Raw genomic sequence first — 57,671 nt, 5'->3', positions numbered from 1 at the left:
CAGATGCAGCATGCCATCGATCACGCGGGTGACGGTGGAGGAATGTCCGCCGACCAGCGCCTTGGCGCTATCTGAGATCGCCTGGAACACCGGCGTGACATCGGCGGGCGAGGCCGCAATCACCTTGAGGATGTCGGCGGTCGCCGTCTGCCGTTCCAGCGCTTCCCTGGTGGCGTTGAACAGGCTGACATTCTTGACCGCGATCACGGCCTGGTCGGCGAAGGTCTGCAGCAGACGGACATGATGCTCGGCGAACGTGCCGGTCGTGCGCCGCGTGGCGATGATGACGCCCTTGGCTTCGCCCTCGCTCATCAGCGGCGTGAACAGCATGCTGCGGAAGCCGCGGGCGCGGGCGATGTCACGCGCCGCGGGCTCGAGCTCGGTGTCGGGCAACTGCGCCGATTGGCCATTGGCGACGAGCTGGTAGGCCGGGAACTGGGCGAACGGCACCGGGAACGAGGCCTGCAGCACGCGGTCGCCGGCGGGATCGCCCGGCGTAAAGGCTGCAAGATGCGCCGCGCCGTCGACATAGCGCAGCACGGCGGTGGAGAAGCCGCCGATCAGCCGGTTGGCATTGGCGGCGATGGCATCGAACACCGGCTGCACGTCGGAGGGCGAAGCTGCCATCACCCTCAAAATGTCGGCTGTGGCAGTCTGGCGTTCCAGCGTCTCGCGCGTCTCGTTGAACAGTCGCGCGTTCTCGATCGCGATCACCGCCTGGTCGGCAAAGGTCTGGAGCAGCTCCACGAGGTCGGGTGCGAATGCGCCCGTCTCCGTGCGCGTGACGCTGATCATGCCGACCGCCGCACCGCGATTCATCAGCGGCATGAACAGCACGCTGCGAAAGCCGCGCAGCCGCGCCAGATCGCGGTTCAACTGCGGCACGTGACTGGCCTCGCAGTCGGGAAACTGGATCGTCTCGCCGCCGCGAACCAGCGCAAAGGTCGGAAAATCCTCGATCCGCCGCGGAAACGACGCCTTCAGCCCTTCGTCCCCTTCCGGGCTCGTCGGCGTAAACGCCACGAGGTGCAGCTCATCGCCGATGAACTGGAGCACGGTGGCGGAGAAGCCGCCGAGCAGGCGTTTTGAGCTGGACGCGATCGCCGCAAAGACCGGCCGGGCATCGGAAGGCGAGGCCGCGATGGTGCGCAGGATCTCGGCGCTGGCGTTTTGCCGATCGCGCAGCCGCGCGTTCTCGGCCGCGGCGGACTGCAATTGCCGCTTGAGCTCGTCGATCCCGGCAGCATCGTTGGAAAGGGTGGTCATTCGCATTCCGGCTCAATGCCGCGACAGGCGCGGCACCGTTCCGGATTATCACATCTCCTGCGGCCGGAGCCAGCGCCCGCGGCGTTGCGATTGTCTCACGTGCCGGGCCGCGAGACCTCGGTTTCCTTGCTGGTGATGAACTCCAGCAGCACGGGGATGCCTTCCTTGGTCTTCTGGATGCCGCGCTTGATCGAGGGGATGATGTCCTCCGGCTTGGTCACGCGTTCGCCGTAGCCGCCGAAGGCGCGGGCCATCGCGGCATAGTCGCCGGAAATGTCGGTCGAGCGATATTTCTCGGTCGAGATCGGCATCACCTTCAACTCGATCGCCATCGAGAAATTGTTGAGCAGGATCGACATGATCGGAATGCGCTCGCGCACCGCGGTCTCGAAATCCATGCCCGTGAAACCGATGGCCGCATCGCCCCAGACATTGATGCAGAGCTTGTCGGGCTTGGCGAGCTTGGCCCCCATCGCGAGCCCAAGGCCGTAACCGAGCTGCGTCGTCTTGCCCCAGCCGAGATAGGAGAGGGGTGTCACTGCTTTCCAGAACGGCGAGAGCTGGTCGCGCGGGCTGCCGGCGTCATGGGTGATGATGGTGTTGTCGATGTCGACGGCGTGTTGAAGGTCCCACAGCACGCGATAGGGGTTGAGTGGCGCATCATTGCTGGTGAGCTTCGGCATCCACTTCGCCAGCCATTCCTTGTGCGAGGCCGCGATCTCGGCCGCGACCGCCGAGGCATCGCGATCGGTCGTGACGGTCTTGCCGATCTCCTCCAGCAGCGCGTCGAGCACGAGGCCGGCGTCGCCGACCAGGCCGATCTTCGCCTCGACGTCCTTGTTGAGATGATTGGGATCGAGCGTCGAATGGATGATGGTCTTGCCCTTCGGCATTGCGATGCCGAAACTGGTCTCGGTGAAAGAGCAGCCGATGCCGAAGATGACGTCGGCTTCAGCGAGGAACTTCGGCACGGCGCGCGGCACGGCAAGCCCGCCGGAGCCGAGCGAGAGCGGATGCGTCTCCGGGAATGAGGATTTGCCGCCGAGGCTGGTGGTGACGGGAATAGCGAGCCGTTCCGCAAGCCGCTTCAACTGCGGCCACGCCTGGGCGTAATGCACGCCCTGGCCGGCATAGATCACGGGACGCTTGGCGTTGACGAGCAGGCTTGCTGCTTCCTTCACATGCACGGGGTCGGCGCCATAGCGGGTGCGCAGCACCGGCGTGTAGTTCAGCGGTTCCGGCACCTCCTCGTTCCACATGTCGGCGGGAATCTCGACGATCACCGGCCCGCCGCGGCCGTTCTTCAATTTGGTGAAGGCGCGCCGGAAAATGTTGGCGACCTCCGCGGCGAGGATGATCGGCTCGGACGATTTCGAGAACGGCTTCATCGCCTCGCTGGAATTGAAGTTCGGCTCGATATGCGCAAGCCTGCGCTGATAGCCCATCGGCAGCACCAGCACCGGAACGGATTCGCCAAAGCACTGCGCAACGCCGCCCATCGCGTTCTCTGCGCCCGGTCCATGCTGCATGCAGAACGCGCCGACCGTGCGTCCCGATGTGACGCGCGAGATCGCGTCCGCCATGTGCACCCCGACGCGTTCCTGGCGCACCATCACGGGGCGGATCTCGGCCTTCGCCGCGTGCTCGATCAGATGGTTGACGGGATAACCGCAGAGGATCTCGATCCCCTCGCGCCGCATGATTTCCGCAATGGCGGTGCCGAGCTTCATGGCGTCTCTCTCCTCAGGCAGAGGCCGGTTGGTCCGGCCGATTAAGGAGAGAGGATCAGGAAATGGCGGGAGGGTAAAGCGTGAGCAAGTGACAGTCAGCTATGCAGCGAACTCTCGTAGCCCGGATGGAGCGCAGCGCAATCCGGGACAACTGTACCCGTTGGCCCAGCTCCCGGATTTCGCTGCGCTCCATCCGGGCTACTGGCTTGCCAACCTTCCTATTTGCAGTTTTTGCAGATGGTCAGCTTTCGCTTCAATGCATCGTCGTCTTGATCGATCAATGATTGCGCGTCGAGATTGCCTGTATCGCGATTGGAGCCCTTTGCCGCGCGTGACCTCGCAGGCGGCGCCAGCTGGCTCGGTGCGTCATTGTCGTCGGTGCTGGCGCTGAAGCCGTCGTAGTCGGCGGCTGGGTTCGGCATCGAGGCCGGCCCGCCGATCACGGGTGGCGAGGGCTCTCCGCCGGCCGGCGGAGGTCTATGGTTCGTGACCAAGGCCGGTTCGCCCTTGGGCCTGGTGTTTTTGGCGCTCGCATGCGGTGGCGATGTATTGGGCGGAGTGAGCGAAACCGGCGGCGAGGACGACGTCTGTCCTTGCGCGCTGTCGTGGAACCAGACGCCGGCCAGGATGAGGCCGAGAGCCAAGAGCGTCGTGCGTCTCATCGGCATCCTTCAAATAGCTCGGGTTCAATGATCGACAGGATGGCTTTTCGCGCCACGCCATCAAGAATATCAGCACTCACATGATCGTCAAAATTGACGGAAATGGGGTGCCAGTCCTGGCTTTTCCCTTTTCTCGAAAGGGGCGAAAGCTGTCGCGAGAGTGCGAAGGCGGGTGTCTAAATGGGAATGTAAGGTTGCAGGATGGGTAGAGCACTTGCGAAACCCATCATGTTTCAGCGCGCAGGAAGCTTTAATGGGTTTCGCTTCGCCCTACCCATCCTACGGCATCGCGAATCCTTCTCGCTTCGTCATTGCGAATGCAGCGAAGCAATCCGGAATCTCTCCACGGAAAGACTCTCGATTGCTTCGCTTCGCTCGCAACGACGATGGGGCAGCCTTACTTCGTGGCCGCGCTGATCGAGTTGAACTTGTTGCTGAGGAGGGCGCTGCCCGTGTTGGTCACGACGGTGACGATGGCGAGCGCGATGCCGGCGGCGATCAGGCCGTATTCGATTGCGGTGGCGGCATTCTCATCGGCAAGAAAAGACCTGAGCAAAATCATCGCCAACTCCTCATCATCCGGTCCAATGTAGGCGCGCGGCGTTATCAAACTGGTAAAATGATCGACGGGCATTTGCGCGCGTCAAATAGGCAAGGCTCGGCCGAACCCTGCCAGCTGTGTCTTAACGTAACAGCCGTTAAACGAAGGTTTCATTATCCAATTCAAATGAATGGAAGCCGGGCCGCGTCAACCCGTGGTGGTGCAGCCCGACGAATCCTTGCGGGCGCGTCCCAGCACGGCCGCGAGACGGCCGACCAGATAGCCCACCACATGCGGCTGCAGGCGCGCCGCACCGTCGGCGACGCGCTCGTCCTCGGTCGTGTCATTCACGATGCCGATGTAGTTCTTTCTGGCGTCCTGCTGCGGCACGAAGCTGCGAACCCTGGCTCGTTCGATCGCCGGACCATGGTGCGCGCAAGGGGAATCGGAGGTTAATTTTGGCTTCCGTAGGAATACTCAGTGCGACACGATGACATGATCAGGCGAAAGGGACCGCGCCGCTTAAGGGATTGTTGAGGCTGTTCGTCAACCGATCGGCAAGCATGTTGATTGCGGCTCATCCACGGCGGCCGTCCGCGTTCAACGCCCGCAGCATCCCGACGCGTGCGAACATCAGCCAGCCGCCGCCGGTCTCCGCCGCGTTGATCAGCATCTCGATCGCGGTCTGCCAGCGCGGCTCCTGCTGCTCGGCTTCGGGAAGCTGCATGATGAAATCGGCGGCTTCCTGCAGCGTGCGCAGCCGGCCTCCGCCGCGCACGTCAATCGGATCGTCGAACGGCGTCGACCAGGGCACGTCAGGCTGCCCGATCGGTGAGGGGAGGCGTCACGGCGCGATCGGTGATGCGAGGTCGTCAGCCGGCCTTCTTCGTCCGTGTGGTCGCGCGCACCGGCCTGTCGGCCTTTTTCGGCGCGGCTTCCTTGGCGGCTGCATCCTTGACGCCCTTGCCCGAGATCGGCAGCAGCATCTCGCGCTGGCCCTCGACGCGCTTCTTCGGCTTCTTGGCCTTGGCGGTTTCCTTGGCGGTTTCCTTGACCGTCTCCTTGGCGACCTTCGCTGCGGGCGTCGCGTCCTTTTCGCTGGCGAGGCTCTTCTTCAGCGCGTCCATCAGATTGATGACGTTGCCGCCGTTCTTCGGTGTCGCCTTCGCTGCGATCGGCGCGCCCGAGCGCTTCTTGTTGATGAGGTCGATCAGCGCGGTCTCGTAATGGTCCTCGAACAGTTCCGGCTCGAATGCGCCGGACTTCTTCTCGACGATGTGCTTGGCGAGGTCGAGCATGTCCTTCGTCAGCTTGACGTCCTGGATGTCGTCGAAATATTCGCTCTCGCTGCGCACCTCATAGGGGTAGCGTAGCAGCGTGCCCATCAACCCGCTCTCGAGCGGCTCGAGCGCGATGATGTGCTCGCGATTGGTCAGCACCACGCGGCCGATCGCGACCTTGTCCATGCTGCGGATGGTCTCGCGGATCACCGCAAAGGCGTCGTGGCCGACCTTGCCGTCCGGCACGAGGTAATAGGGGCGGATCAGATAGCGGCTGTCGATGTCGGTCCTCGGGACGAACTCGTCGATCTCGATCGTATGGGTCGAGTCCAGCGCAATGTCGTCGAGCTCGTCCTTGGTGACCTCGATGTAGGTGTCGGTGTCGACCTTGTAGCCCTTGACGATGTCCTCGGAGGTCACCTCGTCACCGGTCTCGGCGTCGACCTTCAGATATTTGATCCGGTGGCCGGTCTTGCGGTTGATCTGGTTGAACGAGACCTTCTCGGTATCCGAGGTGGCCGGATACAGCGCGACCGGGCAGGTCACGAGCGAGAGACGCAGAAAACCCTTCCAATTGGCGCGGGGGGCCATGGGCTACTCCAAACGCAACGGGGACAGACTTATGAGGATACCATCGGGGAACACCGAATCATACACGGCTCAGGTCGGATTCTTGCAACTGCGTTAACCAGTCGCTGACCACCGCGGTTCGGCCCGGTCCCTTGGCAAAAAGCCGGAACATCAAATCGGATCGGGCGTTGGCTTCGGACACAGGGCCGTGCTGACGTCGCGGTCATCGGAGGCGACATCCAGAGATTGAGGTCACCATGGCAACCACGCGCGAGCACCGTCAGATCGTCGAAACTGCGACCGAGGCACGCCAGGGCGAACCTGGCCCGTCGGTGGCCGCGCTGCTCGCCATCTCGACCGGGCTTGCAATCCTGATTCTCGCGGTCGTCTGGTTCGTGTTCTTTCGGACCTGACGGAGGGCTTACAGGAAGGGCGGACCTTCCGACTCAGCCGCTAACGCGGCACATTGCGCCCGCCATGCCACAGGTCTCGTCCGGTGGCCTGGCGGGCGCAGTCGCGTCGGGCGTGGACACATCGTATATGACCAAAAAGTAACGCCGGCGGTTCCCCGCGTTCATACTCAGTTCACGCCGGAATTGCTCATCTCTGGCGATCGATCGTGCAGCCTATTCCTGGAGAGAAGCGTGCGCCTGCTTGTTGTTGAGGACGACCCCGATCTCAATCGCCAGCTCACCAAGGCGCTGACGGACGCCGGCTATGTCGTCGACCGCGCCTTTGACGGAGAGGAGGGGCATTATCTCGGCGATAACGAGCCGTATGACGCCGTTGTGCTCGATATCGGCCTGCCCAAGAAGGACGGCATCTCGGTGCTGGAAGCCTGGCGCCGCAACGGCCGCACCATGCCGGTCCTGATCCTCACCGCGCGCGACCGCTGGAGCGACAAGGTCCAGGGCTTTGATGCCGGCGCCGACGATTATGTCGCCAAGCCGTTCCATCTGGAGGAGGTGCTGGCGCGGATCCGTGCGCTGCTGCGGCGCTCCACCGGCCATGCCCAGAGCGAGCTCAGCTGCGGCCCGGTCACGCTCGACACCCGCACCGGCCGGGTCAGCGTCTCCGGCAATCCGGTCAAGATGACCTCGCACGAATATCGGCTTCTGGCCTACCTGATGCACCATTCGGGGCGCGTCGTGTCGCGCACGGAGCTGGTCGAGCATCTCTACGACCAGGATTTCGACCGCGACTCCAACACGATCGAAGTCTTCGTCGGCCGCATCCGCAAGAAGCTCGACGTCGACATCATCCAGACCGTCCGTGGCCTTGGTTATCTCCTGACCCCGCCGGCCGCAGGGGCTTGACGGGCGCCCCGGCACGGGCCTTGGTCCGGTCATGACCGCCGAAGCCATGCCGCCACCTCGCGCCTCCGGGATCATTCCGATGCCCGCCAGCTCGCTTGCCAACCGACTGTTCCTGTCGGCGACCGCCTGGCTCGTGGTGATCCTGGCCATCACCGGCGTCGTGCTGTCGTCGGTCTACAAGAACGCCACCGAGCGTGCCTTCGACCGCCGGCTGAACCTCTATCTCCGTACCCTGATCGCCGAGGTCGCCACCCCCGACGAGCCGCCGGACCGGCAGTTCCAGTCGCTCGGCGAGCCCCTGTTCGAGCTGCCGCTGTCCGGCTGGTACTGGCAGATCACGCGCACCGACACCGAGAAGCCGGAGGTACGGTCCTCGCGCTCGCTCTGGGACAAGAAGCTGCCGAAGCTGGAGGATCAAGGCACCGAGCTCACCGCGGCCGGCATTCGCCTCGCTTATGTCGACGGGCCCGAAGGCCAGAATCTGCGCATGGTCGAGCGTCCCGTCGATCTCGGCGCCGACGGCAAATATCTCGTCAGCGTCGCCGGCGACGACACCGAGATTTTCGACGAGACGCGCAGCTTCGACTACTATCTCGGCGGCACCTTCACCGCGCTCGGCATCGTGCTGCTGCTGACGACGGTGTTCCAGGTCCGCTTCGGCCTCGCGCCGCTCAAGCGCATTTCCGAATCCATCGCCGACATCCGCTCGGGGCGGGCGGAGCGGCTGGAGGGCGAATTCCCGGTCGAGATCGCGCCGCTCGCACGCGAGACCAACGCACTGATCGACGCCAACAGAGAGATCGTCGAGCGCGCCCGCACCCATGTCGGCAACCTTGCCCACGCGATCAAGACGCCGCTGTCGGTGATCGTCAACGAGGCCGGAACGCACGCCGCCGATCCGTTCGCGGCCAAGGTGATGGAGCAGGCGGACGTGATGCGCAGCCAGCTCGCCCATCATCTGGAGCGCGCCCGCATCGCGGCCCGCGTCTCGATCGTCGGCACGGTGACGGAGGTTGCCCCCGCCATCGAAGCGTTGCGGCGGACCATGGAGAAGATCTATCGCGGCCGCGGCATTGCCGTGGAGGCCAAGGCCGATCCGTCGGCGAAATTCCGCGGCGAGCGGCAGGATCTGGAGGAAATGGTCGGCAATCTCGTCGACAATGCCTGCAAATGGGCAGCCTCGCGCGTCTTCATCGAGGTGGTGGTGGAGGCGCCGACCGAGGCCGGGGCAGGCCCCCGGCTGCGGCTCATCGTCGATGACGACGGGCGCGGCCTCTCGGAGGCCGAACGCGCCCAGGTGTCCCGGCGGGGCCAGCGGCTCGACGAGTCCAAGCCGGGCTCCGGGCTCGGGCTGTCGATCGTGACCGACCTTGCCGCGCTCTATGGTGGCAGCCTCTCGCTCGGCAGCGCGCCGATCGGGGGCCTGCGGGCCGAGCTGGTGCTGCCGGGAATATAATCCTCTGATCTCAAACGATTATTTGGGCTTTCGGGCGAAACCGGGCGTATTCGGAGCGACTTCCTCAACGGCTTCTTAAGGCGCTCCCACCTATGATCGTGCAGGACCCATCCTACGTCCGCCATTTTACCGTGCATTACCCGGGCGCATGAGCCAGACATCGATCGAGCGGCTGAGGGAATATCTCGCGCAGCTCCCGCCGCAGGCGCAGGCGCTGCTGATGCGGGAGTTCGAGCGCGCGCTCGAGCGCGGCCAGGACACCGCTGTGGCGACCCTGGTGCTCGAGCAGCTGCGCAAGATCGTGCGCAAGACCGAGGCCGACGAGGCTCCGCCGCCGCGCACCGACGATCTGTCGCGACTGCTGTTCCAGGTGCTGGAACCGTTCCTGGTGGAGAACGGCGCCCCGACCCGGGTCGGCCAGATCCGCCGCTCCTCGCTGCCTCCGATCTGGCAATGGCTCGGCCGCGACGGTGCTCCGGACAAGGTCAACGAATTCGAGGCGGCGCTGGCGCGCATGCCGGCGACGGACAGTTCCGGGCAGGTCGAGGCGCTCGCGCTGAAGCTCCAGGCGGTGGCGGCAGATGCCATCTTCGAGCTGACGGGGCCGGGTGGTGGCGACAAGTCGCGCGCGCTCGCCCGCGTCGGTCCGCCGAATGTGATCGAGGATCTCTATTCGATCGGCGCGGTGCTCGCCGTTCGCGAGGCGCTCGGCACGCTCAATGAAAAGCTGCCGCGCTTCCTGCGCGCATTCGGCGATCCCCAGATCACCTCGGTGACCGCCGCGCTCAACATTCCCGTGCTCCAGACCCCGCAGATGCTGCCATTCGCGCTGTCGGTGGTGGTCCAGCGCATGACCGCGCCGTGGCAGATCATTCGTCTCGCCATCAAGATCGCCGCGTCCGATGACGAGATCCGCGTCGCCGCGACGCCCTACGGCGTGGCGGTCACGATGGCCCTGCACGATCTGGCCCGCGTTGCCGCCAATTTGCGCATGGACATCAAGCGCGGCCATTTCGAGACCGTCGCCGACAATCTGAAGGCGCTGCATGACGGCGTCCGCGGCCTGCGCACCGAACTCGACCTGCGCAACGATTCAGCCTGGGGCAAGCAGCTGACCTCGATCCGGGCCGACATCTCCAATGCGTTGCAATCGGAGATCGACAGCGTTCCCGGCCGCGTCCGCCGCATCCTGCGCCAGCGCGCGGAGAAGGACATTCCGCCGGGTGCACGGATCGACAGTACCGAGGTCGAGGAAACCGTGGCGCTGATCGATTTCGTCGCAACCTGCCGCAACTATGCCAGCGAGCTCGCGATCAACGAGGTGACGCTGCGCACCTATTCCGACCTGCAGCAATATGTGGAACGGTCGACCGAGCAGCTGGTGCAATCGCTGCGCGCCGCCGATCACAAGGTCCGCACCTACCGGCAGCAGCAGGTGCAGGCGGCGATCCGCTTCTGCCAGGTGCTGTTCGGCGACGATTACGCCTCGCTCATGAGCCGCGCCGCGGAGAATGCGGCGACGGGCGAACGCAAATCGACCCGCGCAAGCTGATTCAAGCGCATCTTTTCGTGATCACAATTTGTGGTTGACGCTGCCGGTGGCGAGCCCTACGGTCGCCGCGCAAGCTTCTGGAATTTCTATCTGTGGGCGCATGAAACCCATTATCAGCTCCATCGAAATCGAAAACCGCGTCATTGTTGCCAAATATCAACGGCTGATGGTCGGCGCGAAGGTGGTGCTGGTCGAGAAGGCAAGCGGTCGGCAGCTGACCGAGACCGTCACCAGGGTTGCATCGCCCGTTCCCGTCGGGGCGTTGCGGATCAGATTGCCTGAAGCAATCGTGCCGGGAACATACTTCCTGAAGGCCTTCAACGGGCACGGCGAGGACGCCGCTCAAAGCGCGGACTTCGAGATCGGCTAAGCCGTTGGATTGTCACCATTTCGGGACTGTGTGCGCTCGCGCCAAATTGACAATTGTCAATTGCCGCATCGTCCGGCCGTGGTGTAAAGCCAGCTACAGGCGCGGCTCGCGCGCTGCCGGAAGCTTGCCTGATGACGCTATGGTTCGTGTTCGCGCTGATGACGGTCGCGGCGATATTCGCCGTGCTCTGGCCGCTCGGCCGTGGCGCGCGTCCTGACAATCAAGGCAGCGAGGTCGCGGTCTACAAGGATCAGCTGGCCGAGATCGAGCGTGATCTCGCCGCAGGCCTGATTGCGCGGCCTGAAGCCGAGGCGGCGCGCGTCGAGATCAGCCGCAGGCTGCTTGCCGCCGCCGGCACCGAGTCTGCGCTCGTGCCGACGTCCAGCCTGAAATGGCGCCGCGCGGCCGCCGTGCTGGCGCTGGTCGGCCTGCCTTTGGTGGCGGCCGCGATCTACATTCCGCTCGGCTCGCCCGCGCTTCGCGACTTCCCGCTGGCGCAACGGGAGCGTGGCGCCGGGTCCGGCATGGCGCAGTCGCTCGAGAACCTCGTCGTGCAGGTCCAGCAACACCTGGAAAAGAATCCGACCGATGGCCGCGGCTGGAACGTGCTCGCGCCGGTGCTGGAACGGCTTGGCCGCTTCGACGAGGCCGTGCGCGCCTATCGCAGCTCGATCGCCTATAACGGCGAGAGCGCGGAGCGCCGCTCCGATCTCGGCGAGGCGATCACGGCCGCTGCCAGCGGCGTGGTGACGGCGGAAGCCAAGACCGAGTTCGAGCGCGCGCATGCGCTCAACGCCGACGATCCCAAGGCGAACTACTTCCTCGGGCTCGCCGCCGAACAGGACGGCCGCAAGGATGACGCCGCCAATATCTGGCGCGCGCTGCTGGCGAAAGCACCCGCGGATGCGCCGTGGCGGCCATTGGTGCAGACCTCGCTCGCGCGGGTCGGTGGTGGCGGCGTGACGATGCCGGCGCTGTCCGACGAGACCATCGCTGCGTCCAAGGAGATGAACGACGGCGATCGCAACGCGATGATCCGCGGCATGGTCGAACGTCTCGCCACGCGCCTCAAGCAGAACGGCGACGATGTCGAGGGGTGGCTGCGTCTGGTGCGCGCCTATCTGGTGATGGGTGATCGCGACAAGGCGCTAGGAGCCTCGACCGATGCCCGTCAGGCGGTCGCCAGGGATTCCGAGCGGTTGCGCCAGCTCAACGAAGGCCTCAAGACTCTCGGGCTCGACGGATGACAGTCGCAGCACGAGACGAGCGGAGAACGGATACGCCATGACGCGCAAGCAGCGACGTATGACCATCATCGGCGGCTCGCTCGCCGTGCTCGCGCTCGCGGCCGCGCTGGTGCTCAATGCCCTGCGCGACTCCATCGTGTTCTTCTCGACCCCGACCATGGTGGCCGAGAAGCACGTCCAGCCCGGCAAGCGCTTCCGGCTCGGCGGTCTGGTGCAGCCGGGCTCGCTCCAGCGCGGCGACAATCTCGCGGTGACGTTTGAGGTGGCCGACGGCGGCGCCAAGCTGCCCGTCGCCTACAAGGGCATTTTGCCCGATCTGTTCCGCGAAGGGCAGGGCGTCGTTGCCGAAGGCGCGCTCGATGCCAACGGCGTGTTCAAGGCCGACACGGTGCTCGCCAAGCACGACGAGACCTACATGCCCAAGGACGTCGCCGATGCCCTGAAGAAGCAGGGGCACTGGAAGGACGATTACGGCGCCCAAGCGTCCGGTACCACAAGGCCTTCGGCGACCACGGCGCAGGGCAATTCGCAGGGAGCGGTGCGGTGATCGCGGAAGCCGGACATTACGCGCTGGTGCTGGCGCTCGCGCTGGCGCTGATCCAGTCCTTCGTGCCGATGATCGGCGCACGCTTGCGCGATCCGGCGCTGATGAACGTGGCGCGCTCCACCGCGCTGGCGCAGCTCCTGTTTGTCGGCGCGTCGTTCATCGCGCTCGTGACGTTGCACGTGAACTCGGACTTCTCCGTCGCCAACGTCTACGAGAATTCCCACTCCATGAAGCCGTTGATCTACAAGATCACTGGCGTGTGGGGAAACCATGAAGGCTCGATGCTGTTGTGGGTATCGATCCTGGCGCTGTTCGGCGGGCTCGTCGCCGCCTTCGGCAACAATCTGCCGCTGTCGCTGCGCGCGCATGTGCTCGCCGTTCAGGCCTGGATCGCGAGCGCCTTCTATCTCTTCATCCTGATCACCTCGAACCCGTTCCTGCGCATCGTCAATCCGCCGATCGAGGGGCGCGATCTCAATCCGGTGCTTCAGGATATCGGTCTCGCCGTGCATCCGCCGATGCTCTATCTCGGCTATGTCGGCTTCTCGATCTCGTTCTCGTTCGCGATCGCGGCGCTGATCGAGGGGCGGATCGATGCGGCCTGGGCGCGCTGGGTGCGGCCGTGGACGCTGGTCGCCTGGATCTTCCTGACGCTCGGGATCGCGATGGGCTCCTACTGGGCCTATTACGAGCTCGGCTGGGGCGGCTGGTGGTTCTGGGACCCGGTCGAGAACGCCTCGCTGATGCCCTGGCTCGCCGGCACGGCGTTGCTGCACTCGGCGCTGGTGATGGAGAAGCGCAACGCGCTGAAGGTCTGGACCATCCTGTTGTCGATCCTGACCTTCTCGCTGTCGCTGCTCGGCACCTTCCTGGTGCGCTCGGGCGTCATCACCTCCGTGCACGCGTTCGCCAATGATCCGACCCGCGGCGTCTTTATCCTGCTGATCCTCTGCCTGTTCATCGGCGGCAGCCTGTCGTTGTTCGCAGGACGCGCGACCTCGTTGAAGCAGGGAGGCCTGTTCGCGCCGATCTCGCGCGAGGGCGCGCTGGTGCTGAACAATCTGCTGCTGACGGTGGCCTGCGCGGTCGTGCTGTTCGGAACGCTTTATCCGTTGGCGATGGAAGTGCTCGCCGACTTCAAGATGTCGGTCGGCGCACCGTTCTACAATCTCACCTTCGTGCCGCTGTTCGTGCTGCTGCTGCTCGCCGTGCCGTTCGGCCCCATGCTGGCGTGGAAACGCGGCGATCTGCTCGGCGTCACCCAGCGGCTGCTCGCGGCTGGCGTGGCGGGCCTCGTGGTGATCGCCATCGTCTGGGCCTGGACGCGTGGCGGCAGCGCGCTGGCGCCGTTGGCCATCGGGCTTGGGGTCTTCGTCATCGCCGGCGCTGTGACCGATATGGCTGAGCGAACCGGCCTGTTTCGTCTGCCGTTCGCGACGACGTTCCATCGCGCCCGCGGCCTGCCGCGCTCGGCCTGGGGCACCGCGTTCGCGCATGCCGGCCTCGGCGTCGCGCTGATCGGGATCGTCTGCGAGACCACCTGGAACAGCGAATATATCGCGACCATGAAGCCGAACGACGTCGCGCAGGTCGCCGGATATCAGCTGAAGCTCGACGGCCTGACCGAGCGGCAGGGGCCGAACTACCGCGAGATGATCGCCCAGTTCAACGTCAGTCGCGATGGCGACGCGCTCAGTGTCATGACGCCGTCGAAGCGCAGTTTCACCACGCGCGGCTCCTCCACCACGGAAGCTGCGCTTTTGACGCGCGGCGCGAGCCAGCTCTACATCTCGCTCGGCGATGTCACGGCCGAGGGCGCGATCGCCGTGCGCATCTATCACAAGCCGTTGGTGCTCATGATCTGGTGGGGACCGGTGCTGATGGCGTTCGGCGGCGTGCTGTCGCTGTCCGATCGGCGGTTGCGGGTCGGCGCGCCGAAGCCGGCGCGGGCCAAGCAGCGCCTGCAACCGGCGGAGTGACGCGATGCGCCGGATGATCGCCGCGTGCGTCGCGCTTGTGCTGCTGGCCGCTCCAGCGGCCTACGCCGTGCAGCCTGACGAGATCATGTCCGACCCGGTCAAGGAGGCCCGCGCGCGCGACCTGTCGCGCGAGCTCCGCTGCATGGTCTGCCAGAACCAGTCGATCGACGATTCCGATGCGCCGCTTGCGCGCGACCTGCGTCTTCTCGTGCGCGAGCGCATCGCGGCCGGCGACAGCAATGGCGAGGTGCTCGACTTCCTGGTCGCCCGTTACGGCGAGTTCGTGCTGCTCAAGCCGCGCTTCGAACGGCAGACCATGCTGTTGTGGCTGCTCGCGCCGTTGCTGCTGGCAGGCGGCGGCTTTGCGTTGTGGCGGCAGAACCGCCGCCGTGCGCAAGCAGGTGCAGATGTCCCGACGCCGCCGCTGACGCCGGACGAGGAGGCGCGGCTCGCAGCGTTGATGTCCGAGGACGCGGCATCGCGCTAGCCGGATTCACGTCGGCGCGAGTGCCTGGTGCCGTCACCGGAACTTGATTAAGTTCCTGTCAAACCACGATTTTTTACCTGCGCTAAACTGCCGCAGGACGGCGCGGTCTTTATTACAAAAGTTTAACCCCGCAGCCAGCGCGCGGTAAGGCGCAAGTCCCCATCTTCAGGCCGTAAGGTGCCGCTACCAGGCACCAAATGGATTTCAAGGCCCTGGAGAGCTGCATGAACGACCGTATCGACCTCACGAACCTTCCGTCCTACCGGCAGCCTCGCCGTTCGGTGTTTTCCGCCCGCAGGATCGCGCTGATGGCCTCGGTCGTCGCCGGACTCGGCATCGCCGTCCACGGCTTCAGCCCGTCGACCTCGCCCGCCGATTTGTTCTCCACGCCGGCGAACGCGCAGGTCAACAACGAGGTCAAGAAGGTCGAGCGTCCGATCGGTTTCGCCGACATCGTAGAGCGCGTTAAGCCCTCGGTGATCTCGGTCAAGGTCAACATCAAGGAGAAGACCGCGAGCAACGATGATGGCGACGATGCGCAGTCGCCGTTCCAGCCGGGCTCGCCGATGGAGCGCTTCTTCCGCCGTTTCGGCGGTCCGGACGGCATTCCCGGTCTGAAGGGTGGCGGTCGTGGCCGCGTCGTGCAGGGCCAGGGCTCCGGCTTCTTCATCTCGGCTGACGGCTTTGCGGTGACCAACAACCACGTGGTCGACGGCGCCGACAAGGTCGAGGTCACCACCGACGACGGCAAGACCTACAGCGCCAAGGTGATCGGCACCGACCAGCGCACCGACCTTGCTCTGATCAAGGTCGAGGGCGGCTCGAACTTCCCGTTCGCCAAGCTCGCCGACAGCAAGCCGCGGATCGGCGACTGGGTGCTCGCGGTCGGCAACCCCTTCGGCCTCGGCGGCACCGTGACCGCGGGTATCGTCTCGGCCAGCGGCCGCGATATCGGCAACGGCCCCTATGACGATTTCATCCAGATCGACGCGCCCGTGAACAAGGGCAATTCGGGCGGCCCGGCCTTCGACACCAACGGCGAGGTGATGGGCGTCAACACGGCGATCTACTCGCCCTCCGGCGGCAGCGTCGGTATCGCGTTCTCGATCCCCGCCAACACCGTCAAGAGCGTGGTCGCCCAGCTCAAGGACAAGGGCTCGGTCAGCCGCGGCTGGATCGGCGTGCAGATCCAGCCTGTCACCTCTGACATCGCCGACAGCCTCGGCATGAAGAAGGCCGAAGGCGCGCTGGTGGCGGAGCCGCAGAAGGATGGTCCCGCGGCCAAGGCCGGCATTGAGTCCGGCGATGTGATCACGTCGGTCAATGGCGAATCCGTCAAGGACGCCCGTGAGCTCGCCCGCACCATCGGCGGCATGGCGCCGGGTGCGTCGGTGAAGCTCAACGTGCTGCACAAGGGCCAGGACAAGGTCGTGAACCTCACCCTCGGCCAGCTGCCGAACACGGTCGAGGCCAAGGCCGACATCGACAACGACAGCGGTAAGGGCGCCAGCAAGGGCACCGACGTGCCGAAGCTCGGCATGACGGTTGCTCCCGCCAATTCCGTGGCCGGCGCCGGCAAGGACGGCGTCGTGGTCACCGAAGTCGATCCGAAGAGCGCAGCCGCCGAGCGCGGCTTCAAGGAAGGCGACGTGATTCTCGAAGTCGGCGGCAAGAGCGTGAGCACCGCCGGCGATGTCCGCGACGCCATCAACACCGCGCGGACCGACAACAAGAACAGCGTCCTGATGCGCGTGAAGAGCGGCGGCCAGTCGCGCTTCGTCGCGGTGCCCATCGCCAAAGGCTGACACGGGCCGAGCCTCAGGAGGCTTACGAGATGAAGGGTGTCGCCGGCATTAGTCGCCCCCGCCGCCGGCACTCTTCCGGGGAGCAGCGCAAGCTTGCTCCCCACGCCTACCTTCCGGTGGAAATACGCCCCCCTCCGTCGGAAGGCCTAGGGCGGTGAGGTCCCCCCAGCTTCACCGCCCGCCTTTTTGCCTACCCAAGTCCCGTTCGCTTGGCTTGCATGCGATTGCCGCTCGCGCCATGTTCAGAGAAGGTTGACCTCCTTGACCGCCGCCGAACGCACAATGCGCCTCCTGATCATCGAAGACGACCGCGAATCCGCCGACTATCTCGTGAAGGCGTTTCGCGAGGTCGGACACATTGCCGACCACGCCGGTGACGGCGAGGAGGGCCTCGCCATGGCCGAGAACGGCGACTACGACGTGCTCGTGGTCGACCGCATGCTGCCCAAGCGCGACGGGCTGTCGCTGATCGGCTCGCTGCGTGACAAGGGCGAAACGACGCCGGTGCTGATTCTCTCCGCGCTCGGGCAGGTCGACGATCGCATCAAGGGCCTGCGCGCCGGCGGCGACGACTATCTGCCAAAGCCCTATTCCTTCGCCGAGCTGCTCGCCCGCGTCGAGGTGCTGTCGCGCCGCCGCGGCGGACCTGCCGAGGATACGCTCTACCGTGTCGGCGACCTCGAGCTCGACCGGCTCTCTCACCGCGTCGCCCGCGGCAAGGACGAGCTGACGCTGCAGCCGCGTGAATTCCGCCTGCTCGAATATCTGATGAAGCATGCCGGCCAGGTGGTGACGCGCACCATGCTGCTGGAGAACGTCTGGGACTATCATTTCGATCCGCAAACCAACGTGATCGACGTGCACATCTCGCGGCTGCGCTCCAAGATCGACAAGGGCTTCGAGCGGCCGCTGCTGCACACGATCCGCGGCGCCGGGTATATGATCCGTGACGGCATTCGGTAAACTCGTCCGCACCACGGCATTCCGGCTGACGCTGGTCTACCTGTTCCTGTTTGCGATTTTCGCGGCCTCGCTGCTGGGCTATTTCGCTTGGAATACGCGGCGGCTGATCACCGAAGAGATCACGCAGACGGTGAATGCCGAGACCTCGGAGATCAACGAGATCTACGGACGCCGCGGCCTGTTCGGCCTCGTGCGCACGATCGAGTATCGCGCGCTGCGGCCGGGCGCCAACCTCTACCTCGTGACCACGCCGACCGGGCAGGCGGTTGCCGGCAATGTCGGCTCGCTGGCGCCGGGCGTGATGGCAACGCGCGGCTGGTCGGAAACCGCTTATCGCCGGATCGAGGATGCGGATGACCGCGATCATCGCGCGCTCGTTCGCGTCACCGAACTGGAGAACGGCTTCCGGCTTCTGATCGGCCGCGACCTCGCCGAGCGACGGCGCCTGTTCGGCATCGTGGCGAAGGCGGCGCAATGGTCGGTGCTGATCGTCGTGGTGCTCGGCCTCGGCGGCGGCGTTTTCGTCGCGCGCAGGGTGCTGACGCGCATCGACGCGATGTCCGGGACGGCGCATCGCATCATGATCGGCGATCTCAGCGAGCGCCTGCCCGTTGGCCGCAGCGGCGACGAGCTCGACCGCCTCGCCGAAAACCTCAACGCCATGCTGGAGCGGATCGAGGCGCTGATGGCGGGGCTGAAGGAAGTCTCCGACAACATCGCCCACGACCTCAAGACGCCGCTGACGCGCCTGCGCAATCGCGCCGAGGAGGCGCTGGCGAAATCGGGCTGCGAGGCCGATTATCGCGCGGCGCTGGAGCGGACCATCGAGGAATCCGACGGGCTGATCCGCACCTTCAACGCGCTGCTGATGATCGCGCGCGCGGAGTCCGGCCAGGCGCGCGGCAACATGGATGATTTCGATGCGGCCGATGTCGCCAACGGCATTCACGAGCTCTACGAGCCGCTGGCCGAAGACGACGGCATGACCTTGAAGGTGAAGACGCAGGCCGCGCCGATTCACGGCAATCGCGAATTGATCAGCCAGGCGGTCGCCAATCTCGTCGAGAACGCGATCAAATACGGCAAGCCGGCCGCGCAGTCGGCGGGAACCGTGGTCAGCATGGACGCCCGTCAGATCACGATCGAGGCCAAGCGCGAGGGCGATCAGGTGCTGCTCAGCGTCACCGACCGCGGCCCCGGAATCCCCGAGGCCGATCGCAAGCACGTCGTCGAGCGATTCGTCCGGCTGGAGGCGAGCCGCACCATGCCGGGCTCCGGCCTCGGCCTCAGCCTCGCGTCCGCCGTCGCCACCTTGCATGGCGGCGAATTGCGGCTCGGCGACGCCCATCCGGGCCTCGTCGCCACGCTGCTGCTGCCGGCGCGCGCGGGGGCCGGCGACAGGGTTGCTCCTCCAATACCGGATGTGCCACAGAAGGTGGCATGAACCACTCCGCGCCGGGAAACGCGGACAAGCATGGTGAGAGCCTGGCCGCACGCTTCGCGGAGGCTCCCCATATTGCCGCTTCCACAACCGACGAACGACGTTTTGAAAGCTGGCTGGCCGAGCTTGAGCCGGCACAGTCGGCGCGTCTGGAAGCCTTGCTGGTCCATCCCTTCGCCCGGACTATTCTCGCCGGGATCGCGGAATTCTCGCCTTATTTGTTCGATCTGCTGCGCGTCGATCCGCTGCGCCTGATCCGGCTGCTCGAATGCGAGCCGGATACGCATCTTGCTGCGCTGATCGCGGAGGCGAGGGGCGCGGTGCTCGCTGCCCCGGACGAGGCCGAGGTGATGCGGCTGCTTCGTCGCATGAAGGCGGAGGCCGCGCTCCTGATCGCGCTGTGTGACATCGGCGGAGTCTGGCCGGTGATGCGGGTGACGGCCGCGCTGACCGAGCTTGCGGTGTCCTCGGTGCAGGTGGCGCTGCAGTACCTGCTGCGACAGGAAGCCGCACGCGGCAAGCTCGTGCCGCCCGATCCCGAGGCGCCGGAAGTCGGCTGCGGCCTGATCGTGCTCGCCATGGGCAAGATGGGCGCGGGCGAGCTGAATTATTCCAGCGACATCGATCTCATCGTGTTCTTCGATCCCGATGCCACGACGCTGGCGCCCGACATCGAGCCGCAGCCGTTCTTCGTCCGGGTGACGCAAGGCATGGCGCGCATCCTGCAGCAGCGCACCTATGACGGCTATGTGTTCCGCGTCGATCTGCGGCTGCGGCCCGATCCGTCGTCGACGCAGGTGGCGATCTCGCGTGATGCCGCGCTGAACTATTACGAGCGGGAAGGGCGCACCTGGGAGCGCGCCGCGATGATCAAGGCGCGCGCCTGTGCCGGCGATCCCAGGGCAGGCGAGGCGCTGCTGGCCGAGATCGCGCCCTTCGTCTGGCGCAAGCATCTCGACTTCGCAGCACTTGCCGACGTGCACGACATGAAGCGGCAGATGCAGACCTACCGCGGCCAGAGCGAGGTCGCGGTCGAAGGCCACAACGTCAAGGTCGGCCGCGGCGGCATCCGCGAGATCGAATTCTTCGCCCAGACCCAGCAGCTGATCGCCGGCGGCCGCCATCCGGAATTGCGGGTGCGGCCGACGCTCGCCGCGCTCGACATCCTCGCGTCCAGCAACTGGATCAATTCTGCCGCGCGAGACGAGCTGACCACGGCCTACGAATTCCTGCGCCGGGTCGAGCATCGTCTCCAGATGATCGCCGACGAGCAGACCCACACCCTGCCGGAGGACAAGGAGGCGGTCGAACGCTTCGCCTGGTTCTTCGGTTATGACAGCCGCGCGACTTTTGCGCGCGACCTGCTTCGTCAGCTCGAGATCGTGCAGGGCCACTACGAAAAGCTGTTCGAGGGCGATGATCCGACCGGTTCGGCAAGCCTGCCCGCAATCGACTATCGCGCCGGTCCGGACGATCCGCGCTTGTTGCAGCACCTGACGACGCTCGGCTTCAAGAAGCCAGCCGCCCTTGCGCAGACCATCCGCGACTGGCTCACCGGCGACTATCGCGTGTTCCGCAACGGGCAGACGCGAAATGCCTTCGTCGAGTTCGTGCCGGCCCTGATCGACGGCCTCGCGCGTGCCGAAGAGCCCGACCGCGCGGTGGTGGCGTTTGATGATTTCCTTCGCGCGCTCCAGCGCGGCGGCCGGCTCATTACGCTGCTCGGCCAGAACCGCGATCTCGTCGCGCTGGTGGCGCTCGTGCTTGGCGCGGCGCCTAGGCTCGGCGAGATGCTGGCGCGGCAGCCGCAGCTGATGGACGGCCTGATCGATCCGCGCTTCTTCGGCGCGATGCCGGACAAGCAGGAATTGTCGGCGCGGCTTGCGGCCACGGTGCAGGATGCGGGCTCCTACGAGGAGTTTCTGGACCGCCTGCGTCTGTTCGGGCAGGAGAGCCTGTTCCTGATCGGCACGCGCATCCTCTCCGGCACCGTCTCGGCGCAGCAGGCGAGCACGGCCTTCGCCGACGTCGCCGAGGGCATCGTCGACACCGTGCATCGCCTCGTTGCCGACCGCTTCGCCGACCAGCACGGGCGCATCAAGGGGCAGGAGACCGCCATCATCGCGATGGGCCGGCTCGGCAGCCGTGAGATGACGGCATCCTCGGATCTCGATCTGATCCTGCTCTATGATTTCGACAGCGACAATCCGGACTCCGACGGCGAGAGGTCACTGCAGGGCGCACATTACTTTGCCCGCTTCACCCAGCGCCTGATCAGCGCCTTCACGACCCGCACCAATTACGGCGTGCTCTACGAGATCGACATGCGGCTGCGCCCGTCGGGACGCGCCGGTCCGGTCGCGTCGAGCCTCGTCTCCTTCGCCGACTATCAGGCCAACGAGGCCTGGACCTGGGAGCACATGGCGTTGACGCGTGCGCGCGTGGTGTCCGCGTCGCCGGAATTCACCGCGCGGATCGAAAGCATCATCCGCGAGGTCCTGACCCGCCGCCGCGACCCCTCGATCATTGCCAACGACGTCGCCGATATGCGCCGCGCGATCGCGCAGGAGAAGGGCGAGACCGATCATTGGGACCTGAAATACGCCTCCGGCGGCATGGTCGATATCGACTTCATCGCGCAATATCTCCAGCTCGTGCATGCCCATGACAAGCCCGACATTCTCGATGTCGGCACGGTGCAGGTGCTGGAGAATGCCGCGAGACTCGGTGTGCTGCCGCACTCGGAGGCGGAGATCCTGCGCGCCGCGGCGCGGCTCTATCACGATCTGACGCAGATCCTGCGGCTTTGCGTCAGCGACCGCTTCAAGCCGGAAACCGCGGGCTCCGACCTTCAGCGCGTGATGGCGCGCGCCGGCGATGCGCCGGATTTCTCCTCGCTCGAGGCACGCGTGAAGGAGACGCAAAGCGAGGTGCGGCGCGTGTTCAGTGCGCTTCTGGAAGGGAAATCGTCTGCTTGAGCGACGTCAGCGCTTCGAGCACGTTCGGCTCGAGGCCTGCGCCGCCGGCATCGAGATGCGCGAAGATCGCGCGCTTCATCCGCGGATCCCAGAACTTCCTGATGTGGTCGGCGATCCCCGGCACGGCCTTGTCGTGGCCCTGGCTGCGGAAGAACGTGCCGATCTGGTTGGCCATGTAGACGAGGCGGTCAGGCGACGACATGAATGATCTCCGGAGCACGATGAGCCGTGATGCGGCCCTGGTGCGTGAACACTTCAAACCCGTCGCTGCGGGCAATTGCGATCAGCGTGATGCCGGCGGCTTCCGCGGTGCGGACCGCGAGCGCGGTGGGGGCGGAGACCGCGACCATCACCGGCGCGCCGATCGCCGCGGTCTTCTGCACCATCTCCACGGAGACACGGCTCGTCAGCAGCACCATGCCGCCGCTCGCGTCCGTCCGGCTGCGCGCCAGCGAGCCTGCGAGCTTGTCGAGCGCGTTGTGGCGGCCGACGTCCTCGCGCAGGGCCACGATGCCGTTCGCGGGCGACCAGAACGCCGCTGCGTGGACCGCGCGGGTCTGGATGTTGATCGCTTGCAGGGGCGCAATGGTCTGCATCGCCGCCATGATCTGCTCGGGCGAAAAGGTCTGCCCCGGCGGCACGATCGCTGCGGGCCGTATGGCTTCGGCGATCGAGTCGATGCCGCAGATGCCGCAGCCGGTGGGGCCGGCAATGTGGCGGCGACGTTCGCTGATGCGCGCGGCGTCTTCAGACTCCAGCCACATGCGCAGCTCGATGCCGTCGTCGAGGCGGACCACATCGAGCGACTTGATGTCGTCGACCGATTTGATGATGCCTTCGTCCAAGCTGAAGCCGACGGCAAAATCCTCGAGGTTCTGCGGCGTCCCCATCATGACGGCATAGGTGCCGCCATTATAGGTCAGCGCCAGCGGCGTCTCCTCGGGGATCAGCCGCGTCCCTTCCGACGCGACACCGTCGCGCCAGATTTCGCGGTCGATGGCCTGGACAGGCACGTGCATCCGGTTACTCCGCGGCCTCGGCCGGCGCGATGCGACGGGAGTGCCGCGCCTGCTCGTCGTAGCTCTTCTGCCAATCGGACGGGCCGTTCGATGGCGAGATCTGCACGGCGGTGACCTTGTACTCGGGACAGTTCGTCGCCCAGTCCGAATAGTCGGTCGTGATCACGTTGGCCTGCGTGTCCGGATGATGGAACGTCGTGTAGACGACGCCCGGCGACACGCGGTCGGTGATTTCCGCGCGCAGCGTGGTCTCGCCGGCGCGGCTCTGCAGCCGCACCCAGTCGCCATCGCGCACGCCGCGCGTTTCGGCGTCATGCGGATGGATCTCGAGCCGGTCTTCGGCATGCCAGACGACGTTCTCGGTGCGCCGTGTCTGCGCGCCGACATTGTACTGGCTGAGGATGCGGCCCGTGGTGAGGAGAAGCGGGAAGCGGGGACCCGTGCGCTCGTCGGTTGCGACATATTCGGTGACGACGAACTTGCCCTTGCCGCGGACGAAGCCGCCGATATGCATCACCGGCGTGCCTTCCGGCGCCTTCTCGTTGCAGGGCCACTGCACCGAGCCGAGCTCGTCGAGCTTGGCGTAGGAGACGCCGGCGAAGGTCGGCGTCAGTGCGGCGATCTCGTCCATGATCTCCGAGGGATGGCTGTAGTTCATCTCCAGGCCCATCGCCTTGGCGAGCGCGATGGTGACCTCCCAGTCGGCCATGCCGTTCTTCGGCGACATCACCTTGCGCACGCGCTGGATGCGGCGTTCGGCATTGGTGAAAGTGCCGTCCTTCTCGAGGAAGCTCGAGCCGGGCAGGAACACGTGAGCGTAGTTCGCGGTCTCGTTGAGGAAGAGGTCGTGGACGATGACGCATTCCATCGCCGACAACGCCGCCACCACGTGCTTGGTGTTGGGATCGGATTGAAGGATGTCCTCGCCCTGCACGTAGAGTCCCATGAACGTGCCTTCGATCGCGGCATCGAACATGTTGGGAATGCGCAGGCCCGGCTCCGGATTGAGCTTGACGTTCCAGAGCGCCTCGAACTGGTCGCGCACGGCGTCGCCCGAGATGTGACGGTAGCCGGGCAGCTCGTGCGGGAACGAGCCCATGTCGCAGGAGCCTTGAACGTTATTTTGGCCGCGCAGCGGGTTCACGCCGACGCCGGGACGGCCGATATTGCCGGTCGCCATCGCGAGGTTGGCGATCGCGATCACCGTGGTCGAACCCTGGCTGTGCTCGGTGACGCCGAGCCCGTAATAGATCGCGCCATTGCCGCCGGTGGCGTAGACGCGGGCCGCTTCACGCAGCGTCTTCGGATCGACGCCGGTGAGGATAGCGGTCGCTTCCGGGCTATGCTTGGGCTGGGCCACGAAGGCGGCCCATTCCTCGAACTCGCTCCAGTCGCAGCGCTCGCGCACGAAGGCTTCGTTCACGAGACCTTCGGTGACGATGACATGCGCCAGCGCCGTCACGACGGCGACGTTGGTGCCGGGCATCAGCGGCAGATGCAGCGCCTTCACGTGCGGCGATTCCACCATCTCGGTGCGGCGCGGATCAATCACGATCAGCTTGGCGCCCTGGCGCAGCCGCTTCTTCAGGCGGGAGGCGAAGACGGGGTGAGCCGAGGCCGGGTTGGCGCCGATGATCATCGCGACGTCGGTATCCTCGACCGAGTCGAAATCCTGCGTGCCGGCGGAGGTGCCGAACGTGACCGAAAGGCCGTAGCCGGTCGGGGAGTGGCAGACGCGCGCGCAGGTGTCGACATTGTTGTTGCCGAAGCCGGCGCGGATCAGCTTCTGCACCAGATAGGTTTCTTCGTTGGTGCAGCGGGACGAGGTGATGCCGCCGATGGCGTCACGGCCGTATTTCTTTTGGATGCCGCGCATCTTGGCGGCGGCGAACGAGAAGGCTTCATCCCAGGGCACTTCGCGCCAGGGATCCTCGATCCGCTCGCGGATCATCGGGTTGAGGATGCGTTCCTTGTGATTGGTATAGCCCCAGGCGAAACGGCCCTTGACGCAGGAATGGCCGCGATTGGCCTTGCCGTCCTTGTAGGGCACCATGCGGACGACTTCCTCGCCGCGCATCTCGGCCTTGAAGGTGCAGCCGACGCCGCAATAGGCGCAGGTGGTGACGACGGAGTGCTCGGGCTGGCCGATCTCGATCACCGACTTTTCCGTGAGCGTCGCGGTCGGGCAGGCCTGCACGCAGGCGCCGCAGGAGACGCATTCGGAGCCGAGAAAACTCTCGCTCATGCCCGGCGAGACGCGGCTGTCGAAGCCGCGGCCGGAAATCGTCAGCGCGAAGGTGCCTTGCACTTCCTCGCAGGCGCGGACGCAGCGCGAGCAGACGATGCACTTGGAGGGATCGTAGGTGAAGTAGGGGTTGGATTCGTCCTTCGGCATCCAGGCGGCGTTGATCTCGCCGTGGGACTTCGCGAAGACGTGGTTCTCGCCCTCATAGCCGTAGCGTACGTCGCGCAAGCCCACCGCACCTGCCATATCCTGCAATTCGCAGTCGCCATTGGCGCCGCAGGTGAGGCAGTCGAGCGGATGGTCGGAGATATAGAGCTCCATCACGCCCTTGCGCAGCTTCTTCAGCCGCTCGCTCTGGGTGTGCACGACCAGGCCGTTCATGACCGGCGTGGTGCAGGAGGCCGGCGTGCCGGCGCGGCCCTCGATCTCGACGACGCAGAGACGGCAGGAGCCGAATGCATCGACCATGTCGGTCGCGCAGAGTTTGGGAATCTGGTGGCCGGCGTCCATCGCGGCGCGCATGATCGAGGTGCCCTCGGGCACCGTGACCTCTTTGCCGTCGATGGTCAGCGTCACCATCGTTTCCGACTTGGAGCGCGGCGTGCCGTAGTCGATTTCTTCGATCAGAGACATTGTCGTTCTCCTATTCCGCGGCCTGAAGCGTGGTCGGGGCCGGGACAAAATCTTCACGGAAATGCTTCAAAGCGCTGAGCACGGGGTAGGGCGTGAAGCCGCCGAGTGCGCAGAGCGAGCCGAATTTCATGGTGTTGCAGAGGTCTTCGACGAGCGCGAGGTTTTCGCTGACCCGCTCGCCGTTGATGATCTTCTCGATGGTCTCGACGCCACGGGTCGAGCCGATGCGGCAGGGCGTGCATTTGCCGCAGGATTCGACGGCGCAGAATTCCATGGCGAAACGCGCCTGCTTGCGCATGTCGACGCTGTCGTCGAACACGACGATGCCGCCATGGCCGATCAGGCCGTCGCGCGCGGCGAAGGCTTCGTAGTCAAATGGGGTGTCGAAGAGGGCGCGGGGGAAATAGGCGCCAAGCGGGCCGCCGACCTGCACGGCGCGGACCGGGCGTCCGGTGAACGTGCCACCGCCGATGTCGTCGACAAGCTCGCCGAGCGTCACGCCGAACGCCGTCTCGAACAGCCCGCCCTGGCGGATGTTGCCGGCGAGCTGGATCGGCATCGTGCCGCGCGAGCGCCCCATGCCGAAATCGGCGTACGCCTTGGCGCCCTCGGCGAGGATGAAGGGGATGGCCGCGAACGACAGCACGTTGTTGATGACGGTCGGCTTGCCGAACAATCCATGATGGGCCGGCAACGGCGGCTTGGCGCGCACCAGGCCACGGCGGCCTTCGAGGCTCTCGAGCAGCGACGTCTCCTCGCCGCAGACGTAAGCGCCGGCGCCGACGCGCACCTCCATGTCGAAGCTATGCGTCGAGCCGCCGATCCTGTCGCCGAGATAGCCGCCGCGCCGCGCGGCCGATATCGCGGCATTCATCGCCGCGACCGCGTGCGGATATTCACTGCGGATGTAGATGTAGCCCTTGGTGGCGCCGACGGTGATGCCTGATGTCGTCATGCCCTCGATGACGAGGAAGGGGTCGCCTTCCATGATCATGCGGTCGGCGAAGGTGCCGCTGTCGCCTTCGTCGGCGTTGCAGACGATGAACTTGCGGTCGGCCTTGGCCTGCTGCACCGTCTTCCACTTGATGCCGGTCGGGAAGCCCGCGCCGCCGCGGCCGCGCAGGCCGGAGGCAGTGACTTCAGCCAGGATCGCGTCCGGGCCGAGCGAGAGCGCGCGCTCAAAACCCTTGTAGCCGCCATGGGCGCGATAATCCTCGAGCGAGCGTGGATCGATCACGCCGCAGCGGGCGAAGGTGAGGCGGGTCTGGCGCTTGAGCCAGGGGATTTCGTCCGCGACGCCGAGCCGCAGCGCGTGCGGCCCATTGCTCGCCATGGACTCGAACACGGAGGCGACATCCTCCGAGCTCACCGGACCGTAGGCGACGCGACCCTTGAGGGTCGCCACCTCGACCATCGGCTCCAGCCAATGCAGGCCGCGCGAGCCGGTCCTGACGATCTCGATCGGCAGGCCGCGCTTTTCCGCGATCTGCTCGAATGCTGCGACAACCTCGTCGGCGCCGACGGCGACAGCGGTCGCATCGCGCGGAACGAAAATCTTCATCTTCATCGTTGTGCCTCCGCGACCAGCGCGTCGATGCGCTTCTCGTCGAGCCGGCCGACGAGGCGGCCGTCGAGCATCGCCGACGGTGCGGTCGAGCACAGCCCGAGGCAGTAGATCGGCTCCAGCGTGACGCGATCATCCGCAGTGGTGTTGCCGAGCGAGACGCCAAGCTTTGCTTCGGCGCGCGCGGCCAGCGCGTCGCCGCCCGCGGCCTGGCAGGCTTCGGCGCGGCACAGCTTCAGCACGTGGCGGCCGGCCGGCTTGTGGCGGAAGTCATGGTAGAAGGTGAAGACGCCATGGACTTCGGCGCGCGACAGATTCAGCGCCTGCGCCACCATGGGGATCGCCGCCTCCGGCACATAGCCGAACGCTTCCTGGAGCGCGTGCAGAATGACGAGCGTCGCGCCTTCCTGCCCGGCATGTTCGGCGATGATCTCGGCGCCGCGCGTTTCTTCCCAAGGCTCGTAAACCGCTGTCATTCTCGTTCTCGATCTGAGCGTCCCTTCTGCGCAAACTATTTGGAATCGTTCGAAGATCAATAAAGCTGTCTCATGCTGCGATTGCGAATTCAGATCGATTTGGAAACGCAATCGGTCGATACGAAGTGCTAATGAAACTTGTATTGACTGCGGGTTTTTGCGTGTTGGTGCAGGCCCGGCGTGATAGCTTGTATGCCACCACAGAATCCGAGGGGACGGCCGGTTGATCGACAAGCTTGAACTGCTGCTGGCGCTGGCCAAAGAGCGGCATTTTGGACGGGCAGCAGAGGCCTGCGGTGTCACCCAGCCGACCATGTCGACCGGGCTGAAGCAGCTCGAGGAGATCCTCGGTGTGATGCTGGTCCAGCGCGGGTCCCGGTTTCAGGGATTTACCCCCGAGGGCGAGCGGACGCTGGACTGGGCGCGGCGGATCGTGGGCGATGCCCGCGCGATGCGCGACGAGATCAACGGACTGAAGCATCAGCTCTCCGGCGAGATCCGCATTGCGGCGATCCCGACGGCACTCGGCATGGTCGCGTCGCTGACGACGCCGTACCGTGCGCGGCATCCCGAGGTGCGTTTCAGCATCCGCTCGACGACCTCGTCGGAGGTGCTGGGGTTGCTCGAAAATCTCGAGGTCGATGCCGGGCTGACCTATATCGAGAACGAGCCGATCGGGAAGGTGCGCACCATTCCGCTCTATAACGAGAGCTATCGCCTGCTCACCGCGCCCGATGGGATGTTCGGGGATCGCGAGACGGTGACGTGGAAGGAGGTCGGGCAGGTGCCGCTGTGCCTGCTGACACCCGACATGCAGAACCGCCGCATCATCGACCGTGCGCTGCGTTCGGTCGCGGCGGAGGCGACGCCGACACTGACTTCGAACTCGCTGTTGGTGCTGTTCACCCACGTCAAGACCGGGCGCTGGGCGAGCGTGATGCCGGCCAAGCTCGCCGAGACGCTTGGTCTGTCGTCCGACAAGGTCCGCTCGATTCCGATCACCGACCCCGAGGTCAATTACAGCATTGGTCTCGTGATCCCGCAGCGCGATCCGATGACGCCGCTGATCGCGGCGCTGGTCAATGTCGCGCGCGAAGTGGCGCCGAGCCTGCAGTCGTAGCGCATAGTGAGATTAAGTGTGTCCGCAGTGTAGCTGCCACCTCTCCCCAGCGGGGAGAGGTCGGATTGCGCTTGGCGATGCGCAGCATCGACCAGCGCAATCCGGGTGAGGGGCCGCAGCGACCGGTGGGAGCGTAACCCCTCACCCGGATCGGATCTTTCGATGCGACTCGACCTCTCCCTACGGGAGAGGTGCCCCCTCGGCTCGCATCGATTCAACCAAAGCTCATCCCAGCTCTAGGCAGCCGCGGAAATTCCGGCTGCCGCCTTGATGGCGTCGCGCGGCAGCGTCACGCGGACGACGGTGCCGACTTCGAGCCTGGAGCGCAGCTTCATCGAGCCGCCGTGGAGCTGCGCCAGCGAGCGGGCGATCGCGAGCCCGAGGCCGGAGCCGTGATAGGTCTTGGTGAGCTGGCTCTCGACCTGCTCGAACGGACGTCCGAGCCGCGCCAGCGAGTGCGGCGCGATGCCGATGCCGGTGTCGGCGATCATCAGCACGATCCTGTCCTCGAGCTGCCGGCTGCGCACCACGATGCGTCCGCCGTCGGGCGTGAACTTCACGGCGTTGGACAGCAGGTTGACGATGATCTGCTTGGTGGCGCGGCGGTCGGCGACGACCGAAATGGACTTCTCGATCTCGGCGTCGAGCTCCAGGTTCTTGTCCTGCGCCCGGCCGGCGACGACGCGCAGGGATTCCGCGAGCGTCTGTGCGAGGTCGAGCTCTTCCATGTCGAGCTTCATGCGGCCGGCCTCGATCTTGGACATGTCGAGGATGTCGTTGATGACCTCGAGCAGATAATGGCCGCTGGTGAGGATGTCGTGGCAGTATTCCTGGTACTTCTCCGAGCCCAGCTCGCCGAACATGCCCGAGCCCATGATCTCGGAGAAGCCGATGATGGCGTTGAGCGGCGTGCGCAGCTCGTGGCTCATATTGGCGAGGAATTTCGACTTGGTCTGGTTGGCTTCCTCGGCGCGGGTCTTCTCGCGCTGATATTTCTCGGCGAGGTCGGCGAGCTCGATGGTCTGGCGTTCCAGCGCCGCCTGCGAGCGCTTGAGGTCGATGACGGTGGCGCGCAGGCGCAGATCGTTGTCGACGAGCTTCTGCTCGTGCTCCTTGATGCGGGTGATGTCGGTGCCGACCGAGACGTAGCCGCCGTCCTTGGTGCGGCGCTCGCTGATGTGCAGCCAGCTGCCGTCGTCGAGCTGCGCCTCGAAGGTGCGGGCGCCGGGGCCTTGGGCAGCGGTCTCGTTGTGGCGGGTGCGGACCTCCGGCATGCGGCCGACTTCCAGCACGGTCTCGTAGGAGGTGCCGGGGATCACGGCGGTGTCGGGCAGCTTGTGCAGGCGCTGGAAGTGCGAATTGCAGAGCACCAGGCGGTCGCTGGCGTCCCACAGCACGAAGGCTTCCGGAATGGTCTCGATGGCGTCGCGCAGGCGAAGGTCGGCTTCCACGGTGCGCTCGGCGAGGCTCTTCTGCTCGGTGATGTCGACCGCGATGCCGATCAGGTGCATGCCGGAATCGCTGGCGCCGCGGGTCCGCTCGCAGCGGACGCGGAGCCAGATCCAGTGGCCGTCGACATGCTGCATGCGGAAGGTCTGGTCGATATGGTCGATCTTCTCGGAGATCAGCTGGTCGGCGATCGCGAACAGGTCGATGTCGTCCGACTTCACCAGCGCGTTGACCTCGCCGAAGGTGAGGAGCTCGTTGCGGCCGTCGAGGCCCAGCATCGAGAACATCGATTGCGACCAGAAGATCCGGCCGCGCGACAGGTCCCAGTCCCACAGGCCGCAGCGGCCGCGGTTGAGCGCGGTGTCGATCCGGCCACGCACGGCATCGTTGATGAGGTCGCCCTCGCGGGCGCGGGTCGACTGCCAGTGGAAGGCGAAGCCGAGGATCAGGACGACGAACCCGGTGGTCGCCGACAGCGTCACCGAAAGGGCCGCGTCCGAGCCCCAGATCGGCTCGTTGCGCTCCTGGATCACGGTGACGAGGCCCGGCAGCGACTTGATCGGCCGGGAGGTCGCCATCGCGGCGTTGCCGTTCGGAAGCGTCATGCTGGAGATGTCATTGTCGCGCGGCGGAGCTGCGAGCAGCTGCGCGGTGGTGATCGCATCGAGCAGGCGGTCGTTGCCCGAAGGATCGCTGTCGATCGGAATGCGGGCGAGGATGCGGCGGTCGATTCCGGCCGAGGTGACGACGACATGGCGGCCCGAGACCCTGGCCCGGGACGGGATCATGTCGGGCAGCAAATTCGGCAGGTTCTCGATGCTCTTCAGCCGCTCCGCGCGCACGGAGGTGACGCGATCGATGCGCTCGGCGAGCAGTTCAGCGAGGGAAGAGATGTCGTTCTGGATCACGAGGCGCTTCTGGCGCGTCTGGTCGACGACCTGGACGAATGCGCCGAGGCAGATCGTGATGAGGAAGGCGATGATGAGCGTCGGCACGGCGCGACGCAGCGCCGGCTCCGCGATCAGGAGCCGATGATAGGCAGGTTTCGCGATCGATTGCGCCAATCCTTTGATCGAATCGGATTGGACACACGCGTTCGCGGCGTCTGCGCGCGCCATGCCTTCGGCCCCCTGGAAACCAGCTTACGACGAGTATCGAAAGCAGCCCCACGTCGCTTTCGAATCACAGCGATTTGAATCCAGTTTGCGCAGGCTGTCGAGAGTCAACGAAAGGTTAACGCGAAATAATTCTTATCCAACACGGAGTTCGTGCGCTTCCACTCCGCAAACTCACGTGCGCGATGAGTCCGAAACGAGAACGTGTGACTCCATCACGCGCGTGGCGGTTCGGCGTGGCTGATGACGCGCTTCACGCTCGGGAACGCACGACGCAAGCGGCGCTCGATCGCGTCGACTTGCTCGTGCACCTTGATCACGCTCATCGACGGTGTGGCGCGGCAATGGAAGTTGACGATCTCGCCGCCCTCGGTATCGCGCACGCGCACATTATGGATGTCGTGGATCTCGCCGCCGGCGGCATATTCGGTGAGCGCGGCGGCGATGGTCTGCACCCGTTCCGGCGCGGCATCGACGCCGAACGGCAGTTCCGGTTCCAGCGGCTCGATATGGACGTCGACCTCGACGTCGGCTCCGAACTCTTCCTGGATGCTCCGCTCCAGCGTATTGGCGACGTCGTGGGCGGCCTCGAGTTGCATGTCGGCATCGACCTCGAGGTCGATGCTGACGATCAGCTTGGCGCCGAGATCGTGCACCGTGACGTGGTGGATGGCGAGGCCCGAATTATGCGCGATCACCATGATGCGGTCGCGCACGGTCTCGTTGTCGCGGGCGACCGGCACGGCGGTGAAGGTGAGGTCGGCATCGCCGAAGGCTTTGTCGACGGCGCCTTGCGCGTTGCGCTTGATCTCCTCGACGCGGTCGATCGGGTAGGTTCTGGGCACGTTGACGATGCTGTCGATGAAGGTGGTCGCCCCGACCATGCGCACGCGCAGGCGTTCGACGTCGATCACGCCGGGCACGCTGCGGATCGCGGCGGTGGCCTTCGCCTGGGCGCCTTCCGGCGCGCGGTCGAGCAGCGTCTGCACCGTGGAGCTCGCCATCCGCAGGCCGAGAGCCGCGATCATCACGGCCACCGCTGCGGCGGCCGCCGCGTCACCCCACCAGAAGCCGAAGGCTGCGAGGATCAGGCCGACGATCACGGCGCACGAGCCCATGACGTCGGAGGCAAAATGCAGCGCATCGGCGGCGAGCGCCTCGCTCCGGGTCTCCCGGGCCGCGCGGTGCAGCGCGCGGGCGCGCCAGAGATTGACGACGATATCGATCACCAGCACCACGAACGGTACGGCCGAAATCGTCGGTGGCGGGGTTCCCTCGCGGAGGTGGCTGTAGGATTGCACCAGAATGCCGCCGGCGAGCACGTAGAGCAGGGCGGTCACGCCGAGCGCGGAGATGCTCTCGAGCTTGCCGTGGCCGTAATGGTGCTCGTCGTCGGCCGGCTTGTCGGAGACCCGCACCACCGCCCAGGTGATGATGGTCGCGACCAGGTCGATCGAGGAGTGCAGCGCTTCGGAGACCAGCGCCAGCGAGCCGATCGCGATGCCGACCACGAATTTGGCCGCCGCCATGCCGCCGCTGGCCAGGATCGAGATTGCCGCGACCGATGTCTTGTCGTGTTGTCCGCTCATGGCCGGGATTTAGCAGGGCGTTCGCGAACATCAAGCGACGATCCACAGCTGTAGTCGCAAGTGAGTTGCAGGAGCGAAGCTATTGCGAATGCTTCCGAATTGAATGCTGGGCTTATGCCGCAAGCTCAGCTCTCGTAGGGTGGGCAAAGGCGCAAAGCGCCGTGCCCACGAGTTCTCCGTGATGGATAAAGATCGTGGGCACGCTTCGCTTTGCCCACCCTACGAGACCGGACTCCGGAGCGACGGCTACGGCACCGTCACCACGATCTTCCCGAGGTGCTTGTTCGCCTCCATGTGCTCGAACGCCTTGTCGATGTCATTGAACCCATAGACCTTGTCGATCGGCAGCTGCAGCTTGCGCGATTCCACCGCGCCCCAGATGTCCTTCCTGACCTCGTCGAAGATCGCGCGGACCTCCTCGATGGAGCGGGTGCGGAAGGTGACACCGATATAGCTGATGCGGCGGGCGGCATGCAGGTCGAAGTTGAAGTCGGCATGGGTGCCGCCGAGCCGGCCGACATTGATGATGCGGCCCAGGATTTTGGTCGCGGCGAGGTTCTGGTTGGCGACCTTGCCCGAGACCTGGTCGACGATGAGGTCGACGCCTTCGCCGTTCGTCGCCTTCAAGACCTCGTCCACCCATTTCGGATCGGAGGAGTCGACCGCGAGGTCGGCGCCATATTCGGTCAGGCGGCCACGGCGATAGGCATCGGTCGAGGAGCCGATCACCATCCTGGCGCCCTTGAGTTTTGCGATCTGCATCGCCATCAGGCCGACACCGGAGCTCGCACCCTGGATCAGCACGGACTGTCCCGGCTGCACGCCGCCGACGGTGACGACGGCGTTGTGCATGGTGGCGAGCGCGACGGGCAGGGTGGCGGCTTCCTCGAAGTTCATGTTCGAGGGCGCGCGGAACAGCCGGCCGTGGTCGGCGAGCGTGTACTCGGCGAACGCCGCGCCGCCGGAGCCCATGATGCGATCGCCGACCTTGACGCCCTTCGCATCCGGTCCGAGCTCGGCGACTTCGCCGGCCCATTCCATCCCGAGCACGGTGCCGACCCCGCCCGCGGCGCCATGGGCGTGGCCCTTGCGCATGCCGGTGTCGGCGCGATTGAGCCCACAGGCGCGCACGCGAACCAGCACTTGCGTGCCTTTTGGTTTAGGTTGAGCGACCTCGGAAATCCGAGCGCCGTCAGGGCCGTAGACATAAGCCTTCATGAATTACTCTCGCTTCTTACAGTGATTATTCCGCTGCTTGCGCGCTTGGTTGAGCGATCATGCCTTCGAGCCGGCTGCGAATGATCGCCTCGGCTTCGCGCACGATGCGCGAGATCAGCTCGCCGCAGCTCGGGATGTCCTGGATCAGGCCCTGCACCTGGCCGGCCGACCAGATGCCTTCATCCGAGTTGCCGGTCGCGTAGACCATCTTGCCGCGGGCGCCGGCGACGAGCTCGCGGATGTCCTCGAACTTGGCGCCTTCCTTCTCCATGGCGACGACCTTGGTCGAGATCTCGTTCCTGGCGACGCGCGAGGTGTTGCGCATGGTGCGGAAGATCAGCTCGGTCTCGCGCTCGTCATTGGCGACGATCTTCTCCTTGATGAGCTGATGGATCGGGCTCTCCTTGGTCGCCATGAAGCGGGTGCCCATGTTGATGCCCTCGGCGCCGAGCGCCAGGGCGGCGACGAGGCCGCGGGCATCGGCAAAGCCGCCGGAGGCGATCATCGGAATCTTGACCTTGTTGGCGGCGGCCGGGATCAGGATCAGGCCGGGGGTGTCGTCCTCGCCGGGGTGGCCGGCGCATTCGAACCCGTCGATCGAGATGGCGTCGACGCCCATCCGTTCGGCCGAGAGCGCGTGGCGGACGCTGGTGCATTTGTGCACGACCTTGACGCCATGCTTTTTGAACTCGTCGACATGCTCCTGCGGCTTGTTGCCGGCGGTCTCGACCACGGTGATGCCGGCTTCGATGATGGCGGCGCGGTATTCGGCGTAAGGCGGCGGCTTGATCGCGGGCAGGATGGTGAGATTGACGCCGAACGGCTTGTCGGTGAGGTCGCGGCAGCGCGCGATCTCCTTGGTCAGGTCCTCCGGCGTCGGCTGGGTCAGCGCGGTGATGAAGCCGAGCGCGCCGGCATTGGCAACGGCCGCGACCAGCTCGGCCCGCCCGACCCATTGCATGCCGCCCTGGACGATCGGGTGCTCGACGCCGACGAGTCTTGTGAACCGTGTCTGCAACATCGTCTGTTTCCCCCACCTGCTTGGCAGGCTCTGTTTTCATTTGATGGGCGGAGGATGCCGTCGGGGTCGGCAAAAGTCTATTGCGCCGCCGTGCGGTGGGTCATGCGGGCAGTGGGGGTGATTCCGCAGGGCGGATAATTGGCGTCTTTCCGTCATCCTGAGGTGCGAGGCATGGGACGCAACGCGTCCCATGGAGAGCCTCGAAGGATGAACGGCCACGCCGTGAGAGCCGGGCGTCGCCCTTCGAGGCTCGCTCAGCGTCGCGATGCGCCGCAGAGCGCGCACCTCAGGGTGACGGTCATAGATGAGTTTCGTAGCCCGGATGGAGCGAAGCGCAATCCGGGGTTCGTGCAACAAGCGACGCCGGTCCCGGATTTCGCTGCGCTCCATCCGGGCTACAGGCCCTCAGCTACTCCGCCGACAGCCGCACCATCTGGCGGCCGCCGTTCATGTCTTTCAGGCTGTTGACGAAGTTTTCCGGGCGCTGCCAGCGATAGGGGACCTTCAGGCCCATGTACTCGGCGATGTCGCCGATGAAGCCGGTGCAGTTGGTGGTCTCGGCATTCCAGACCGGCGAGCTCGCCTGCAGCTTCTTGATGTAGGCGAAGACGCGCTTGGCATCGGCTTCGTTGAGATACACGCGATAGCTCGCGGTCAGATATTCGGGGTCGAGATCCCCGTAGCTCGCGCCGGTCTCCGATGGCACCCAGGTGAGGTGACCGAGCACGTAACTCCAGGTGTCGCCCTTGGGCGTGAGGCCCGCGACCTCGACGGCGCGCTCGCTGGTCTTGCCGTACCAGACGAAGGCATGGCCCCAGCTTGCTGCCGTCCGGGCGCGGAAGTCGACGTAGTAGGGACCTTTCTCCGCACGCGCGACCGGGCGCCGCGTCGATTGCGGCGCCTGTTGCGACGAGTCGGTCGTAGCAAGCGCATTTGCATCGGCAACGCGCTTGTTCGCTTCGTGGGCCGAGGCCGATGGCATCATGCATGCGGTCATGGCCGCAAGCCCGAGACCTGCAAGGATGCAGAATCCCGAGCGATCAGGTCTGTTCGTCACGCTGTGCCCCTCGACTGTCGGCCGGCTACGCAGATGCTTGCAGCTCAGTAGCGCGCTGCGACCGGGCCGGGCGCCTTGCCGATCGGGGCCTTGCCAATCGGGCTCTTGCCAATCGGCATCTTGCCGATCGGGGCCTGCTCGGCCGGATAGACCGGCACGGGCTGGCGGCGCGGCAGATCCGCAGCGTTCGCAGCCGTCACCAGAGCAAGCGTTGCACCCAGAACAAATACAATCTTCTTCACAGTCATACCCCTAGCAGGTTTGGTCCAAACACGGCTGAGCCGTGCCCCCAGACACGCCTCACACAAGGGCGGCGGAATGCGTCCACAGTGCGGCACCCCCGCGACTTGTTGGCGGCATTGATCGGATCCGCACAGATGTGTTGTATTTCGGAGTGTTTCTGCCCGCCGCGCTTTCAGCGGTCGGCGGTGAGGCGGAAATGCATCTCGATCTTGGCCGGCGATGGCTCGCTCGAGGTGCGCCAGGGTGAAAAGCCGGGCATCGGATCGGGATCGGAACCGAGATCGATCGGCCAACGCTGCGTCGGCACGCCCGGAAGTGTCAGGCTGACGGCGCGGTGGCGCGTCTTGTACATCAGGGACACCGTGGAAATGATCGCCTTGCGGTCACCGTCATGCGCGCGCCAGTTCGCCGGCAACATGGGGTTGGCATAGCCTTTCGCTTCCTCGACCTCGATGTGCACGTCCTCCTCCTTGTCCGGCAGGGCCATGCCGGGGGGAAGCCGAAACTCGATCTGCAGCGTCATGAAGCCATGGCTGAGATCGGGCGAGCGGATGAGTTCGTACCATCCCCAATAGCCGAGGATGGCCACGATGAGCAGCACGGTGACAGCAAAAGGAAAGGAGAGCCGCGTGGTGCGGGGTGGCGCGGCATCGGCGGTTTCCGCAGGCGGCTGGGGCGCGTCCCGGACCAGACCGAAGCGCACGAACAGCCAGATGCCGGCAACCAGGCCGACCATGCCGCCGATCGGGCCGATGTTGAAGAAGGCCCCCATGGCGATGCCGCCATCGCGGTCCGGTCCCGCCAGCATGACGACCAGCGCGGCAAGGCCGGACCAGCCGGCGAGCGCGCCGAGGACAGCGGACAGAAAGCCGAGGATGATACGCATGTGCGGTTGGTCGCAGCCAATTCAATCGCGGTTCGAACCGGTCGGCGGCTTCACCCGATCCGGTTCAGGCTGTTGCGGATGGTCGAGAAGATGCCGCCGATGTCCTTGCGGAGCGCATCGAGCGCATTGAAATTCTCGAAGATGCGGGTGAGGCGGTCTTCGACCTCGCGCTTGCTCCTGGTCAGCGCGTCGACGCGCGAGGTGAGGGTGACATCGCCATTGGCCTCGATCTCGCCGACGGTTTTGGCGAGGAGATCGCGGGTGGTGCTGACATCCGCGATCATGGCCTCGATGCCGAACACCGGCGCCTTCAGCGGAACGAGATCGGCCTGTGATTTCGACAGCTCCGTCTTGAAGGCGTTCAGGGTCGCCAGCGTTTCCTGCAGCGCGCCGAGACGCTGGCGCGACTGGAGAACGAAATCGTTCAGCGCGTTCTGGCGGTCGACCAGTGTGTTGCCGTCGGGATCGGTCTCGACGTCGGCGAGCGAGCGTTCGAGCTGGGCCCGGCGCTGGCCGAGCTCCTCGAAATCGAGCCGGATGGTTTTGAGGATGTTGGTGCTGTCGTCGATCCGGGCCAGGCGCTGCTCGATCTCGTTTTTGTTGTTCGACAGCGTCTCGACGCGTGTGCTGAGCGGGGCCTCGCCGCCGGTCTCGAGCTCGTCGACGCTCTTGGCGAGCCGGTCATGGCTGAGGCTGAGCTCGCCGATCAGGGCGTTGATGCCGGCGTCCGACGATCGCAGCGGCGCCAGCTCGGCATAGGATTTGGCCAGATCTTCCTTGTACTGGTTGAGCGTCGCGAACGTGTCCTGCACCGCGTTGACCCGGCCCAGCAGGGTCGAGACGTCGCGGGCGATGTCCTTCAGGCGGTCGGCGAGATTGTTCTTGCGGTCGTCGGTCTCGAGATCGAGCAGCGCGCGCTCGAGCTGGTTCTGGCGGTCGCGGATCTCGGTGAAAACGGGTTCGACCGCGCGGCGCTGATCGGCAACCTTGCCGACCGTCTCGCGCAACGCCTGCTGGCGGCGGCGGATCTCGGCGAGCTGGTCGTGCATGTCGGTGGACTGGTTGCGGCCCTGCTGGAGCAGCGCGCGCTGCTCGGTCTCGCCGAGCTTGTCGTGGAGCGCGGAAACGGACTCCCTGGGATCGCTCTCGATCAGGTGCTGGACGGTGGTATCGAGGTGATTTTGCAGGGCGTGAGCGACGACGACGTCTTCCCGGGTCTTTTTGAGACGGTCGCGGAGCTTGTCGAGGCGCCGGTCCTGACGCGAGAGCCGCCAGGCCGAGGCGCCGATCAGCGCCAGTCCGACCACAAGGATCGCGCCGGCTGCGATGCGTTGCGGCATCGGCAGGGCGGCAAACATACCGGGCAGATGCGTGATGTCGTAACCGAACGCTTGCGGGGCGAGAAACGCGATGGCGGCGAGCAGGACAACCCAGGCAACCAGGAAAAACAGCCCCATCGTGACGCCCCCGCGCCGGCACACATTTTCGCCATGATTGCTATTGGAGAGCGGAACCGAGATCAAGGGCCGGACGGGTTGCCGGGGCGCCTCCGGTCGCACGATTCACAGCCGGTTGCGTCGGCCGTCCGCTGCACGGCCGGTGCAGGTTGCCGGGTTCTCCCGACGTGGACATTCGCAGCCCGGATGGAGCGCAGCCCAATCCGGGGCGCGGCACCCTCAGCGCGCGTCAAGGCGAACGGGCGCACCCCGGTCTATCATTTCCCGAGGAAGTTCGAGCGCATCTTGTCGGCGAACCAGACCAAGAAGATCGCACCGAACGCGAGAGCAAAGTACAGAACCGTCCACAAAAGCGCATGACCGGCTGTCGTCATGGCATCCTCCCTGGCATCAGAAATTGATTGCCGGGAGGATAGCGACGGCCACGACGGCGCAATTTGCGCAGGATCAATTTTGCCGCGCTGCGGCGAAAATCACCGGCGAGGCTACAGCCGAAACTCGTTGGTCAATTCGCCGATGCCGTCGATCGCCACGGTGACCGTGTTCACGGGCTCCTTCATCACGCCGACGCCGACCGAGGTGCCGACCGCGATGAGGTCGCCGGGGAGCAGGGTCATGTCGTGGGAGATCTTGCTGACGAGCTGTTGCGCGCTGAAGATCATGTCGGCGATCGGATAGTTCTGCCGCTCCGCGCCGTTGAGGATGGTGCGTACCGTGAGCTTTGCCGGATCGAGGCCGGTCGCGATCACCGGGCCGAACGGACCGTAATCGTCGATGCCCTTGGCGCGGGCCCACTGGGGAAAGGTGGGATCGCTGGTCAGGATGTCGTTGGCGGTGATGTCGTTGACGCAGGTATAGCCGAAGATGAAGCCGTCGGCTTCCGCCGGCGAGACGCGGGCGCAGGTCTTGCCGATGACGATGCCGAGCTCGCCCTCATAGGTGGTCTTGCCGTCGTAGTAGGAAGGACGGCGGATCACGGCGCCGGGCGTCGTGATGGTGGTGGTGGCCTTGAGCAGGTAGAGCGGCTCCGGCGGCTCGGGCTGATTGAGCTTGGCCGCGAGCGCGTGAAAATTATTCCAGAGCGCAACGATCTTGCTGGGCGCGCAAGGTGCGAGCAGCTCGACCTCCGACAGCGCCAGGGTTTTGCCGGTGGCCGCGTTGCGGCCGAACATCTCGCCTTCATGCACGCTGATGCCTGATGCGGTCAGCGTGCCGAAGCCGGTCGCGCCGGCGTGGCGGAAGCGGACCCAATGTTTCATCTCGCCCGCCATCACGCCACCGCCAGTGCGCGAGGATCGGTAGGCGCGGAGACGCCGTCATACAGGCCGGCGACGCGGGCGCGCTGCGTCACCATCGCCAGCACCGAGTCGAGCGCGGGCGTCGCGATCTTGGTCAGGCGGCCCATCTCCTGCACCACGGTGACGAGCGGGTCGATCTCCATCGGCCGGCCGCGCTCGAGATCCTGCAGCATCGAGGTCTTGTGTGCGCCGACCTTGCGGGCACCCTCGATGCGGCGCTCGACATCGACGCGGAACTTGACGCCGAAGGTTTCGGCGATCGCCTGCGTCTCCACCATGATCGCGCGCGATAGCGCCCGCGTGGACGGATCGGTGCAGATCACGTCGAGCGTTGCGTGCGTCAGCGCGCTGATCGGGTTGAAGCAGACATTGCCCCAGAGCTTCAGCCAGATCTCGTCGCGGATGCGGTCGAGCACCGGCGCCTTCAGGCCGGCCGCGACGAACAGGTCGGCGAGGCGCTGCACGTCCGACGTGATCTCGCCGGACGGCTCGCCGAGCGGGAAATTGTTGCCGTAGACGTGGCGGATCACGCCGGGCGCCTCGAGCTCGGTGGCGGGATAGACGATGCAGCCGATGGCGCGTTCGGCCCCGAGCTCGCGCCATTGCCGGCCGCCGGGATCGATGCTCTCGAGCGTCGAGTTCTCGTACTCGCCGCCGTGCTTGTGGAAGTACCAATAGGGGATGCCGTTGACCGCGGTGACGATGCGGGTGTGCGGCCCGAGCAGCGGCTGCATCTTCTCGATCACGCCGGTGATCGAATGCGCCTTCAGCGTGACGATGATGTAGTCCTGCACGCCGAGCTCGGCCGCGTTGTCGGTGCAGCGGGGATAGACGGTGTGCTTCTCCTCGCCGGCGAGCAGCGTCAGGCCGTGCTCGCGCATCGCGGCCAGATGCGCGCCGCGTGCGACCAGGCTGACATCGGCGCCTGCGCGCGCCAGCTGCACGCCGAGATATCCGCCGATCGCGCCGGCGCCGTAGATGCAGATCTTCATGAAATCCTCGCGGGATCAGAAACCGGAAAATTGGGACGAAAGATCCGGTCCGGCTCGGAGGTGTCCGAGCCGGGGCCGGTAGTCGCAGGGGAAGAGGTTCGCCGCTTTAAGTGATCAGGCTGCCGCTTGCGGCGAGCCGTTCAGCGCCTCGTCAACGGCAGCCGCGATGTCGCGCATGCTGATGACAGAGACGAGGCTGTAATCGTCGATCACGGGCAGGTGCCTGATGTGATTCCGGTTCATCAGGTGCCGGACGTGCTCGATCGTATCGGACGAGGTGCAGGAGACGAGCTGCTGCACCGATACGAGCTGCGAGACCTTGACGTTGATCGCATTGGCGCCGTGCTCGGCCACCGCGCGCACCACGTCGCGCTCGGTGAACATGCCGACCGCGGTGTTGCCTTCGGAGCGGACCACGTCCTTCACTACCAGCGCGCTGATGTTGTTGGCCCGCATCAGCTTGGCGGCGATACCCACCGTTTCGTTCATTCGCACCGTGACAACGCGCGGCGTCTTCTTGCGCAGAATGTCTCCGACCAGCATGGCAACCTCCCTGGGTGAACGATGAGGGAAGTGTGGTATACATAATGCCAATCGTCAAGCGCTGGTTTTGGCTGATCCGAAAATTCTTGCGGCAGCAATACTGACGTTTGTCGTCGGGACCACGCAGCAGGATCGCAAAGAAAAAAGGGGCGCATCGCTGCGCCCCTTCTGACCGTCGTGCCGGCGTGTGGTCGGCTACGCCGTCCCGGTCTTGGCTCTGGTTTCGGCACTTGCAGTTGCGGTGCTGGCGCTCTCGGCTTCCTTGCCCAGGATGAAGGAGCGGCGCAGCGGCTTGATCACGAACAGCGCCATCAGCGCGGCCGTCGCGTTCAGCGCCACGGCCACCACGAACACGGCCTTCCAGCCATAGGCGGTCGAGATCACGCTTGCGAGCGGGACGAGCAGGGAGGCGGTGCCCTTCGCGGTGTAGAGCATGCCGTTGTTGGTGGTCGCATATTTCGAGCCGAAGGTGTCGCCGCAGGTGGCTGGGAATAGCGAGTAGATCTCGCCGAACACGCCGAAATAAATCGCAGTGGCGAGCACGAACACGATCGGAACGTGACCGTAGGCCGACAGAGTCAGCAGCATCACCGCCGCCGTGCCGAAGGCGATGAACATGGTGTGCTCACGGCCGATCGTGTCGGACACGAAGCCGAAGAACGGGCGGCCGAAGCCGTCGAAGATACGGTCGAGCGAGATCGCGAACGTCAAGGCGGCCATCTGGAAGCCGGCAAGCGAGACCGGCGTGTCGGCGATCTTGAAGTCGTGCGCGATCGGCGCGATCTGGGCCGCGGTCATCAGGCCGCCGGAGGCGACCATGACGAAGACGAGATACATCACCCAGAAAATCGGGGCGCGCAGCACCTGCGGCGGGGTGAAGTCGATCTTGGTCTGCGGCAGGTTGAGCTGCTTCTTCTTCGGCGGGATCGAGAGCCGCGGCGGCTGGATGAAGAAGGCGAGCACGAACACGATCACGCCCTGGCCGATGCCGAAGGTGAGGAACGCGTGCTGATAGCCGCTCGTCGCAATCATGGTCGCGATCGGCACGATGGTGAGGGCTGCGCCCGCGCCGAACCCGGCGGCGGTTGCGCCGGCGGCGAGGCCGCGGCGATCGGGAAACCATTTCAGCGCGTTGCCGACGCAGGTGCCGTACACCGCGCCCGCACCCATGCCGCCGATGACGGCCGCCGCGTAGAGCACGGGAAGCGAGTCAGCGTAGGAGTTGAGGATCCAGGACAGTGCGATCATCACGCCGCCGAACATGATGACGATGCGCGGGCCGTATTTGTCGACGAACCAGGCCTCGATCGGCACCAGCCAGGTCTCGGTGACGACGAAGATGGTGAAGGCGAGCTGGATCGCGGCGCGACCCCAATGGTACTTGGCATCGATCGGATCGACGAACAGCGTCCAGCCATATTGCAGGTTCGCGATCATCGCCATGCAGACGATGCCCATTGCGAGCTGGAGCCAACGGAAACCGGTTCGTAGGGGCGCAGCGGTCACGGCGCCGTCCGTGCTGGACATCATCAACAACCTCCCAAGCGCCTGTCTGGTCACGACACTGCTGCCCATATGACGGAGTGTCGCAAATATTGTGGCTTATCGTCGCAAGCGCGGGCGGCAGCTTGGTATACCATATTCCAGAATGCAAGGCCTATCTTGCCGCCCGGCTCAAGAAAAGTGCAGGTTCCTTCGGGTTTCCGGTATTAGGGTATATTCGGGCAAAACGAAAACGCCCGGCCGTGAGGCCGGGCGTCGTTCGCGAGATGGTGTTGGTTGGACGAGTTCAGACGCTCGATTGCGCGACCACGACCTTGCGCCAGGGTTTCAGCACCAGGATCGCCAGTAGCGAGGCGAGGATGTTGGCGCCGGCCGCGAGGATGAACACGTTGTCCCAATGGCCGGAAGTCTGCTGCACGTAGTTTGCAAGCGGCACCAGCAACGCGGCGGTGCCCTTGGCGGTGTAGAGCAGGCCGGCATTGGTGGTCGCGAACTTCGCGCCGAACGTGTCGGTGCAGGTCGAGGGGAACAGCGAGTAGATCTCACCCCAGGCGAAGAACACGAAGCCCGACAGGATCACGAACCAGATCGGGTCCTGGCCCCAGAGATAGAGCATCCAGATGCCAAAACCTTCCATGCCGAAGGCGATGAACATCGTGTTCTCGCGGCCGATCATGTCGGAGATCCAGCCGAAGAACGGACGCGTCAGGCCGTTGAGCACGCGGTCGATGGTCGCCGCGAACGTCACCGCGGTCATGGTCATGCCGATCAGCGTGACCGGCACGGCGTCGACCTTCCAGTCGACCGCGATCGGCTTCAGATTCGCCGTCACCATCAACCCGCCGGCGCCGACGATCACGAACATGAAGTACATCAACCAGAAGATCGGCTGACGCAGAACTTCGGTCGGCTGGTAGTTGCGCCGCGTCTGCGCCAGCGCTGCGTTTGCCACCACGGCCGGCACCTGGCCCGGCTTCGGCGCCAGCAGGAAAAACGCGAGAATGCAGATGATGATGCCTTGTCCGAGGCCGAAATAGAGGAAGGTGGTCTGGAAGCCGCTATCCTTGATCATGGCCTGGATCGGCGCGACGGTGAGCGCGGAGCCTGCGCCGAAGCCGGCGGCCGTGATGCCTGCGGCGAGACCGCGCTTGTCGGGAAACCATTTCAGCGCGTTGCCGACGCAGGTGCCGTAGACGCCGCCGGCGCCGATGCCCGCGACGATCATGCCGAGATAGTAGCCGTTGAGCGTGGTGGCCTGCGCGTTGATCATCCAGCCGATCGCGCAGAGCACGCCGCCGACGAGCACGACGATGCGCGGACCGTATTTATCGACAAACCATCCTTCGACCGGCACCAGCCAGGTCTCGAACAAAACAAACAGGGTAAAGGCCCACTGGATCGAGGCGCGATCCCAACCGAATTTCTTCTGGATGTCGGGGACGAAGAACGTCCAGCCGTATTGGTAGTTGGCGATCATCACCATGGCCGCCACGCCGATCGCCAGTTGCGCCCAGCGATACGTGTCGCTGACGCGGGCGGCTGCAGGAGCCGTTGTTGTCTGCACCATGTCCGTCATGAATCCTCCAATGAGCGCTTCTGTTTTTTTGAGCGAGCGTTAGAGGCATTCTTGTATTCATTATGCCAAGCTTCAAGCGCGCGGCGGCCCATTGTGCGCTTATGACGCAACCCCGTTTTCGAAGCTGCGAGAATGAGCCGATTCCCAAATAGAAATGGCCCCGCAGAGCAGGGCCATTCTTCAAAAGTAGGAGTTCGCTGGTTTTACAACCGCCGCGACAATTCGACGCGCCGGCGCTCGTCCTGGCCCTTACAGGCCGAAGCGGGGCAGATCGCCGTTGTGGTTCGAGATCTCGGCGCTGGCCATCAGGAAGCGGTCGACGGCGGCCATGAAGCGGGCGAACAGCGAGGCGGAGGGCGCGAGCGCGACGGAAGCGGACTTGGACATCGGAATTCCCTTTCTCAAGACAGTCAGTACTGCTGTCTCATTTCGAAAGGCAATCTATGTATACCAGATGCCACTGTCTATGCATGTCATTGCATAGCAGCATTCGATTTGCCGCATTGCAGCATAATGCTTCGTTAAAAGGGGTCTCTGGAGCCGAAAACCCGCGGTTTGCGGCTCAAAAAGGGTAGAAAAGCGGCTCCGGGCCAGTACGGATCGGCGCTCGAACCCGGCTCTTGGCACCGCAGTGCAAAACGGTTAGTGGTTCGCCCCCTTTTCCAAGCATCTTACAGAGTGGTTCATGTCGAGCGCCTCGCCCGCCGTCTCGATCGGCATCGATTTTGGGACCAGCAACACGGTCGTAGCCCTTGCGGTGGACGATCGCCGGGTCGAGGCCATCCGCTTCGATCATGGCGGACAACGCCACAGCACCTACGTCTCGGCCCTGTGCTTCTGGGAGGACCGGCCTGGCGCCGGCGCCCAGGCCGAAGGCGGCCCGTGGGCGATCGAGCAGTTTCTCGAAGGCCGCCACATCTACCGCTTCCTGCAGTCGTTCAAGACCTTTGCGGCGAGCTCCAGCTTCAACACCACCCAGGTGTTCCGGCAGCGCTTCAAGTTCGAGGATATTCTGGCGGCGTTCCTGCGCACGCTGGCGCGCCATGGCGGCGACAAGTTCGGATTCGACGTGGCGAACATCACGGTCGGCCGTCCGGTGCGCTTTGCCGGCGGCAATCCCGACGACGATCTGGCGATGCAGCGCTATCGCGCCGCGTTTGAGCGCCTCGGCGCCGGTCACGCGCGCTATGTTTATGAGCCGGTGGGGGCGGCGTTCTCCTTCGCCCGCCGGCTGGAGCGCGATGCCACCGTGCTGGTCGCGGATTTCGGCGGCGGCACCAGCGACTTCTCGGTGATGCGTTTCTCGCGCGCGGGCGGCGTCTTGCGCGCCGAGCCGCTTGGCCATGCCGGCATCGGCATCGCGGGCGACACGTTCGATTATCGCATCGTCGATCACGTCGTTTCGCCGCGGCTCGGCAAAGGCTCGAGCTTTCGCTCGTTCGACAAGGTGCTGCCGGTCCCGAACAGCCACTACACCAACCTCGCGCGCTGGCATCAGCTCGCGCTGATGAAGAGCAACGGCGATCTCCGCGAGCTGCGGGAGCTTGCACGCACCGCGGTCAAGCCCGCGCTGCTCGAGGATTTCATCACCATCGTCGATCTCGATCTCGGCTTCTCGCTGTACCGCGCGGTGTCGGACGCCAAGGTCGCGCTCTCGGCCAGGGACGAGGTCGACTTCCGCTTCAAGGGCGGCGGTGTCGAGATCGGCTCGACCATCACGCGGAAAAATTTTGACGCCTGGATCGCCGACGACATCGCCCGCCTGGGCGCCACGGTCGACAAGGTGCTGGGCGAGGCCCGCATTAGCGCGCGCGACGTGGAGAAGGTGTTCCTGACCGGCGGCACCTCGTTCGTGCCGGCGGTGCGAAAACTGTTCGCCGACCGGTTCGGCAATGAGCGGCTGATGTCGGGCGACCAGTTCGAGTCGATCGCCTACGGCCTCGCGCTGATCGGGCACAGTCCCGAGCCGGATCGCTGGACCGCGGACGGCGGGCTGAAGTCGCCGCGCTAAGATTAGACCAGCTTCGCTAGGTTGCTCAGTGCCGTAGGGTGGGCAAAGCGGAGCGTGCCCACGCGTCTGTCGCCGTATCGGAAAGATCGTGGGCACGGCGCAAGTGCGCCTTTGCCCACCCTACGATACCAACGTCGCCGCTACTGATTGATCTCCGGCTCGACGAGCCGCGCCAGGTTGCGCAGCGATTCCTGCCAGCCGAGATAGCAGGCCTCCACGGGAATGACGTCGGGAAGGCCGGCCTGCGTGATATCCACCTCGGTGCCGACAGAGACCTTCTTCAGGATCACGGTCACCTCAATCAGGCCCGGCAGGTTGGGATCGTCGAACTTGTCGGTGTAGCGCAGACGCTGGCCCGGAACGAGTTCGAGATATTCGCCGCCGAAAGAATGGCCGTTGCCTGTCGTAAAATTCCGGAACGACATCTTGAACGTGCCGCCGACCTTGGCCTCCAGATGGTGCACGGTGCAGGTGAAGCCGTTGGGCGGAAGCCATTTTGCCAGCGCATCCGCCTCGACGAAGGCGCGATAGACCTTTTCAGGGCTGGTGGTGAGAACGCGGTGCAGGCGTACTGTGCTCGGCATGGTCGTTATTCCCTGTGAGTTGCTGGGCGCGATGACTGTTGCCCCATCATGGCCCAAGGACGAACGTGGCCCCGCCGATCCGACATGGGGCCGCCGGATTTTTTCACCCGATGTCGCTGCCGAGTTGACGCCGGTCGTGACGGCGCCGCCTGTATACGGCGGGCGATGTTCGCACAATTTGAGAGCATCTACGCTCCGGTTCACACTCCGAAACACTCAAGCCGGATTTTGGCCTCGCATCTCAGCGATGAGTCCGTTGCCGGTCGCGCCGCACGACGACGCGACCGCGCGATGATTCAATCGCAACTGGGGGACTTCGCGACATGAAGCAGAAGACGCTGCGTTACCGGGCCTTGCGCCGGGTCCGCAGCCTGCCAGCCGAGACCGCTTCGCGTTTGCTCGGAATGCCGGCCATCAGCCGGAAATTGAACGAGGGCTACGAAAAGGCACGGGCCTCTCACAAGCCGCGCCTGCCTCGACTTTCGCCGCTCGATACGGACATCGTCGCCGGGCTCGAGACGAACGGCGTCTACATCACCTCGCTCGCGGCGCTGAACCTGGCTGGGACGGATGCGCTCTGGACGTCGGCGACCGACATCGCGAACGCCTATTCGCTCCGCGCAAGAAGAGGCGAATTCGCCGGCCAGTATACGGTGCAGGTCGGCGCCGAGGAGATGATGCGCCATCCGCACATCGTCCACTGGCCCCTCAACGACCGTATCCTCGACATCGTCGAGACCTATCTCGGCTTGCCCGCGGCATGCGACACGCTGAATTTCTTCTACACCGTGGCCGATGGCCGTCAGGTCGCGGCGCGCCGATGGCATCGCGATGTCGAGGATCGGCGGATGGTCAAGGTGATCGTCTATCTGCACGATGTCGATGAGGAGGGCGGCCCGCTCGAAGTGCTGCATCGCGCCTTTCCGGGCTGCGACCGGCTCGACGGCGCCAATTTTCCGGTCCTGACGCAGGAAATGCTGGAGCAGCGGCTCGGCGGGTCGCTGGCACGCGGTGATGTCACGACCTGCACCGGCAAGGCCGGGACGGTGATCTTCGCGGATGTTGCGAGCCGCTACCATCGCGGCCGCCCGGCGATCGCGCGCGACCGCTCTGCGCTGTTCTACAATTTCTTCTCGCGCTCGCCGCTTCGTCCATTCTTCTGCGAGCGGCACGTGTTCTCGCGGGCGCAGCTCGTCGAACTTGCGGCCGGCCAGACCGCGCGGGCGCGCGATTGCATGCTGTGGCACGCAAACGTACCTCTGCTCGCCCGGATCGTACCACGCGCACGGTTCTAGAAGGGACGAAGCCACAATTCCGCTGTCGCGTCTTCACCGTGGCTTGATTGGATGTCCTGGCATCAATCGCTATCTGCTCCTTCAACGTGATTTGGCCGTGTCCAGACTTGGCCGCGTCCAGATCCTGGCCGCGTCCAGATCATCCCGCCACGAGGAAAAGGAATACAATTCATGCCGTTTGTTCGCATCGATCTTCGCAAGGGCAAATCGAAGGAATACCGGAAGACGCTGGGCGAGATCATTTACAGCGCCATGCGCGAGTTGATCAACGTGCCGCAAGACGACAAATTCCAGGTCATCACGGAGCATGACCACGACGACCTCAATCATGCCGAAAGCTATCTGGGCAATCGCTACAGCGAGGATGTCGTCTTCATCCAGATCACGTTAAACGCCGGCCGCTCCATCGAGATGAAGAAGGCTTTCTACAAGCGTATCGTCGATGACTATCAGAAGCAGCTGGACGGGCGTCCGGACGATATCGTGATCAACCTCGTGGAGACCGCGAAGGAAAACTGGTCGTTCGGGAATGGCATTGCACAATACGCGACGTGACAGGCCGCCGGAGCGGAGACCGGCTGTCAGTTGATGAGTTGAAGCCACAATTCCGCTACGGTTGTTCCCTCAACTCCCGCGCGAAATCGGGGGGATTTTCGGTGCGCCGCACGCTTTGGGCTTTCGCCATTACACTCTGCTGTCTTGGCCCGCCGGCCAAAGCCGCGGGCATCCAGCTTCTCGACTCCGATCCGGCGCTGTCAGGCGCCGTCTGGTATCCTTGCGCGGCGAAGCCAACACCTGTGGCGCTTGGCAAGCTTTCGGTCGATGCCGATTTCGGTTTGATGGGCGCGAAGGATTGTCCTGTCTCGGGCACAAAACTTCCACTCATTGTGCTCTCGCACGGCCGGGGCGGGTTCTTTGGCCAGCACCATGACACAGCAGAAGCGCTCGCCGACGCAGGTTTTATCATTGCTGCCATCAATCATCCCGGTGACACCGCTGGGGACGCCTCGCGGCGCGACGCCCTCTCCGTGTGGGGCTCGCGTCCGGCGGACATCGTGCGCCTGATCGACTTCATGCTGAAGGACTGGAAGGACAGGGCGGCGATTGATCCCGCCAAGATCGGCTTCTTCGGATTCTCGCTCGGAGGCGCCACCGGCTTCGTGCTGATGGGGACCAGACCGGATTTCGCAAGGGTCGCCAGCCTCTGCAAGGAGACGACCGGCGCGTGTGCGGAGCTGCACAGTGGCGTGACTCCGCCTGAACCGATTCAGGATGCACGTATCCGCACCGCCGTCATCGTCGATCCCGCGCCGGGCACCCTGACGCGGGAGAACCTTGCCGTCGTCAAGGTGCCGTTCCAGTTCTGGCGCTCGCAATTCGGCGGCCCGGGCGTCGGCGACGGCTCGGGCACCGCGCGCGTCGCGGACGGCCTGCCAGGCAAGCCCGAGATTCATGTGGTGCCGGCCGGCCACTACGCCTTCCTCGCACCGTGCTCCGCCGAGCTCGCGGCCGCGATCCCGCGCATCTGCACCGATACGCCGCCCGGATTCGATCGGGCGGCCTTTCACCGCGAGTTCAATGCGGCGGTGGTGAAGTATTTTCATGAGCAGCTCGCTGGCGGCGATCAGTGAGCATCAAACCCAGAGAGATAAGGATGAAGCGACTTGGCCGTGTGATCTCTGCTCGACGGGCTTGACCTGGATCAAGATTGCCGCGGTCCGGCGTCTGGCTCCGCCACCTCCGTAGCCTGGTCCTGCCAGTCCTCCCAATCGACATTGTTGGTTTCGAGGTAGCGGGAGACGGCGACGCCGATTGTCGGAAAGAAGTAATGCTCTCCAAGTTGCGCGAACAGACCAAATCTTTTCAGTTTGTCCTTCACGGGGTCCTTTAGCTCGGCGAAGCAGAGTTCGATACCCTGCGCGTGCAATGTCTGATCCAGTTCAGCAACCACGTCGCAGGCGGTGACGTCTACGCTCGTCACCGGCTCCGCGGCGACCGTCAGCCAGCGCACCTTTGTTGGCGATGTCGCGACAGCATCCAGGACGCGCTCCCTGAAGAACTCGGCGTTGGCAAAGAACAACGGCGCATCCCATCGAAACAGAACAAGCCCGGGGATTCGTCGTGCATCCGGATATCGCGTGATGTCATGATAGCCCTTGACGCCGTCGGCACGCCCCAGCACGGCGGAATGAGGACGCCAGCCGTCCCATAAAAACTCGATAATCGCGAGGACAATTGCAAGACCGATTCCCTGGATCACCCCGAGCACGGCCACACCGGCAAAGCAGACGATCGCGAGCCAGAATTCCCAGCGTTGGATGCGATAGATCCGCTTGAGGTCGGTAATCTCGAAAAGACCAAGCGCCGCAGCGATGACGACCGCGGCCAATGCCGCGGTCGGCAAATGCTGAAGCAGATTTGGCGCGACCAATAAAAGTAGCGCAATGGCGAGTGCGCCTACAACGCTGGTGAGTTGGGTGCGGGCGCCGGCGGCTTCGGCCACCGGGGTGCGCGAACTGCTGCTGCTGATTGGGAACCCCTGAAAAAATCCCGTCGCCAGATTGGCCGCACCTAGCCCGACCATCTCCTGGTTGGGATCGACCCGATCCCCCAATCGCGCGGCGTAGGCACGTGAAAGCACGCTGGTATCGGCAAACGAAACCATCGCGATTGCGCAGCCGCCCAGCACCACCGGGACGATGTCGGTGGTGGTGATCGCAGGGACGACGAAGCCTGGCAGCCCTTCCGGAAGAGGCCCCAGCACCTTGACGCCATGCTGGGTTCCCAGATCGAACAGTCCGACGATGACAGTGGCCCCAACGACCGCAATCAGGATGCCGGGCAGCCTGCTGTTCTTGAGAAGCAGAATCACGATCAACGTGGCGAGCCCGATTGCGAATGCGGCCCAGTTGATCTGTCCCGCAACGATCGCGCTGGCGATCGCCCAAAGGCTCCGCAACGGACCTTCGCTGTCAACGGAAAAGCCGAGCAGCTTCGGCAACTGGCTGATCAAGACCGTCAGTGCAATTCCGTTCATGTATCCGTAGCGGATCGGCTTGGAGAGAAGCTCGGTGACGAAGCCAAGGCGCACGATGCCTGCCAGGATGCAAACCGTGCCCGAGACGATCGCCATCATGCCGGCGAGCGTCACGGCGCGCACGGGATCGCCATGAGCCAGCGGAGAGATCACGCCCAGGAGGATCCCCGCCAGCGCCGAGTCCGGTCCAAGGACAAGAATGCGGCTTGGGCCGAACAAGGCGTACGCCAGGAGCGGTACGATCGTTGCGTAGAGACCGTAGATGCCGGGCAAGCCCGATGCGATTGAATAGGCGATGCCCACCGGCACCAGCATTGTCGCCAGGACGACACCGGCGAAGATGTCGTGCGGAAGGCTGGCTGCCTCATACCGACGGAGCATCTCGAGTCCGGGCAGCCAGCGCGTCACGGGTGATCACTCCCCAAGGTCAATTCGAATCCGTTGTGCAGTTCGTCGTGCGAATCTGTTGCGCCGCACCAGTGAACGCCTCGATTTGAAGCTATCGAGTTCAGCGATCGCTCGGGGCATCCTTGATCAAGATCAAGACTTGGGCGCGCCCCTTCTGAATGTCAGTGCCGTCGAGTCGCATTGGCTTCGTTGCGAAACGCTGAGCCTGCCATAGCCGGGTGAGCATGGATTGGAGCCCTTCGCGACGCAAAAGCTGGTCGGAGGTCAATCAGCAGCTTCCCGCGGAATGTCTGCTTGCCTTGCACCGCTATCAGATTGTCTGGCGGCTCGGTACCGACCGGGCGATAGGCCGTGATGTCGATGGAACAGCTTGGAAAATGCCGCCGCCGTCTCGTAGCCGACCCGGCTGGCAATCCGTGCAATCGGCTCATCGCTGGTTTCCAGCAGGAACGCGGCTTCCGCCATCCGGCGCGCGATCACATAGCGGTGCATGGACTGGCCGACGAGCTTGGTAAAGCGCGCCGAAAATGCCGAGCGGCCGAGCCCAACGCGTTGGCCAAGATCGCTCAGTGTCCAGGGGCGCTCCGGGTTTTCGTGAATGAGCTTGAGTGCCGGTCCGATATGAGGGTCGGATATGGCCCCAAGCCAGCCGCCTTGTCCGGGACTGAGAGAGGCGATCCAGCTTCGGAGCACCTCGACAAAGAGGACTTCCGTCAGTCGTGAAAGCGCGACCCGTTGGCCGGGACGCTCGAGCGCGGACTCGCTGACCATGCGACGCAAGATTGCTTCGAGCCAACCACCATCCGCCATCGGCTTCAGCAGGAGCACGGGCGGAAGCAGCTCCATCACGCTGCCGAACAGCGGCCGTGACACGGTGAAATTGCCGCAAATCATGGTCGAGCGCGGCTTTGCTCCTTTGCCGTGACGAACGACACCAAGACGCGGCGACGAGCGGTCGATATCAATGATCCGCAAAGGCTTGGCCCGGCGATCCGAATAGAACACGTGCGGCTCGCCTCGCGTGATGACGACAAAGTCGCCCTCGGACATTTCGATTTGCTGCCCCCGTTCGAGGCTGAGGGTCGCTGAGCCCTGGCTGAGATAGTGAAACAAGGCGTAGGGGCGCGCCGGCAACTCGAGGTGCCAGGGATGACCGAGCTCGAAGTGAAAAAGCAGCGTGCCGCCGAGACGAACCCGATCGAGCACCTGGGCGAGTATGTCCATGCCGTCCAGATTAGATCGATGGACGATAGGACACAACATCTGGACGATTGATCTCTATCGTCCGGAAGAACGGCGGAATAGGTCACCGGGCGCGGCGAGCCGACATTACGAGCGGCGACCATTCGCCAACGGTGGATGGAAGAACCGCGATCTTGCTGGAAACGCCTGTCCATTCCCCCGGACCGTGTTGGTCCGACCTGCCAACAGGAAGAATTGATGCGAAATATCCTCCTCTCTGCTGCCACCGTACTTCTGGCCGGAACGACATTGGTCGGCTCCGCCTCTTCCGCCGAACTGCCCAAGGGGGCGGTCCCCAACATCGTGCTCGTGCACGGCGCTTTCGTGGACCAGACGAGCTGGCAGCCCGTCGCCGAGATCCTCACGAAGAAGGGCTACAACGTCACGCTGGTCGAAAATCCGCTCACCTCGCTTGCCGCCGATGTGGATGCCACCAAGCAGGCGCTGGCGAAGCAGAACGGCAAGACCGTCCTCGTCGGCCACTCCTGGGGTGGCGTGGTGATCACGCAGGCCGGCAACGATCCAAAGGTGTCGGCACTTGTCTACGTCTCCGCTTTCGCGCCCGACGTGGGACAATCTCTGGCGACCCTCGCCAAGAGCGGTCCGGCGACCGAAGGCGGCGCGGCGATCCATCCCGACGACAAGGGCAACCTCTACATCGATCCCAAGGTGTTCCCATCCGCGGTCGCGGCTGACCTTCCTCCGCAGATCGCGGAAGCCTTGGCGAACCATCAGCTTCCGTTGAACCACACCGCGTTCGAGGCACCGGTCGATGTTGCCGCGTGGCGCGACAAGCCGACGTTCTATGTGGTCAGCACGAAGGACAAGGTGATCGCGCCGGAGGTCCAGAAGCTTTTTGCCGCCGGTATGAAGGCCCAGACGACGGAAGTCGCCGGCAGCCATGCTTCGCTCGTCGTTCATGCAAAAGAAGTCGCCGCGGTGATCGAAAAGGCCTCGCTCGCAAAGTGACAACACTGCTCCCGGCGCCCGCGTGCCGGGAGCATGCATCTCGTGATGCCCCGCGCCGTTCGCACGACGCAGCGAGAGCTGAGATGCGCCGCCAAACGTAGGCTCATAAGCCGAGAGGAATTTCGAACGTGATCAAATTGCTTCTTGCCATTCTCATGGCCTCGGCTCTTTCCGCCGGCGCTCTAGCCGCGTCGCCCGAGATCGGAGAGGAACCTCTGGATTCGGCTGTGCTGAGCACGATCAAAACGAAATTCGGCACGCTCATGGAATTGGCCAACAGGCACGATTTCGACGCTCTGCATGAGATGTTCTGGCAGTCACCCTCGACCCTGTTGGTTGCGAAGAGCGCGATCCAATCCGAGGGGAACTGGGCGGGCTTTTGGGGCAACGAGGCCGTTGATCGGAAGCTCCGTGATATCGGCAGCTCCGGCCCGGTCGTGCTCGAACCAGACTATGCGAAGCTCAGGGTTGTCGGCCTGACGCACGATGTCGCCGAGTCCTACGTGCCGATGAACATCACGGTGTCTTATGCGGGACAGGATGGAACACCCAGGCCATTTCTCATGATCATCAACTGGCTTCGCGTCGGGGAGGACTGGAAGATCGCTTCCGAAGTCATTCTGCCGATACCGCCTCTGCCCGCCACGAAGGGATAGGTGCCGGCCTGTATTGTTCGGCACGAAGCCGATAGGGAGTGCGCCCATCCTGGGGCGTGTACTCATAAGGCAACGAGACCTTTCGGGCACGTCTGCTTAGCCTCCAACTGCGGCGCGAGAGCGGACATTCCCGGATCAGCGCTTAGGGCCACTTCCAGACTCATGCATTGCGGCAAATTGCGCATCATTCGATCACCTCGTCGGCTCGGGCGAGCAGCGACGGTGGCACAGTGAGGCCGAGCGCCTTTGCGGTTTTGATGTTGATCTTCAGCGCGACTTCTGTCGCCTGCTCGACGGGCAAGTCTGCCGGATGCGCTCCTTTGAGGATCAAATCCACATAACGAGCAGCACGTCGCCAAAGCTTGAAAAAGTCCGCTGAATACGACAACAACCCGCCTTGCTCGACTGAGTCGCTAAATGGATAGATCGCCGGCAAGCGGCGCTCTGCGGTGAGCACAATTAGCTGAGGGATCAGGGCATTCAGCAACGTATCGTCGGTCATTACGAGACCGTCGAATGCCCCAGCTTCAACCGAGGCGAGGCTATTTTTCACGTCCGCTGGCCCAACCGCGAGGGCGATCAGATCGAGACCGAGGGTAGGTGCGGCTTGGCGCATTTGATTGCTTTGGTTGGCGGTGCCCGGATTGTCTGGATTCCAAAGCATGGCGACTTTGCGTGCCGTCGGCGCCACCTCCTTCAGCAACTCCAGCCACTTTACGCTGTAATCGCCCGAAAGGAGCGATAGACCCGTGATATTGCCGCCGGGCCGAGCGAGGCTAGTCACGAGACCGGTCCTGACTGGATCTCCGACCACGCAGACAATGGGCACTCTGGAGGTTGCGCGTTGCGCCGCAAGCGTAACCGGTGTGCCCGGGGTTAGGAGCACTACGACATTGAGCGCAAGAAGTTCGGCGACGAGCGCAGGAACGCGCTCTGGTTTTCCGTCAGCGTACCGCTCTTCAAGCATGAGGTCTTGCCCGACAAGGTATCCCATGTCGGCAAGCCCCTGACGGACGCCAGAGTTGCTCACGTCCGTCCCACGGGGGCCCGTCCAGACGTACCCAATCCGTGGCACGACGGGCTTTTGAGAGCGGGCCGCGAGAGGCCACGCCACAATGCCGCCAGCGAGACTGATGAACGCGCGCCGCCTCACACGAATTGTCCTACCGAGAATAAGACCTTAGCATGTCATCGAGCGAGAGTAGTCCTCGGCGTGAGGGAAAAAAGGGCCCCATGTCCGCTTGGGGTCAGAAGCGGACCCCGGCGGGGCAGGGGCGTTCAAGCCTGGAGTCCGCTAAGGGCCACAGGCGAGGACCTCAGTGCTCACGGACACCTGCCTTTCTCATCCCTTCGACGAATATTTCGGTAATTTCATCGCGGAACCGCGGATTGCTCGACATTTTGAAGACGAGTTGTTGATAGCGCTGCACCGTGAAGTCGGGGCGCAGGTCGTACAATTGTGCCAGCGCTTGTTTCGTTTCATCAAACTGCCCCGTCGCCTGGTAAGCCACAACGAGATCAACCCAGGGGAGCCAGAGCAGGTTGTTCAGGTTGATCGACCGTCTGCATTCATCAATAGCCTCAGCGTACTCGCGAAGATGCAGATGAGCATGACACAACAAAAAGTGCATCAGTGCCGCAGAAGGATCCTTTGGGCTCAAGCGAAGCGCGATCTGAAGGGGAGCAAGTGCCTCCCGCGACCGTCCCAAGAGCGTGAGAGCGGCTCCTTTATTCTGATAGGCTGGCGGATAATTGGGATCTAGCTGCAGCGCAGTGTCAAATTCGGCAATGGCCGCCTCGGGATGACCGAAACCGAGTGTGTCTCCTTTCACCGAATGGGCCAAGGCGTTCGTTGGCCATTTGGCGAGCGCTCTGTCAATCAAATCGGATGCGACCCGCAGATCGTCGTCGGACGTGGACCATTGACTTTTTAGGATCGTAGCGAGGCTCGACGCCTTCCCGATCATCGCATCGACATGGCCGGGATCAAGTTGGAGAGCGTTGTCGAACAACTCTATGGCTTGGCGCATCGAGGCCTGCGTTAAAGGCTGCTCAAAGCGTTTGGCCCATCCGCGCATGGTAAGATCGATGGCGTCCGGATTGCCATGTTCGGAGTTTCCGCGTCGGCTTTCGGCTCGCATCAGCTCGACATTCAGCGAGCGCCCAAGCCTTGCCACGACCTGATCGTGGAGATCGGCCAGGTTGGAACGATCACCGTCAAACCGATCCGACCAAAAATCGCTTCCTGTCGAGAGATCGGATAGCGAAACATTGA

General features: G+C 64.5%; 52 protein-coding genes (2 of these 52 running past the window's edge). 21 read left to right on the top strand and 31 right to left on the bottom strand.

Features of this window, described 5'->3' with window-relative positions; translation table 11 throughout:
• The 7 genes from QA645_RS29450 to QA645_RS29420 all read right to left on the bottom strand — a co-directional run.
• Positions 1-1,266 carry the start of a GAF domain-containing protein gene (locus tag QA645_RS29450; RefSeq protein WP_283044901.1) on the bottom strand. It extends 2,304 nt beyond the left edge of the window, so only the first 1,266 of its 3,570 coding nucleotides appear in the window; the start codon lies at positions 1,264-1,266; the stop codon falls past the left edge of the window.
• A 95-nt stretch (positions 1,267-1,361) separates the two neighbouring features.
• Positions 1,362-2,996 carry a thiamine pyrophosphate-requiring protein gene (locus QA645_RS29445; protein ID WP_283044900.1) on the bottom strand — a complete coding sequence of 545 codons (1,635 nt, stop codon included), beginning with the start codon at positions 2,994-2,996 and terminating at the stop codon, positions 1,362-1,364.
• Positions 2,997-3,214: 218 nt separating this feature from the next.
• Positions 3,215-3,658, bottom strand: coding sequence for a hypothetical protein (locus QA645_RS29440; RefSeq protein ID WP_283044899.1), 444 nt, complete (start codon positions 3,656-3,658; stop codon positions 3,215-3,217).
• A 397-nt stretch (positions 3,659-4,055) separates the two neighbouring features.
• Positions 4,056-4,220, bottom strand: a complete 165-nt coding sequence (locus QA645_RS29435; protein WP_254135341.1) for a Flp family type IVb pilin — start codon at positions 4,218-4,220, stop codon at positions 4,056-4,058.
• Between the two features lie 186 nt (positions 4,221-4,406).
• A complete protein-coding gene (locus QA645_RS29430; RefSeq protein ID WP_283044898.1) occupies positions 4,407-4,589 on the bottom strand; it encodes a hypothetical protein in 183 nt (60 codons plus the stop codon).
• 187 nt (positions 4,590-4,776) lie between these two features.
• On the bottom strand, positions 4,777-5,013 hold the full coding sequence (locus QA645_RS29425; protein ID WP_283044897.1) for a hypothetical protein: 237 nt from the start codon (positions 5,011-5,013) through the stop codon (positions 4,777-4,779).
• 58 nt (positions 5,014-5,071) lie between these two features.
• Positions 5,072-6,070, bottom strand: coding sequence for a Ku protein (locus tag QA645_RS29420; protein WP_283044896.1), 999 nt, complete (start codon positions 6,068-6,070; stop codon positions 5,072-5,074).
• A 236-nt stretch (positions 6,071-6,306) separates the two neighbouring features.
• Between QA645_RS29420 and QA645_RS29415 the strand changes: the two genes are divergently transcribed.
• From QA645_RS29415 to QA645_RS29355, 13 genes are all read left to right on the top strand, one after another.
• Positions 6,307-6,462 (top strand): hypothetical protein, encoded by a 156-nt coding sequence (locus tag QA645_RS29415; RefSeq protein ID WP_254130209.1) that lies wholly within the window; start codon positions 6,307-6,309, stop codon positions 6,460-6,462.
• A 231-nt stretch (positions 6,463-6,693) separates the two neighbouring features.
• Positions 6,694-7,365, top strand: a complete 672-nt coding sequence (locus QA645_RS29410; RefSeq protein ID WP_212300418.1) for a response regulator transcription factor — start codon at positions 6,694-6,696, stop codon at positions 7,363-7,365.
• 79 nt (positions 7,366-7,444) lie between these two features.
• Entirely contained in the window at positions 7,445-8,821 is a 1,377-nt protein-coding gene (locus tag QA645_RS29405; protein ID WP_283044895.1) for a sensor histidine kinase, read from the top strand.
• 148 nt (positions 8,822-8,969) lie between these two features.
• Positions 8,970-10,373 carry a hypothetical protein gene (locus tag QA645_RS29400; RefSeq protein ID WP_283044894.1) on the top strand — a complete coding sequence of 468 codons (1,404 nt, stop codon included), beginning with the start codon at positions 8,970-8,972 and terminating at the stop codon, positions 10,371-10,373.
• A gap of 100 nt (positions 10,374-10,473) precedes the next feature.
• Positions 10,474-10,743, top strand: a complete 270-nt coding sequence (locus tag QA645_RS29395) for a hypothetical protein (RefSeq protein WP_254135342.1) — start codon at positions 10,474-10,476, stop codon at positions 10,741-10,743.
• Between the two features lie 131 nt (positions 10,744-10,874).
• Complete coding sequence (ccmI, locus tag QA645_RS29390; RefSeq protein ID WP_283044893.1) at positions 10,875-11,990, top strand: c-type cytochrome biogenesis protein CcmI; 1,116 nt, start codon at positions 10,875-10,877, stop codon at positions 11,988-11,990.
• A gap of 37 nt (positions 11,991-12,027) precedes the next feature.
• On the top strand, positions 12,028-12,537 hold the full coding sequence (gene ccmE / locus QA645_RS29385) for a cytochrome c maturation protein CcmE (protein WP_283044892.1): 510 nt from the start codon (positions 12,028-12,030) through the stop codon (positions 12,535-12,537).
• The gene (locus QA645_RS29380) at positions 12,534-14,516 is read left to right on the top strand and encodes a heme lyase CcmF/NrfE family subunit (RefSeq protein WP_283044891.1); all 1,983 of its coding nucleotides are present in this window, start codon (positions 12,534-12,536) and stop codon (positions 14,514-14,516) included. Before ccmE ends, QA645_RS29380 begins: the two co-directional genes overlap by 4 nt.
• 4 nt (positions 14,517-14,520) lie before the next feature.
• A complete protein-coding gene (locus QA645_RS29375) occupies positions 14,521-15,003 on the top strand; it encodes a cytochrome c-type biogenesis protein (RefSeq protein ID WP_283044890.1) in 483 nt (160 codons plus the stop codon).
• Positions 15,004-15,227: 224 nt separating this feature from the next.
• Positions 15,228-16,808, top strand: a complete 1,581-nt coding sequence (locus QA645_RS29370; RefSeq protein WP_283044889.1) for a Do family serine endopeptidase — start codon at positions 15,228-15,230, stop codon at positions 16,806-16,808.
• A 282-nt stretch (positions 16,809-17,090) separates the two neighbouring features.
• The gene (locus QA645_RS29365) at positions 17,091-17,771 is read left to right on the top strand and encodes a response regulator transcription factor (protein ID WP_254130217.1); all 681 of its coding nucleotides are present in this window, start codon (positions 17,091-17,093) and stop codon (positions 17,769-17,771) included.
• A complete protein-coding gene (locus QA645_RS29360) occupies positions 17,755-19,215 on the top strand; it encodes an ATP-binding protein (protein WP_254192793.1) in 1,461 nt (486 codons plus the stop codon). The genes QA645_RS29365 and QA645_RS29360 overlap by 17 nt, the downstream gene beginning before the upstream one ends.
• The gene (locus QA645_RS29355; protein ID WP_283044888.1) at positions 19,212-22,190 is read left to right on the top strand and encodes a bifunctional [glutamine synthetase] adenylyltransferase/[glutamine synthetase]-adenylyl-L-tyrosine phosphorylase; all 2,979 of its coding nucleotides are present in this window, start codon (positions 19,212-19,214) and stop codon (positions 22,188-22,190) included. Before QA645_RS29360 ends, QA645_RS29355 begins: the two co-directional genes overlap by 4 nt.
• Here QA645_RS29355 and QA645_RS29350 read toward each other — a convergent pair.
• From QA645_RS29350 to QA645_RS29330, 5 genes are read right to left on the bottom strand one after another with little or no spacing between them, the layout of a single operon-like run.
• The gene (locus QA645_RS29350) at positions 22,156-22,392 is read right to left on the bottom strand and encodes a formate dehydrogenase subunit delta (RefSeq protein ID WP_283044887.1); all 237 of its coding nucleotides are present in this window, start codon (positions 22,390-22,392) and stop codon (positions 22,156-22,158) included. The two genes, QA645_RS29355 and QA645_RS29350, sit on opposite strands and share 35 nt — an antisense overlap.
• Entirely contained in the window at positions 22,379-23,209 is an 831-nt protein-coding gene (gene fdhD, locus QA645_RS29345; protein WP_283044886.1) for a formate dehydrogenase accessory sulfurtransferase FdhD, read from the bottom strand. Before fdhD ends, QA645_RS29350 begins: the two co-directional genes overlap by 14 nt.
• A gap of 4 nt (positions 23,210-23,213) precedes the next feature.
• Positions 23,214-26,087 (bottom strand): formate dehydrogenase subunit alpha, encoded by a 2,874-nt coding sequence (gene fdhF / locus QA645_RS29340; RefSeq protein ID WP_283044885.1) that lies wholly within the window; start codon positions 26,085-26,087, stop codon positions 23,214-23,216.
• A 10-nt stretch (positions 26,088-26,097) separates the two neighbouring features.
• Entirely contained in the window at positions 26,098-27,654 is a 1,557-nt protein-coding gene (locus tag QA645_RS29335; protein WP_254192797.1) for an NADH-quinone oxidoreductase subunit NuoF, read from the bottom strand.
• Positions 27,651-28,127 carry a formate dehydrogenase subunit gamma gene (locus QA645_RS29330; RefSeq protein WP_254130223.1) on the bottom strand — a complete coding sequence of 159 codons (477 nt, stop codon included), beginning with the start codon at positions 28,125-28,127 and terminating at the stop codon, positions 27,651-27,653. The genes QA645_RS29335 and QA645_RS29330 overlap by 4 nt, the downstream gene beginning before the upstream one ends.
• Before the next feature lie 223 nt (positions 28,128-28,350).
• Between QA645_RS29330 and QA645_RS29325 the strand changes: the two genes are divergently transcribed.
• Positions 28,351-29,247, top strand: a complete 897-nt coding sequence (locus QA645_RS29325) for a LysR family transcriptional regulator (protein ID WP_283044884.1) — start codon at positions 28,351-28,353, stop codon at positions 29,245-29,247.
• A 236-nt stretch (positions 29,248-29,483) separates the two neighbouring features.
• Here the strand turns inward: QA645_RS29325 and QA645_RS29320 are convergent, their stop codons facing one another.
• From QA645_RS29320 to QA645_RS29255, 14 genes are all read right to left on the bottom strand, one after another.
• Positions 29,484-31,814, bottom strand: a complete 2,331-nt coding sequence (locus tag QA645_RS29320) for an ATP-binding protein (RefSeq protein ID WP_254130225.1) — start codon at positions 31,812-31,814, stop codon at positions 29,484-29,486.
• A 212-nt stretch (positions 31,815-32,026) separates the two neighbouring features.
• Positions 32,027-33,400: a cation-efflux pump gene (locus tag QA645_RS29315; RefSeq protein WP_283044883.1), complete on the bottom strand. Its 1,374-nt coding sequence runs from the start codon at positions 33,398-33,400 to the stop codon at positions 32,027-32,029.
• Between the two features lie 246 nt (positions 33,401-33,646).
• Positions 33,647-34,618, bottom strand: coding sequence for a zinc-binding dehydrogenase (locus tag QA645_RS29310; RefSeq protein WP_283044882.1), 972 nt, complete (start codon positions 34,616-34,618; stop codon positions 33,647-33,649).
• Between the two features lie 25 nt (positions 34,619-34,643).
• On the bottom strand, positions 34,644-35,639 hold the full coding sequence (locus QA645_RS29305; protein WP_283044881.1) for a nitronate monooxygenase family protein: 996 nt from the start codon (positions 35,637-35,639) through the stop codon (positions 34,644-34,646).
• Positions 35,640-36,048: 409 nt separating this feature from the next.
• Entirely contained in the window at positions 36,049-36,696 is a 648-nt protein-coding gene (locus QA645_RS29300; protein ID WP_283044880.1) for a hypothetical protein, read from the bottom strand.
• 44 nt (positions 36,697-36,740) lie between these two features.
• Entirely contained in the window at positions 36,741-36,944 is a 204-nt protein-coding gene (locus tag QA645_RS29295) for a hypothetical protein (protein ID WP_148754708.1), read from the bottom strand.
• Between the two features lie 167 nt (positions 36,945-37,111).
• Positions 37,112-37,825, bottom strand: coding sequence for a hypothetical protein (locus QA645_RS29290; RefSeq protein WP_283044879.1), 714 nt, complete (start codon positions 37,823-37,825; stop codon positions 37,112-37,114).
• Between the two features lie 50 nt (positions 37,826-37,875).
• The gene (locus QA645_RS29285) at positions 37,876-39,282 is read right to left on the bottom strand and encodes a hypothetical protein (RefSeq protein WP_283044878.1); all 1,407 of its coding nucleotides are present in this window, start codon (positions 39,280-39,282) and stop codon (positions 37,876-37,878) included.
• Positions 39,283-39,767: 485 nt separating this feature from the next.
• Positions 39,768-40,541 carry a fumarylacetoacetate hydrolase family protein gene (locus QA645_RS29280; RefSeq protein WP_283044877.1) on the bottom strand — a complete coding sequence of 258 codons (774 nt, stop codon included), beginning with the start codon at positions 40,539-40,541 and terminating at the stop codon, positions 39,768-39,770.
• 11 nt (positions 40,542-40,552) lie between these two features.
• The gene (locus tag QA645_RS29275; RefSeq protein WP_283044876.1) at positions 40,553-41,572 is read right to left on the bottom strand and encodes a 2-dehydropantoate 2-reductase; all 1,020 of its coding nucleotides are present in this window, start codon (positions 41,570-41,572) and stop codon (positions 40,553-40,555) included.
• Between the two features lie 114 nt (positions 41,573-41,686).
• Positions 41,687-42,115, bottom strand: a complete 429-nt coding sequence (locus QA645_RS29270) for a CBS domain-containing protein (protein ID WP_254130234.1) — start codon at positions 42,113-42,115, stop codon at positions 41,687-41,689.
• Positions 42,116-42,310: 195 nt separating this feature from the next.
• Positions 42,311-43,645 (bottom strand): oxalate/formate MFS antiporter, encoded by a 1,335-nt coding sequence (oxlT, locus tag QA645_RS29265; protein ID WP_283044875.1) that lies wholly within the window; start codon positions 43,643-43,645, stop codon positions 42,311-42,313.
• Positions 43,646-43,904: 259 nt separating this feature from the next.
• The gene (gene oxlT, locus QA645_RS29260) at positions 43,905-45,194 is read right to left on the bottom strand and encodes an oxalate/formate MFS antiporter (protein ID WP_254130236.1); all 1,290 of its coding nucleotides are present in this window, start codon (positions 45,192-45,194) and stop codon (positions 43,905-43,907) included.
• Positions 45,195-45,443: 249 nt separating this feature from the next.
• Entirely contained in the window at positions 45,444-45,581 is a 138-nt protein-coding gene (locus tag QA645_RS29255) for a hypothetical protein (RefSeq protein WP_209965316.1), read from the bottom strand.
• Between the two features lie 298 nt (positions 45,582-45,879).
• On the opposite strand from QA645_RS29255, the gene QA645_RS29250 reads away from it, so the two are divergent.
• Complete coding sequence (locus tag QA645_RS29250) at positions 45,880-47,205, top strand: Hsp70 family protein (protein WP_283044874.1); 1,326 nt, start codon at positions 45,880-45,882, stop codon at positions 47,203-47,205.
• Between the two features lie 140 nt (positions 47,206-47,345).
• On the opposite strand, the gene QA645_RS29245 is transcribed toward QA645_RS29250, so the two are convergent.
• Complete coding sequence (locus QA645_RS29245; RefSeq protein ID WP_254130238.1) at positions 47,346-47,789, bottom strand: SRPBCC family protein; 444 nt, start codon at positions 47,787-47,789, stop codon at positions 47,346-47,348.
• A 323-nt stretch (positions 47,790-48,112) separates the two neighbouring features.
• Between QA645_RS29245 and QA645_RS29240 the strand changes: the two genes are divergently transcribed.
• The 3 genes from QA645_RS29240 to QA645_RS29230 all read left to right on the top strand — a co-directional run bounded on the left by QA645_RS29240 (position 48,113) and on the right by QA645_RS29230 (position 50,715).
• On the top strand, positions 48,113-49,084 hold the full coding sequence (locus tag QA645_RS29240; protein ID WP_283044873.1) for a hypothetical protein: 972 nt from the start codon (positions 48,113-48,115) through the stop codon (positions 49,082-49,084).
• 171 nt (positions 49,085-49,255) lie between these two features.
• Positions 49,256-49,639: a tautomerase family protein gene (locus QA645_RS29235; protein ID WP_283044872.1), complete on the top strand. Its 384-nt coding sequence runs from the start codon at positions 49,256-49,258 to the stop codon at positions 49,637-49,639.
• Between the two features lie 101 nt (positions 49,640-49,740).
• A complete protein-coding gene (locus tag QA645_RS29230) occupies positions 49,741-50,715 on the top strand; it encodes an alpha/beta fold hydrolase (RefSeq protein WP_283044871.1) in 975 nt (324 codons plus the stop codon).
• Positions 50,716-50,786: 71 nt separating this feature from the next.
• On the opposite strand, the gene sulP is transcribed toward QA645_RS29230, so the two are convergent.
• The gene (gene sulP, locus QA645_RS29225) at positions 50,787-52,502 is read right to left on the bottom strand and encodes a sulfate permease (protein ID WP_283053396.1); all 1,716 of its coding nucleotides are present in this window, start codon (positions 52,500-52,502) and stop codon (positions 50,787-50,789) included.
• A gap of 291 nt (positions 52,503-52,793) precedes the next feature.
• Positions 52,794-53,735 carry an AraC family transcriptional regulator gene (locus tag QA645_RS29220; RefSeq protein ID WP_283053394.1) on the bottom strand — a complete coding sequence of 314 codons (942 nt, stop codon included), beginning with the start codon at positions 53,733-53,735 and terminating at the stop codon, positions 52,794-52,796.
• Here QA645_RS29220 and QA645_RS29215 point away from each other — a divergent pair.
• The 3 genes from QA645_RS29215 to QA645_RS29205 all read left to right on the top strand — a co-directional run bounded on the left by QA645_RS29215 (position 53,679) and on the right by QA645_RS29205 (position 55,396).
• Positions 53,679-53,804, top strand: a complete 126-nt coding sequence (locus tag QA645_RS29215) for a hypothetical protein (RefSeq protein WP_283053668.1) — start codon at positions 53,679-53,681, stop codon at positions 53,802-53,804. The two genes, QA645_RS29220 and QA645_RS29215, sit on opposite strands and share 57 nt — an antisense overlap.
• A gap of 165 nt (positions 53,805-53,969) precedes the next feature.
• Complete coding sequence (locus tag QA645_RS29210; protein ID WP_283044870.1) at positions 53,970-54,740, top strand: alpha/beta hydrolase; 771 nt, start codon at positions 53,970-53,972, stop codon at positions 54,738-54,740.
• Positions 54,741-54,868: 128 nt separating this feature from the next.
• Complete coding sequence (locus QA645_RS29205) at positions 54,869-55,396, top strand: hypothetical protein (protein WP_283044869.1); 528 nt, start codon at positions 54,869-54,871, stop codon at positions 55,394-55,396.
• Positions 55,397-55,580: 184 nt separating this feature from the next.
• On the opposite strand, the gene QA645_RS29200 is transcribed toward QA645_RS29205, so the two are convergent.
• Both QA645_RS29200 and QA645_RS29195 read right to left on the bottom strand, forming a co-directional pair.
• Positions 55,581-56,426, bottom strand: coding sequence for an ABC transporter substrate-binding protein (locus QA645_RS29200; RefSeq protein ID WP_283044868.1), 846 nt, complete (start codon positions 56,424-56,426; stop codon positions 55,581-55,583).
• 286 nt (positions 56,427-56,712) lie between these two features.
• Positions 56,713-57,671: the 3' portion of a tetratricopeptide repeat protein gene (locus QA645_RS29195; RefSeq protein ID WP_283044867.1), read on the bottom strand. The gene runs 517 nt beyond the window's last position; only the last 959 of its 1,476 coding nucleotides appear in the window; the start codon falls outside the window, past its right edge — the gene reads right to left on this strand; it ends in the stop codon at positions 56,713-56,715.

The sequence above is a fragment of the Bradyrhizobium sp. CIAT3101 genome (assembly GCF_029714945.1).
Taxonomy (GTDB): Bacteria; Pseudomonadota; Alphaproteobacteria; order Rhizobiales; family Xanthobacteraceae; genus Bradyrhizobium.
This window is presented reverse-complemented; position numbering and strand designations above follow the sequence as displayed.

Coding starts and splice junctions, on each gene's coding strand:
- QA645_RS29445 (WP_283044900.1), bottom strand. CDS start 2,996: ATGAAGCTCGGCACCGCCATTGCGGAAATCATGCGGCGCGAGGGGATC.
- QA645_RS29440 (WP_283044899.1), bottom strand. CDS start 3,658: ATGAGACGCACGACGCTCTTGGCTCTCGGCCTCATCCTGGCCGGCGTC.
- QA645_RS29435 (WP_254135341.1), bottom strand. CDS start 4,220: ATGATTTTGCTCAGGTCTTTTCTTGCCGATGAGAATGCCGCCACCGCA.
- QA645_RS29420 (WP_283044896.1), bottom strand. CDS start 6,070: ATGGCCCCCCGCGCCAATTGGAAGGGTTTTCTGCGTCTCTCGCTCGTG.
- QA645_RS29415 (WP_254130209.1), top strand. CDS start 6,307: ATGGCAACCACGCGCGAGCACCGTCAGATCGTCGAAACTGCGACCGAG.
- QA645_RS29405 (WP_283044895.1), top strand. CDS start 7,445: ATGCCCGCCAGCTCGCTTGCCAACCGACTGTTCCTGTCGGCGACCGCC.
- QA645_RS29400 (WP_283044894.1), top strand. CDS start 8,970: ATGAGCCAGACATCGATCGAGCGGCTGAGGGAATATCTCGCGCAGCTC.
- QA645_RS29395 (WP_254135342.1), top strand. CDS start 10,474: ATGAAACCCATTATCAGCTCCATCGAAATCGAAAACCGCGTCATTGTT.
- ccmI (WP_283044893.1), top strand. CDS start 10,875: ATGACGCTATGGTTCGTGTTCGCGCTGATGACGGTCGCGGCGATATTC.
- ccmE (WP_283044892.1), top strand. CDS start 12,028: ATGACGCGCAAGCAGCGACGTATGACCATCATCGGCGGCTCGCTCGCC.
- QA645_RS29375 (WP_283044890.1), top strand. CDS start 14,521: ATGCGCCGGATGATCGCCGCGTGCGTCGCGCTTGTGCTGCTGGCCGCT.
- QA645_RS29370 (WP_283044889.1), top strand. CDS start 15,228: ATGAACGACCGTATCGACCTCACGAACCTTCCGTCCTACCGGCAGCCT.
- QA645_RS29365 (WP_254130217.1), top strand. CDS start 17,091: ATGCGCCTCCTGATCATCGAAGACGACCGCGAATCCGCCGACTATCTC.
- QA645_RS29355 (WP_283044888.1), top strand. CDS start 19,212: ATGAACCACTCCGCGCCGGGAAACGCGGACAAGCATGGTGAGAGCCTG.
- QA645_RS29350 (WP_283044887.1), bottom strand. CDS start 22,392: ATGTCGTCGCCTGACCGCCTCGTCTACATGGCCAACCAGATCGGCACG.
- fdhD (WP_283044886.1), bottom strand. CDS start 23,209: ATGCACGTGCCTGTCCAGGCCATCGACCGCGAAATCTGGCGCGACGGT.
- fdhF (WP_283044885.1), bottom strand. CDS start 26,087: ATGTCTCTGATCGAAGAAATCGACTACGGCACGCCGCGCTCCAAGTCG.
- QA645_RS29335 (WP_254192797.1), bottom strand. CDS start 27,654: ATGAAGATGAAGATTTTCGTTCCGCGCGATGCGACCGCTGTCGCCGTC.
- QA645_RS29330 (WP_254130223.1), bottom strand. CDS start 28,127: ATGACAGCGGTTTACGAGCCTTGGGAAGAAACGCGCGGCGCCGAGATC.
- QA645_RS29320 (WP_254130225.1), bottom strand. CDS start 31,814: ATGGCGCGCGCAGACGCCGCGAACGCGTGTGTCCAATCCGATTCGATC.
- QA645_RS29315 (WP_283044883.1), bottom strand. CDS start 33,400: ATGAGCGGACAACACGACAAGACATCGGTCGCGGCAATCTCGATCCTG.
- QA645_RS29310 (WP_283044882.1), bottom strand. CDS start 34,618: ATGAAGGCTTATGTCTACGGCCCTGACGGCGCTCGGATTTCCGAGGTC.
- QA645_RS29305 (WP_283044881.1), bottom strand. CDS start 35,639: ATGTTGCAGACACGGTTCACAAGACTCGTCGGCGTCGAGCACCCGATC.
- QA645_RS29295 (WP_148754708.1), bottom strand. CDS start 36,944: ATGACTGTGAAGAAGATTGTATTTGTTCTGGGTGCAACGCTTGCTCTG.
- QA645_RS29290 (WP_283044879.1), bottom strand. CDS start 37,825: ATGCGTATCATCCTCGGCTTTCTGTCCGCTGTCCTCGGCGCGCTCGCC.
- QA645_RS29285 (WP_283044878.1), bottom strand. CDS start 39,282: ATGGGGCTGTTTTTCCTGGTTGCCTGGGTTGTCCTGCTCGCCGCCATC.
- QA645_RS29280 (WP_283044877.1), bottom strand. CDS start 40,541: ATGAAACATTGGGTCCGCTTCCGCCACGCCGGCGCGACCGGCTTCGGC.
- QA645_RS29275 (WP_283044876.1), bottom strand. CDS start 41,572: ATGAAGATCTGCATCTACGGCGCCGGCGCGATCGGCGGATATCTCGGC.
- QA645_RS29270 (WP_254130234.1), bottom strand. CDS start 42,115: ATGCTGGTCGGAGACATTCTGCGCAAGAAGACGCCGCGCGTTGTCACG.
- oxlT (WP_283044875.1), bottom strand. CDS start 43,645: ATGATGTCCAGCACGGACGGCGCCGTGACCGCTGCGCCCCTACGAACC.
- oxlT (WP_254130236.1), bottom strand. CDS start 45,194: ATGACGGACATGGTGCAGACAACAACGGCTCCTGCAGCCGCCCGCGTC.
- QA645_RS29255 (WP_209965316.1), bottom strand. CDS start 45,581: ATGTCCAAGTCCGCTTCCGTCGCGCTCGCGCCCTCCGCCTCGCTGTTC.
- QA645_RS29250 (WP_283044874.1), top strand. CDS start 45,880: ATGTCGAGCGCCTCGCCCGCCGTCTCGATCGGCATCGATTTTGGGACC.
- QA645_RS29245 (WP_254130238.1), bottom strand. CDS start 47,789: ATGCCGAGCACAGTACGCCTGCACCGCGTTCTCACCACCAGCCCTGAA.
- QA645_RS29240 (WP_283044873.1), top strand. CDS start 48,113: ATGAAGCAGAAGACGCTGCGTTACCGGGCCTTGCGCCGGGTCCGCAGC.
- QA645_RS29235 (WP_283044872.1), top strand. CDS start 49,256: ATGCCGTTTGTTCGCATCGATCTTCGCAAGGGCAAATCGAAGGAATAC.
- sulP (WP_283053396.1), bottom strand. CDS start 52,502: ATGCTCCGTCGGTATGAGGCAGCCAGCCTTCCGCACGACATCTTCGCC.
- QA645_RS29215 (WP_283053668.1), top strand. CDS start 53,679: ATGACCGAGCTCGAAGTGAAAAAGCAGCGTGCCGCCGAGACGAACCCG.
- QA645_RS29210 (WP_283044870.1), top strand. CDS start 53,970: ATGCGAAATATCCTCCTCTCTGCTGCCACCGTACTTCTGGCCGGAACG.